The sequence below is a fragment of the Mesoaciditoga sp. genome, assembly GCF_054006115.1.
The window spans coordinates 1-57,376 of the sequence record NZ_JBPNHS010000038.1 but is presented as its reverse complement, the minus strand read 5'-3'; the positions used below and the strand labels follow the sequence as shown (position 1 = coordinate 57,376).

The 57,376-nt window shown below is 39.9% G+C and carries 60 protein-coding genes, 1 tRNA gene and 1 other RNA gene (1 of these 62 cut by a window edge); 42 read left to right on the top strand and 20 right to left on the bottom strand.

The features are described 5' to 3' along the window. Both ACXJIN_RS07565 and ACXJIN_RS07560 read left to right on the top strand, forming a co-directional pair. A protein-coding gene (locus ACXJIN_RS07565; protein ID WP_456400931.1) for a thermonuclease family protein crosses the window boundary here: on the top strand, positions 1 to 749 show its 3' portion. 61 nt of this gene lie to the left of the window's left edge; the window shows 749 of its 810 coding nt (coding positions 62-810); the start codon falls outside the window, past its left edge; it ends in the stop codon at positions 747 to 749. 2 nt (positions 750 to 751) lie between these two features. Beyond that, positions 752 to 1,771, top strand: a complete 1,020-nt coding sequence (locus tag ACXJIN_RS07560; protein WP_456400930.1) for a hypothetical protein — start codon at positions 752 to 754, stop codon at positions 1,769 to 1,771. Between the two features lie 229 nt (positions 1,772 to 2,000). On the opposite strand, the gene ACXJIN_RS07555 is transcribed toward ACXJIN_RS07560, so the two are convergent. Then, positions 2,001 to 2,939, bottom strand: a complete 939-nt coding sequence (locus tag ACXJIN_RS07555; RefSeq protein ID WP_456400929.1) for a calcium/sodium antiporter — start codon at positions 2,937 to 2,939, stop codon at positions 2,001 to 2,003. A gap of 326 nt (positions 2,940 to 3,265) precedes the next feature. On the opposite strand from ACXJIN_RS07555, the gene ACXJIN_RS07550 reads away from it, so the two are divergent. Then, positions 3,266 to 4,705, top strand: a complete 1,440-nt coding sequence (locus ACXJIN_RS07550; protein ID WP_456400928.1) for an HD domain-containing protein — start codon at positions 3,266 to 3,268, stop codon at positions 4,703 to 4,705. Between the two features lie 44 nt (positions 4,706 to 4,749). Here ACXJIN_RS07550 and ACXJIN_RS07545 read toward each other — a convergent pair whose 3' ends face one another. The 7 genes from ACXJIN_RS07545 to ACXJIN_RS07515 form a co-directional block, all read right to left on the bottom strand. Next, complete coding sequence (locus ACXJIN_RS07545) at positions 4,750 to 5,511, bottom strand: hypothetical protein (protein WP_456400927.1); 762 nt, start codon at positions 5,509 to 5,511, stop codon at positions 4,750 to 4,752. A gap of 19 nt (positions 5,512 to 5,530) precedes the next feature. Next, the gene (locus tag ACXJIN_RS07540) at positions 5,531 to 5,947 is read right to left on the bottom strand and encodes an ExbD/TolR family protein (protein WP_456400926.1); all 417 of its coding nucleotides are present in this window, start codon (positions 5,945 to 5,947) and stop codon (positions 5,531 to 5,533) included. Positions 5,948 to 5,949: 2 nt separating this feature from the next. Continuing rightward, a complete protein-coding gene (locus ACXJIN_RS07535; RefSeq protein WP_456400925.1) occupies positions 5,950 to 6,591 on the bottom strand; it encodes a MotA/TolQ/ExbB proton channel family protein in 642 nt (213 codons plus the stop codon). Between the two features lie 103 nt (positions 6,592 to 6,694). Continuing rightward, positions 6,695 to 7,585 (bottom strand): cation diffusion facilitator family transporter, encoded by an 891-nt coding sequence (locus ACXJIN_RS07530; protein WP_456400924.1) that lies wholly within the window; start codon positions 7,583 to 7,585, stop codon positions 6,695 to 6,697. A gap of 30 nt (positions 7,586 to 7,615) precedes the next feature. Then, positions 7,616 to 9,244 (bottom strand): cobalamin B12-binding domain-containing protein, encoded by a 1,629-nt coding sequence (locus tag ACXJIN_RS07525; RefSeq protein ID WP_456400923.1) that lies wholly within the window; start codon positions 9,242 to 9,244, stop codon positions 7,616 to 7,618. After that, complete coding sequence (locus ACXJIN_RS07520) at positions 9,241 to 10,350, bottom strand: NAD/NADP octopine/nopaline dehydrogenase family protein (RefSeq protein WP_456400922.1); 1,110 nt, start codon at positions 10,348 to 10,350, stop codon at positions 9,241 to 9,243. Before ACXJIN_RS07520 ends, ACXJIN_RS07525 begins: the two co-directional genes overlap by 4 nt. Next, a complete protein-coding gene (locus tag ACXJIN_RS07515; protein WP_456400921.1) occupies positions 10,343 to 11,287 on the bottom strand; it encodes a D-alanine--D-alanine ligase family protein in 945 nt (314 codons plus the stop codon). Before ACXJIN_RS07515 ends, ACXJIN_RS07520 begins: the two co-directional genes overlap by 8 nt. A 207-nt stretch (positions 11,288 to 11,494) precedes the next feature. Between ACXJIN_RS07515 and ACXJIN_RS07510 the strand changes: the two genes are divergently transcribed. The 5 genes from ACXJIN_RS07510 (at position 11,495) to ACXJIN_RS07490 (ending at position 16,877) form a co-directional block, all read left to right on the top strand. Beyond that, the gene (locus ACXJIN_RS07510) at positions 11,495 to 13,180 is read left to right on the top strand and encodes an ABC transporter permease (RefSeq protein ID WP_456400920.1); all 1,686 of its coding nucleotides are present in this window, start codon (positions 11,495 to 11,497) and stop codon (positions 13,178 to 13,180) included. 10 nt (positions 13,181 to 13,190) lie between these two features. Continuing rightward, positions 13,191 to 14,468, top strand: a complete 1,278-nt coding sequence (locus tag ACXJIN_RS07505) for an ABC transporter ATP-binding protein (protein ID WP_456400919.1) — start codon at positions 13,191 to 13,193, stop codon at positions 14,466 to 14,468. A 193-nt stretch (positions 14,469 to 14,661) separates the two neighbouring features. Then, positions 14,662 to 15,084 carry a hypothetical protein gene (locus ACXJIN_RS07500; protein WP_456400918.1) on the top strand — a complete coding sequence of 141 codons (423 nt, stop codon included), beginning with the start codon at positions 14,662 to 14,664 and terminating at the stop codon, positions 15,082 to 15,084. A gap of 259 nt (positions 15,085 to 15,343) precedes the next feature. Beyond that, a tRNA-Val gene (locus ACXJIN_RS07495) sits at positions 15,344 to 15,418 on the top strand. A gap of 190 nt (positions 15,419 to 15,608) precedes the next feature. Beyond that, the gene (locus ACXJIN_RS07490) at positions 15,609 to 16,877 is read left to right on the top strand and encodes a TrpB-like pyridoxal phosphate-dependent enzyme (protein WP_456400917.1); all 1,269 of its coding nucleotides are present in this window, start codon (positions 15,609 to 15,611) and stop codon (positions 16,875 to 16,877) included. A gap of 74 nt (positions 16,878 to 16,951) precedes the next feature. Here ACXJIN_RS07490 and ACXJIN_RS07485 read toward each other — a convergent pair whose 3' ends face one another. Continuing rightward, entirely contained in the window at positions 16,952 to 18,313 is a 1,362-nt protein-coding gene (locus ACXJIN_RS07485) for an MFS transporter (protein WP_456400916.1), read from the bottom strand. Between the two features lie 2 nt (positions 18,314 to 18,315). Next, positions 18,316 to 18,471: a hypothetical protein gene (locus tag ACXJIN_RS07480; protein ID WP_456400915.1), complete on the bottom strand. Its 156-nt coding sequence runs from the start codon at positions 18,469 to 18,471 to the stop codon at positions 18,316 to 18,318. A gap of 127 nt (positions 18,472 to 18,598) precedes the next feature. Here ACXJIN_RS07480 and ACXJIN_RS07475 point away from each other — a divergent pair, with 127 nt between their 5' ends. The 4 genes from ACXJIN_RS07475 to ACXJIN_RS07460 are packed head-to-tail and all read left to right on the top strand — an operon-like array spanning position 18,599 to position 21,057. Further along, complete coding sequence (locus tag ACXJIN_RS07475; RefSeq protein WP_456400914.1) at positions 18,599 to 19,573, top strand: tRNA dihydrouridine synthase; 975 nt, start codon at positions 18,599 to 18,601, stop codon at positions 19,571 to 19,573. Then, positions 19,554 to 19,847, top strand: coding sequence for a stage V sporulation protein S (locus ACXJIN_RS07470; RefSeq protein ID WP_456400913.1), 294 nt, complete (start codon positions 19,554 to 19,556; stop codon positions 19,845 to 19,847). Before ACXJIN_RS07475 ends, ACXJIN_RS07470 begins: the two co-directional genes overlap by 20 nt. A gap of 6 nt (positions 19,848 to 19,853) precedes the next feature. Next, complete coding sequence (locus ACXJIN_RS07465; protein WP_456400912.1) at positions 19,854 to 20,114, top strand: hypothetical protein; 261 nt, start codon at positions 19,854 to 19,856, stop codon at positions 20,112 to 20,114. Positions 20,115 to 20,118: 4 nt separating this feature from the next. Then, complete coding sequence (locus ACXJIN_RS07460) at positions 20,119 to 21,057, top strand: DUF1385 domain-containing protein (protein ID WP_456400911.1); 939 nt, start codon at positions 20,119 to 20,121, stop codon at positions 21,055 to 21,057. A gap of 45 nt (positions 21,058 to 21,102) precedes the next feature. On the opposite strand, the gene ACXJIN_RS07455 is transcribed toward ACXJIN_RS07460, so the two are convergent. Next, entirely contained in the window at positions 21,103 to 22,353 is a 1,251-nt protein-coding gene (locus ACXJIN_RS07455; RefSeq protein WP_456400910.1) for a Glu/Leu/Phe/Val family dehydrogenase, read from the bottom strand. A 544-nt stretch (positions 22,354 to 22,897) separates the two neighbouring features. Here ACXJIN_RS07455 and ACXJIN_RS07450 point away from each other — a divergent pair. The 8 genes from ACXJIN_RS07450 (at position 22,898) to ACXJIN_RS07415 (ending at position 31,905) form a co-directional block, all read left to right on the top strand. Then, entirely contained in the window at positions 22,898 to 24,061 is a 1,164-nt protein-coding gene (locus ACXJIN_RS07450) for a type III PLP-dependent enzyme (RefSeq protein WP_456400909.1), read from the top strand. Positions 24,062 to 24,183: 122 nt separating this feature from the next. Continuing rightward, a complete protein-coding gene (locus ACXJIN_RS07445) occupies positions 24,184 to 24,366 on the top strand; it encodes a ferredoxin (RefSeq protein WP_456400908.1) in 183 nt (60 codons plus the stop codon). 106 nt (positions 24,367 to 24,472) lie between these two features. Further along, positions 24,473 to 24,664 carry a 50S ribosomal protein L28 gene (gene rpmB, locus ACXJIN_RS07440; RefSeq protein ID WP_456400907.1) on the top strand — a complete coding sequence of 64 codons (192 nt, stop codon included), beginning with the start codon at positions 24,473 to 24,475 and terminating at the stop codon, positions 24,662 to 24,664. 156 nt (positions 24,665 to 24,820) lie between these two features. Next, a complete protein-coding gene (locus tag ACXJIN_RS07435; RefSeq protein WP_456400906.1) occupies positions 24,821 to 25,858 on the top strand; it encodes a 3'-5' exoribonuclease YhaM family protein in 1,038 nt (345 codons plus the stop codon). A 17-nt stretch (positions 25,859 to 25,875) separates the two neighbouring features. Continuing rightward, positions 25,876 to 28,113: a type I DNA topoisomerase gene (gene topA, locus ACXJIN_RS07430; RefSeq protein WP_456400905.1), complete on the top strand. Its 2,238-nt coding sequence runs from the start codon at positions 25,876 to 25,878 to the stop codon at positions 28,111 to 28,113. After that, complete coding sequence (gene lnt / locus ACXJIN_RS07425; protein WP_456400965.1) at positions 28,071 to 29,576, top strand: apolipoprotein N-acyltransferase; 1,506 nt, start codon at positions 28,071 to 28,073, stop codon at positions 29,574 to 29,576. Before topA ends, lnt begins: the two co-directional genes overlap by 43 nt. Before the next feature lie 5 nt (positions 29,577 to 29,581). After that, on the top strand, positions 29,582 to 31,210 hold the full coding sequence (locus ACXJIN_RS07420) for an alpha-amylase family glycosyl hydrolase (protein ID WP_456400904.1): 1,629 nt from the start codon (positions 29,582 to 29,584) through the stop codon (positions 31,208 to 31,210). 14 nt (positions 31,211 to 31,224) lie between these two features. Then, a complete protein-coding gene (locus ACXJIN_RS07415) occupies positions 31,225 to 31,905 on the top strand; it encodes a DUF554 domain-containing protein (protein WP_456400903.1) in 681 nt (226 codons plus the stop codon). A 17-nt stretch (positions 31,906 to 31,922) separates the two neighbouring features. Here ACXJIN_RS07415 and ACXJIN_RS07410 read toward each other — a convergent pair whose 3' ends face one another. The 4 genes from ACXJIN_RS07410 to ACXJIN_RS07395 form a co-directional block, all read right to left on the bottom strand. After that, on the bottom strand, positions 31,923 to 32,882 hold the full coding sequence (locus ACXJIN_RS07410; protein ID WP_456400963.1) for a SufB/SufD family protein: 960 nt from the start codon (positions 32,880 to 32,882) through the stop codon (positions 31,923 to 31,925). Between the two features lie 5 nt (positions 32,883 to 32,887). Further along, entirely contained in the window at positions 32,888 to 33,619 is a 732-nt protein-coding gene (locus ACXJIN_RS07405; RefSeq protein ID WP_456400902.1) for an ATP-binding cassette domain-containing protein, read from the bottom strand. A gap of 255 nt (positions 33,620 to 33,874) precedes the next feature. Next, a complete protein-coding gene (locus tag ACXJIN_RS07400) occupies positions 33,875 to 35,614 on the bottom strand; it encodes a sensor domain-containing diguanylate cyclase (RefSeq protein WP_456400901.1) in 1,740 nt (579 codons plus the stop codon). A gap of 112 nt (positions 35,615 to 35,726) precedes the next feature. Beyond that, positions 35,727 to 37,922, bottom strand: a complete 2,196-nt coding sequence (locus tag ACXJIN_RS07395) for a metallophosphoesterase (protein WP_456400899.1) — start codon at positions 37,920 to 37,922, stop codon at positions 35,727 to 35,729. A gap of 155 nt (positions 37,923 to 38,077) precedes the next feature. Between ACXJIN_RS07395 and ACXJIN_RS07390 the strand changes: the two genes are divergently transcribed. From ACXJIN_RS07390 to ACXJIN_RS07360, 7 genes are read left to right on the top strand one after another with little or no spacing between them, the layout of a single operon-like run. Continuing rightward, positions 38,078 to 39,151 carry an endonuclease/exonuclease/phosphatase family protein gene (locus ACXJIN_RS07390; protein ID WP_456400898.1) on the top strand — a complete coding sequence of 358 codons (1,074 nt, stop codon included), beginning with the start codon at positions 38,078 to 38,080 and terminating at the stop codon, positions 39,149 to 39,151. A gap of 32 nt (positions 39,152 to 39,183) precedes the next feature. Then, positions 39,184 to 39,414 (top strand): hypothetical protein, encoded by a 231-nt coding sequence (locus tag ACXJIN_RS07385; RefSeq protein WP_456400897.1) that lies wholly within the window; start codon positions 39,184 to 39,186, stop codon positions 39,412 to 39,414. Beyond that, positions 39,415 to 39,717 (top strand): cation:proton antiporter, encoded by a 303-nt coding sequence (locus tag ACXJIN_RS07380; RefSeq protein WP_456400896.1) that lies wholly within the window; start codon positions 39,415 to 39,417, stop codon positions 39,715 to 39,717. Then, complete coding sequence (locus tag ACXJIN_RS07375; protein WP_456400895.1) at positions 39,696 to 40,448, top strand: hydrogenase subunit MbhD domain-containing protein; 753 nt, start codon at positions 39,696 to 39,698, stop codon at positions 40,446 to 40,448. Before ACXJIN_RS07380 ends, ACXJIN_RS07375 begins: the two co-directional genes overlap by 22 nt. Before the next feature lies 1 nt (position 40,449). Further along, a complete protein-coding gene (locus ACXJIN_RS07370; RefSeq protein ID WP_456400894.1) occupies positions 40,450 to 41,133 on the top strand; it encodes an MnhB domain-containing protein in 684 nt (227 codons plus the stop codon). Beyond that, complete coding sequence (locus ACXJIN_RS07365) at positions 41,130 to 41,471, top strand: sodium:proton antiporter (RefSeq protein WP_456400893.1); 342 nt, start codon at positions 41,130 to 41,132, stop codon at positions 41,469 to 41,471. Before ACXJIN_RS07370 ends, ACXJIN_RS07365 begins: the two co-directional genes overlap by 4 nt. Further along, entirely contained in the window at positions 41,461 to 42,813 is a 1,353-nt protein-coding gene (locus ACXJIN_RS07360) for a proton-conducting transporter transmembrane domain-containing protein (protein WP_456400892.1), read from the top strand. The genes ACXJIN_RS07365 and ACXJIN_RS07360 overlap by 11 nt, the downstream gene beginning before the upstream one ends. A gap of 7 nt (positions 42,814 to 42,820) precedes the next feature. Here ACXJIN_RS07360 and ACXJIN_RS07355 read toward each other — a convergent pair whose 3' ends face one another. Together ACXJIN_RS07355 and ACXJIN_RS07350 are read right to left on the bottom strand one after the other, a co-directional pair. Further along, complete coding sequence (locus ACXJIN_RS07355) at positions 42,821 to 43,735, bottom strand: cation diffusion facilitator family transporter (RefSeq protein WP_456400891.1); 915 nt, start codon at positions 43,733 to 43,735, stop codon at positions 42,821 to 42,823. Then, positions 43,736 to 44,026: an ArsR/SmtB family transcription factor gene (locus ACXJIN_RS07350; protein ID WP_456400890.1), complete on the bottom strand. Its 291-nt coding sequence runs from the start codon at positions 44,024 to 44,026 to the stop codon at positions 43,736 to 43,738. A gap of 342 nt (positions 44,027 to 44,368) precedes the next feature. Here ACXJIN_RS07350 and rpsF point away from each other — a divergent pair, with 342 nt between their 5' ends. The 14 genes from rpsF to ACXJIN_RS07280 all read left to right on the top strand — a co-directional run bounded on the left by rpsF (position 44,369) and on the right by ACXJIN_RS07280 (position 51,456). Then, a complete protein-coding gene (gene rpsF, locus ACXJIN_RS07345; RefSeq protein WP_456400889.1) occupies positions 44,369 to 44,845 on the top strand; it encodes a 30S ribosomal protein S6 in 477 nt (158 codons plus the stop codon). Further along, on the top strand, positions 44,842 to 45,291 hold the full coding sequence (locus tag ACXJIN_RS07340; RefSeq protein ID WP_456400888.1) for a single-stranded DNA-binding protein: 450 nt from the start codon (positions 44,842 to 44,844) through the stop codon (positions 45,289 to 45,291). Before rpsF ends, ACXJIN_RS07340 begins: the two co-directional genes overlap by 4 nt. Positions 45,292 to 45,312: 21 nt before the next feature. Then, positions 45,313 to 45,540 carry a 30S ribosomal protein S18 gene (rpsR, locus tag ACXJIN_RS07335; RefSeq protein ID WP_456400887.1) on the top strand — a complete coding sequence of 76 codons (228 nt, stop codon included), beginning with the start codon at positions 45,313 to 45,315 and terminating at the stop codon, positions 45,538 to 45,540. A 63-nt stretch (positions 45,541 to 45,603) separates the two neighbouring features. Next, on the top strand, positions 45,604 to 46,062 hold the full coding sequence (rplI, locus tag ACXJIN_RS07330) for a 50S ribosomal protein L9 (protein WP_456400886.1): 459 nt from the start codon (positions 45,604 to 45,606) through the stop codon (positions 46,060 to 46,062). A gap of 5 nt (positions 46,063 to 46,067) precedes the next feature. Further along, entirely contained in the window at positions 46,068 to 46,907 is an 840-nt protein-coding gene (locus tag ACXJIN_RS07325) for an MBL fold metallo-hydrolase (RefSeq protein WP_456400961.1), read from the top strand. 8 nt (positions 46,908 to 46,915) lie between these two features. Further along, complete coding sequence (locus ACXJIN_RS07320) at positions 46,916 to 47,353, top strand: NfeD family protein (RefSeq protein ID WP_456400885.1); 438 nt, start codon at positions 46,916 to 46,918, stop codon at positions 47,351 to 47,353. Positions 47,354 to 47,369: 16 nt separating this feature from the next. Next, positions 47,370 to 48,299 carry an SPFH domain-containing protein gene (locus ACXJIN_RS07315; protein WP_456400959.1) on the top strand — a complete coding sequence of 310 codons (930 nt, stop codon included), beginning with the start codon at positions 47,370 to 47,372 and terminating at the stop codon, positions 48,297 to 48,299. Beyond that, positions 48,300 to 48,845, top strand: a complete 546-nt coding sequence (locus ACXJIN_RS07310; RefSeq protein ID WP_456400884.1) for a hypothetical protein — start codon at positions 48,300 to 48,302, stop codon at positions 48,843 to 48,845. A gap of 9 nt (positions 48,846 to 48,854) precedes the next feature. Further along, the gene (fliW, locus tag ACXJIN_RS07305) at positions 48,855 to 49,274 is read left to right on the top strand and encodes a flagellar assembly protein FliW (protein WP_456400882.1); all 420 of its coding nucleotides are present in this window, start codon (positions 48,855 to 48,857) and stop codon (positions 49,272 to 49,274) included. Between the two features lie 4 nt (positions 49,275 to 49,278). Beyond that, a complete protein-coding gene (csrA, locus tag ACXJIN_RS07300) occupies positions 49,279 to 49,521 on the top strand; it encodes a carbon storage regulator CsrA (protein WP_456400876.1) in 243 nt (80 codons plus the stop codon). After that, the gene (gatC, locus tag ACXJIN_RS07295; RefSeq protein WP_456400874.1) at positions 49,505 to 49,792 is read left to right on the top strand and encodes an Asp-tRNA(Asn)/Glu-tRNA(Gln) amidotransferase subunit GatC; all 288 of its coding nucleotides are present in this window, start codon (positions 49,505 to 49,507) and stop codon (positions 49,790 to 49,792) included. Before csrA ends, gatC begins: the two co-directional genes overlap by 17 nt. Next, positions 49,782 to 50,132, top strand: coding sequence for a YraN family protein (locus ACXJIN_RS07290; RefSeq protein ID WP_456400872.1), 351 nt, complete (start codon positions 49,782 to 49,784; stop codon positions 50,130 to 50,132). Before gatC ends, ACXJIN_RS07290 begins: the two co-directional genes overlap by 11 nt. Continuing rightward, positions 50,129 to 51,229 carry an alanyl-tRNA editing protein gene (locus ACXJIN_RS07285; protein WP_456400870.1) on the top strand — a complete coding sequence of 367 codons (1,101 nt, stop codon included), beginning with the start codon at positions 50,129 to 50,131 and terminating at the stop codon, positions 51,227 to 51,229. The genes ACXJIN_RS07290 and ACXJIN_RS07285 overlap by 4 nt, the downstream gene beginning before the upstream one ends. Next, a complete protein-coding gene (locus ACXJIN_RS07280) occupies positions 51,226 to 51,456 on the top strand; it encodes a hypothetical protein (protein WP_456400868.1) in 231 nt (76 codons plus the stop codon). Before ACXJIN_RS07285 ends, ACXJIN_RS07280 begins: the two co-directional genes overlap by 4 nt. A gap of 50 nt (positions 51,457 to 51,506) precedes the next feature. On the opposite strand, the gene ACXJIN_RS07275 is transcribed toward ACXJIN_RS07280, so the two are convergent. The 3 genes from ACXJIN_RS07275 to ACXJIN_RS07265 all read right to left on the bottom strand — a co-directional run bounded on the left by ACXJIN_RS07275 (position 51,507) and on the right by ACXJIN_RS07265 (position 56,817). Next, a complete protein-coding gene (locus ACXJIN_RS07275) occupies positions 51,507 to 54,026 on the bottom strand; it encodes an adenosylcobalamin-dependent ribonucleoside-diphosphate reductase (protein ID WP_456400865.1) in 2,520 nt (839 codons plus the stop codon). 96 nt (positions 54,027 to 54,122) lie between these two features. After that, positions 54,123 to 55,775, bottom strand: a complete 1,653-nt coding sequence (locus ACXJIN_RS07270; RefSeq protein WP_456400957.1) for a nucleoside kinase — start codon at positions 55,773 to 55,775, stop codon at positions 54,123 to 54,125. Next, positions 55,762 to 56,817, bottom strand: coding sequence for a glycosyltransferase family 4 protein (locus ACXJIN_RS07265; RefSeq protein ID WP_456400864.1), 1,056 nt, complete (start codon positions 56,815 to 56,817; stop codon positions 55,762 to 55,764). The genes ACXJIN_RS07270 and ACXJIN_RS07265 overlap by 14 nt, the downstream gene beginning before the upstream one ends. 108 nt (positions 56,818 to 56,925) lie before the next feature. Here ACXJIN_RS07265 and ssrA point away from each other — a divergent pair. Further along, positions 56,926 to 57,281: a transfer-messenger RNA gene (gene ssrA, locus ACXJIN_RS07260) on the top strand. Positions 57,282 to 57,376: the final 95 nt, after the last annotated feature.

Here is a 57,376-nt window from a genome sequence, read left to right as displayed (position 1 = left end):
TTTCTTCTTGTTTGAAATTCAACGCTCAAAATGAATACAAAGTACTTAAAGTTGTGGACGGTGATACGATAGATGTACTTTATAACGGTGCTGAAATGAGTGTGAGATACATAGGTATAGATGCGCCAGAAACACACGATTTTAGCGATAAACCCATTGGTGAATATGGTCAAGAGGCTTACGAATTTAACAAAAATTTGATAACAAAAGCGAATAACAGAGTAAGATTGGAATTCGATAAGGACATGTATGATAGATATCATCGTTTGCTTGCCTACGTTTATGTGAATGTGAATTCCACCTCTTTAATGCTGAACGCCGACATAATCAAACATGGTCTTGCATGGCCACTGACTTATTCCGACACTTCAAAGCATACTCAAGAATTTTGGAAAGATTACCGTTACGCGTACGAGCATAGATTAGGTCTTTTTTCAAAGTACGATGATGCCACAACTGTGCAAGCTTGCGTGGTGGATAAAAATCTTTCCAAGTACATTGGCAAACTCACCTGGGTTGAATTTCATCCGTCTACTGAAAATTCTTCTTCGTATTCCGTAACCCTGTCATCTTCGTGTTTTTCGGTAACGGTGAGAAAACCAGAACTTGGAGAGTTTGCCACCCCTTTAAATGTGCTTTACTTGAATAAAGATGTAAAAGTTTACGGTGAAGTGTGGAAAAATGGAAACAAAGGAGAGATGCTTCTTCACGCTCCTTTTGAATTTAAAGTTGTAGGAGGAGGGAATTGATAATGAGAAAAACGGTGCTAATTTTAGGAATTCTTGCGTTGCTGTCTTTGGGAGTTTTTGCCTCTGGAATGAAGGTAAGCGTTTTAACATTCTACACTTCCGATCTGCAAAGTGGAGCTTGTAACGTGTGGCCAATACTTTATTTTAGGGTACCGTTAACGAACAGTATGGGTTTGAATTTGGAAGATTACGTCATGAGTACCCATAAGACGTTTAACGTTGGAAATTTTCAGCTTGTGGAGCCAACTTACTGGTACGCATCTTACAGAAACGGTAACTGGCGCGCTTACATTGGCCGTTTTAAATCAAAGCACACATTAACACGACAAATGTACCTTTTAAGAGTTGGAGGCTTTTACGATACGACAACCGGAGTGGAAGTTGAATTCAAGAACTACACTTACGATGTGGGATTAAGGTACGATTGGAAGTATTCAGAGCCAGCCGCTTACGCAGGATTGGAAGGAAACAATTACAAAGCTTATCTTTACGCTAGCAAACAGGGAAACAACGATCTATCTCTTTCTACAAATATAGCACTTTCCTTGGAAAATCAGAATTTTAGGACGAATTTATGGTTTGCGGCGGCTTATGATATGGATCTTTCAAACATCTCTTTGGGAATTCCAACGGTTTTGTTGGGAGGAAAGACTTACATGGGACCATGGGAATTCTCAGCACAGTACGCCAGAAGACCAAATTCAAAAGCTGCCAAGATCTGGTACGATTTTAACGATCCAAACAGAGCTGGATACCCTTTACAGGATTTCAATTCAATGTTAACTTACAAAATAGATGGAAGGAATTCAATTGGTGTGCTTGCAAATTGGAATTCTAACCTTAAGATGCCAACATTTGGGCTCGAGCTCTCGCACGGTGATCTTTCATTGAGTGTTGGAAATGCCGATTTAAATGGTGGTATAAGTGGTGTACAATACGTTACCTTGAGTTACTCGAACTACTTTTCTATTCCTTTAACAACTCATCCGCTCTTTTCTTCTCAACAGCAAAGACAATGGTGATTTCTGAGTTTTAAAGGCCCTCTTTTGGGCCTTTTTATTCTAATTACAATTACTCTCCAAATTACACAAGTTTGAACATGAATTTTTCAAAGCTGAAATTATTCTTGCCTTCTTTGGCATCTTCGCGGCTGTTTTTCCCGCATGCAGCGGAAGGCTTGGAGGAGTGACGACGTAGTTGATATGAAGAGGGTTCATCTGGTATTCAATACCAATACGTAGGTAATTTTTTTCATTTGAGATATATTCCATAAAATATGTACATCGCGTAAGAAAAGAGAAGAATTATTCCCTTCCACTTTTTTGCGTTTCTTTTTCTATTTAAAAAGATCAATAAAAGAAGTATTCCAATGGTATTCATAAAGAACAAATCGATATTGATGTTTCTATCCGGTTTTATCTTTGAAAATAATGCGGAAACGCCAAGCACTCCTAGAATGTTAAACATATTAGATCCTATTATATTTCCAACCGCTATATCTTTTTTTGATTTCAAAGCCGCTTTTACAGAAGTTGCCAACTCAGGGACACTTGTTCCAAAAGCAACAATAGTTGTGGCTATGAGCGTTTCACTCACTTTAAAGCTCCTTGCTATGTTAACCGCCGAGTAGACACTTAACTCTCCCCCACCGGTTACGCACGCAAGCCCTATCAGAGTTAAAAATGATGAGAAAAGCAAGCTTTTTTTTGAATTTTTCTCTTCGATTCTGATTTCTTCTTTTGAAGTGACCGTTGCGTAAACCAAAAATATGGTCAACAGCGATAGTAGAATTATTCCATCATGGTAATCGAGATAACCACCCTTTAGAAACAACATAGTTGCGGAAAGCTGAGCTATTATTAAAAATGGTATTTCATACATTATGGTTTTCTTCTTCACGCTTATTTTTCCAATCAACAATGTTATGCCAAGTATCAACGCTACGTTGGCTATATTTGAGCCCACCACATTGCCAACGGCTATTCCACCTTTATGTTGAATGGAGCTTACAACGCTAACTGCAAATTCTGGAGCGCTCGTTCCAAACGCAACTATTGTTAACCCTATGAACAAGTCAGAGACGTTAAACCTTTCGGCTATTGAAGAAGCGCCTTCAACCAGCCAATCTGCTCCTTTTTCCAGTAAAAACAATGCGACTACCAGTAAAGCAATCTGTAAAACGATGTACAAGTTTCATTCCTCCATAAAAGATAACCAAAAACTCTTAACGTGCCTGAAGTTTAAGAACTTTTAATCAGATAGCGAACTTTCCAGTTCAACGATCGTTTATTCCTTACCTCGAAGTTTTGCCGTAATCTATGAATTCTTCAATTGATTTCTTAATTCGATCTGAATTGTATAATTTGAGTTTTTTCATATTGATTAAGATCGTCACTTTTAACCAAGTGAGTTTATTCTATTGGATTTTCATAGACGCTTTTAATGTACTATAATAAATGGTATGGCAATTATTCATCAATACTTTTAAAATAAGAAAATGAAGAGAGGCGATTTAATTGTATCATAAAGTTTCCCGTGATCCCCTTTATTCCGAAATATTTTTGTATCCTTTGGAAATTCTTGCCATAGATTCACCGGTTGTTCAAAGACTGAGAATGCTTTCACAACTTGCAGGAGCGCAGATGAGCTATCCTTCAGCCACGCATACAAGATTTTCCCACTCACTTGGCGTGATGCATGTATCAGGATTGTACGCAAGCCATCTGTTTGGTGAAAATACGCCTCAATTTAGATTATGTAGACTTGCAGGTCTTTTACATGATGCCGGTCACGGACCGTTCAGCCACCAATTTGATGACGTTGTCTATTCGAGTCTGGGCTATGAGGAGGGGCATGATCAATTCAGAGAACATTTACTTTTAGAAAAACTTCCAAAGTACATGAAAGAAAAGTACGCTCATTCTCCTAAGATGTTCCAAAAGCATGTCATGGAAGATTTGGAAATGGTACTTGGAAAGATCCCAAAGAAACCTTTTGAAGAGATCGTTAACAGAGTAAATGAAATATTCACAGGCGAAAAATTCGGTGATCCACTTTTCAACATAGTTCAAGGACCTCTTGGAGCGGACAGAATGGATTTCGTCTTGAGAGACGCTTACTTCAGTGGTGTTAAGCATTATGGAACAGTTCCGCTGGATAGAATAATAAGAAATTCTTCTATTTTAAAAATGGCAGATGGTAAAAGTGTGCTTTCTTACGATGTGAAAGTTGTGGACGATATTTACACGGTGTTGTTTGGAAGATTTATGATGTATAAAAACGTGTATTTTCATAAAACTTCAAGAGCAGCGGATATGATGATACAAGAGCTTTTAAGAAAATCTATGAGTTTTCTCGACTTCAAAAAATCGTTGAGCAATTTAGACGAATTTTTACAACTTACGGATAACTACGTGATCGAAAGAACGGAAATGCTTTTTTATCAGAGCGAAAAGCCATCTAAGGAGCTTAAAGAAGCGCACGAAATAATTCAACGCCTTAAGAGTAGGAATTTGTGGAAGTTGGTAGTTGAGATACCTTTTTCCACGACGGGGATAGATCCAAGCACCGTTTCAAAATCTCTTGGTGAAGAAAAGCTAGAGGAGATGAAAAAGAAAATAAAATCTTATCTTGAAACGAATAAAGTGGCAGATGAAGATAAGAAAGAAGTGGAACGTGTGCTCAGAGATTTCGACAAAATATTTGTTGTGGATACTCCGTACAAACTTACGTTGGTTCATCCAGATGAATTTCTCTCAAATAGCGTTTACATAAGCGATAAAGAGGAAAAAGTAATGACTTTTGAAGAGTTCGAAAAGGCTTATCCGACGTACAAGCTCATGTCCGGAAATATGCTTCAATTGGTTAGAATATATGCCAAAGAGGACGTCAGGACGATAATGGTGAAATATGGATTCATTCCTGAAAGTAATACACAACTTACCACTAGATGGTAAGAAAGAAAAATGAAAACTATTTATTCCTATTTATTCCATCAAAATCACTGAATGGCTTTTGATGAGGGGTTAAAATACGCATCTATTTCTATATCCTTGAGGGCAAAACTTCTGGGAAAAGTGATCATCTTTTCGATATTTCTAACATATATGTCAGTAAGGGTAACGCTTGGAGAGCTTATTATTTTTTGAACGCGAACAGTGCCGTCTTTTTGTACTTCTACGATACCTTTGACCATTCCACCCAAGGTGTACGCTTTTTCTGTTGGAAGCTTTGCAAGGGCGAGTTCGTAATCTTTTTTCATACTCCCTTCTATCTCTTCAAAATTCGGGATTCCCAAATTTACAAGCTGCGAAAAATTGTAAATCGAGGTAATGCTGGCGTTAGCCTGAGCTTCTTGTGGATTAAAACTCTTTGACATTATTGGATTCACATCATTTGGAGGAGTAAGTTCAACATTTGACGCATTTAGAGTTGAAGAGGCGGCTTTTTCAAACAGCTGCACGCGAGAATTCCCCTTTGGATTTCCTCTTTTTTTCTTTGGGGTAGTTGGAAGTCTTTCCAAAGCGGAGAGGATTTTCATGTCTTCTTCACTCAAGGGAGCAGAACCCTTTTCTCCTTTTTGCACACTTTTGTGTTGAATGGCAGATTTCACTGTCACCGCAGGAGCGGCGGCAAGGTTTATTGATATAACCTTCGGATATGAAACAACCTTTTTTGGAGACGAATTCACCATCCCTACGACTCCAACGAGCAGTAGAAGTTCTATTACCACTGCCAGAACGCCAGATGTCACGTATCTCAAAGCCGTTTCGCCTCCAGTCTCATTGGAGTTTTTTCACGATCAGATTTATGTTGAGAACTTTTTGCATCCTAAGTACGTCCATAATTTTCACGATCACACCGTATCTTGCATCCTTATCGGCCTTTAAATAAACAGCTTTTGGTTTGCCATGCTGTTGAACGTAAGTTGAGATGGAATTCATCAATCCTTCAATTGTAACTTTTTTGCTTCCAAAGTAAATTTCATCATTTGATGTGACCACAATGGTAAGAATTCCATTTTGTTGTGTTTCAGAGGCGCTTGTAACGGCACTGGGCAATTTTACGTTAAACTTACCCTGACTTACCGTAAAGGTGGTGGTCAAAATTAAAAACAGAATAAGGAGGAACATGATATCCACAAGCGAGGTAAGCTCTATTTTAAAATCTTCTGTGCCGCTAAGCAACCTCCTTCTCAACGTCAGTGCACCTCCTCCACTGGAATAGCCTTCAATTTCTCAACGGAGGTGCGAATTTCTTCGATTGTATTGACTAACAGTCTATCTTCCACTTCCCTTAACACCGTCATAAGGATGGCCATCGTTATGGCCACGGCTAAACCTCCAACTGTGGTGTACAAAGCCACACTTATACCCTGCGCCAACGAGGCCTGACCTTGAAGTCCAGAAATACCACCAACGGCTTGAATTCCACTGAAAACTTGAACCATTCCAACAACCGTACCAAAAAATCCAATAAGAGGCGAAAGGGATATTGACATGCTTATGTATCTAAAATTCTTTTCCAGTTTAAAAGTTTCATCTTCAACGAAGTTTTGTATTGTGCTTTCAAATTCGTGTATTCGTTGTTTTTCGTAGTACTCAAAAGCTTTTAGCATCACGGCGCTAAAAATGCTTGAAGAACTTCGGCAATGCTGTTTTGAGCCTGTGATGTTCTTTTGCGCTATTGAATTTCTCACTTTCACTGAAAGGATCTTAAGCTCTGCTTTTTCCTTCAATATCACAAAAAGCCTTTCAAAGAAAAAAAGCAAGCCAATTACTCCCAATGCCAGTATCACAAATAGAATGGGCCCACCACCATGAATGAAATTGCCAACAGACATCTCTTCATCCTCCTTAAGATTTATACATCAATCAATTTTGTTGTTCTTTCTTAATTAAAAATAACATTCACATTTCTTGTATTTTACCATAAAAATTGCAGAATTACCATTCATCTTTTCCGTTACCAATAGGCTCTTCATGAATTATTATTTCTCTTACGTCTTTGAGTTTTTCTTTTACTTTTTTTTCTATTTGTGTGGTTATTTCATGGGCTTTTTTTAAGCTTATTTGGCCTGGAAGTTCAACATGCATATCGACGAGGTAATAGGGTCCGAGCTTTCTAATCCTTATCTTATGCGGATGAAAAGTGTACGGTGTATCCTTAATTATTCTGTATATTTCTTCTATCATCTTCGAATTTTCATTTTTCTCCATTATTTCCGGAATACCGGATTTAACTATTTCGAAACCCATGTATCCTATTATTCCAGATACAACAATTGAAGCCAGAGGATCAAAGTATGAAATATGAGTAAAAGCTACCAGCAAACCACCCACCAACACAGCACCAGATGCAAATACATCGCTTAGATAGTCTTTTGCGTTGGCAAGCAAAGCCTGATTGTTAAATTTTTTTGCGATTTTGAACATGTAGGCAGATAAGGCTATTTTACCTAAAATACTGATAACAGCTCCCACAATCATAAGCATACCGATCGCTTGGCTTTTATGAAAATCGCCCACTGATTCGATAAAAATAAGAATGCCTGCGAATATAACGGACATTCCGACTATGTTGGTTATAACCGTTTCCGCTCTTCCATAACCGTACGGATATTCACGTGATGGTGGACGAGATGATATTTCAACTGCCCTGTAAACGAATATAGACTTTACCACATCCGATATTGTGTCTACGCCATCTGCTATTAGCGAAATAGAAAGCCCAAATATTCCCAACGTTATTTTCAAAAGTGCCAACACGATATTTCCATATATTCCTATTTTTATCGCTTTAAGGCTTTGTAAGGTTCTTACTTCATCTCTTTCCAATATATTCCTCCTGATGAAATCGCTTTAGTTTTAGAAATGAGAGCTTTTTAGCTTTTCAATCCTCTCTTTTTCTTTCAAGATGTGCCCTGTTTTAGGATCAATGGCTTCACACTTGCCGTCTATTATGGCAGTAACAATTTCTCCACGTCCAACTTTTGAGCCCACGAAATTTGGCGTGTCCAAATATCCTATTTTCAAAGCTTTGTCGTACGTTTGTGGATCCAACAACGGTTCTTCGGATGAAGAAAGTTTTTTGATCTCATCTATCAGGTATGTGGCCTCGGAAATGAGTTCATCTACTCTTTGATTGGTGCTTTTGATTTCGTAAACGTCGGGAAGGCCTTCAATACTTTCTTCTACAATCCTTCTTGCTATTTTCAACGACTGAACGATCTCATCCGCTTTGGCAGCATGATCCGCTTCTGTGAAGGCGACGACATGAACTATCTGAGGTTTTAAGAACATGCCTTCAGTTATCGAAAGGCCAAGCTGTCCTTTCGCTTCGTCCATATCTGGCGGGAAGATCATCAATCCCGGTCTTACTTCCGTGATAACTTTGAAGTTCTCATCTTCTAACGTGCTTATCATTTTTTTGGCTGCCAACATCTTTGCAAGATCCATTTCAAAGCTAACGCCCGGAGGAGTGTTCAACATATACTGTGAAACGTAATTTTTTACCCCTAATTTTTTGGCAACGTAAGCCGCTATGTATGACATCGTGACGAATATGGTATCATGGGCGCTTCTAAGTGTCCATTGATGGGGTTCATTTATCTCAACTGGCAATCCATGAGAGGCGTTCCATTTTATGCCTTCCATATTTTCCTTAACAGCGTCCACAAACTTTCTTTCGCTTCTTCCATCTAGTTCGTTGTACCACGAAAGTGGTATTGCAGCCCACGCATTGTTTATGGTTTCATGAAGCGTCTTCGCCATCTCAACTATGTGCGTGGTTCCCGCATAACAACGCATTAAAGGATAATTTCCTCTCCTTGAAGCTTCGTAAAGCTTCATGAAGTCTTCCTTTTTTCTTATTGGAACGCCACCTGCCCCCGAAAGTTCTGCCTTCATCTTTTCAGGCTCAAAAAAGTACTGTTGGGCGTTTTGATCTGGAGCTAACGAAATAACATCTATAAGGCCAGATTCCGCTAATTTTTCAATGCCTTTTATCGTTTCTTCAAGCGTTGGCTGACCGAAATGATGTCTGATAAGCGGATAAGGAGCATTTTCATCTATTCTTTTCATAAGCGTTTGAGCAGGCATGAAATTTTCTTTTTTCTCTTTTGTTTGTCCTTTTAAATACATGACAAGTTCTCTGCGGCTTTCTTTTGAAAACACCTTAGAAAAGAAAGAGAACTCTTTTGCCACTTCTGCAACTTTTGACGTTCCACCAAACACGAATGTTTTGTTTTCCAAACCGTATTTCGGTATCTTTTCTTCAAATTCTTTGAAAAGCTCTTTTGCCACTTGTGGAGTTAACCTGTAACTTATCGCTACCATATCGGCATCTTCTTCGCGTGCCTTTTCCAGCAATTCATCCACAGGAACGGCCGGCCCAAGAAAGATCACTTCATACCCAACAGATCTTGCCAAACCCAAGAAGGACAGAATGCCAGCCACATGAACACAATTCCCAATAGATGCACCAACGATTTTCATTCTTTCACTCCACTTTCAGCGTACTTTATGATCTCCTCTACTTTCATCTTTCTCAATCCCATGTCTTCAAGGTTTCTTCCAAAGGCCATCACATCGATATCAACAAGATAGTTGATCATGTTTACAAGGGTTTCTATGGCAGGCAGACGAATTTCACATTTTCTTGCAAGATGAAGCATGGGTACCAACCCGGTGAGGGTATCCTCTATGAGATATCTATGCTGAATGGTATCCGGCCCAAGAATGGAATGATAAGCTTTCGTATTTTGCAAGAGGTCAAAAAGGTTGTTCCCCTTAGAACCGTAAACATCGCTCAACCAAACGGTCAAAGGCCTAAGACGTATGTTGAAACACTTTCCGAGTTTTATTCTTTCAGAATCCAGTTTTTCTATGAATCTTGCTATGGAAGGCGTTATGCCTTCTATGTAATGGCTGTACCTGAATCCATTCTCTATTCTTCCAACGTTGAATATCACGGGAGCTGGATGTAGCATGGCCCCATAATTGCTAAGAGAAGTGTAAAGTACATTTGGAGCCATTTCAATTTGAGGAAAAATGTTCTTTATGAGAGGCCATACTTTAATTGCATCATCCGGCGGCATCATCGCCAAATGGACGTTCTTTTTGACGCCGTAATAACGAATTTTAGCTCCTTCTTGGGTTATTCTTGTTGCGAACAACGATGTTTCGAACTCACCAACGACAAGTTGAAGATCTTTTTTGGTTTCTTCAACTACCCTTTTGAAAATGAAAGCCCCACCTGTTCTTCCCGGATGAAGTAAGACTATCTGACCGTTTTTTAGAAATTGGGAAAGTTTTTGGGCTATTTCAGGATGTGCTGTGGCGACCGTTGAAACTATTATTACATTTGCGTCTTCAACGGCCTTTTTCAGATTTGTGGTGATAACATCGATGTGTTGGGAACTGGAAAATGCATCTCCCAAATTCATATTATGATGTTTTAGATATTTAAAACGCCACGCTGAACGGTCGTAAAGCCTTACTTTGTAACCATGATAGGTTAAGTATCCCGCCAAGGCTTGTCCGGTGTTTCCAGCTCCTATTATAGCGAAGGTTAGATCGTCTTTTAATTCTTTTTTATCCATTTCGCACCTCCATTGATGCCGCAGCCCTTCTTGTTATCGTCTTGATCAACCACTTGTAGTCCTTGGAAATGGCCTTAACCATTTTAGGAATATCGCTCATTACAGGATGCAATCCCGGACGTGAATTCACCTCTATTACATAAGGGACCCCATTTGAAATTCTCATATCCATTCTTATGAAATCACGAGCTCTTACCACTTTGAAGACTTCGATCGCGGTTTTCTTAACGAATTTTAAAGTTTCTTCGTCTAGTTCGGCTGGACATCGATAGGTAGTTTGTTGTGCATATTCTTCTTTTACACGTTTGCTATAGTATCTTTCAACTCCTTGAGGCAAGCTGGAAAAATCAATTTCTAAGGGAGGCAACACTTCTATTTTACCACCAAATCCCAATACTCCCACGGTTATTTCCTTACCTTCGATGTACTTTTCAACGAGAATAGACTCTCTGAATTCTTGGTACCTTTCTTTCGCCACTTTTTTAGCGCTTTTCGAATCAGCACATAAGCTTTTTTCATCTATTCCTATGCCAGAACCTTCCGAAGATGGCTTAACGATTAAAGGGGGTTCTGGAATCTTCCCACGCCATTCTTTTCCATCGTAGATAGCTCCAGTGGGTGTGGAAATTCCGTAAGCACTTAACAAAGATTTCGTCGTGAATTTGTCCAAACAAACGTAATGTGTGTACGCTGGAGAGCCAACAAATTCAACACCGTAACTTTCTAACGCGGCGGCTATGAATCCTTGAGCGAAATCATGTCTTTTACCCACCGCCAGGTTGAAAACAATATCGCCTTTGTTGATTTCGTTTAAAAATAAAGGGGTGAAATTCAAAATACGTGTCTCATCGGCAATTTCCAAAGAGTTTTTTAGAGCTTTTATGGTTTCTTTTTCAAAATCATCTGGCTCTGCGTCTGCTAAAATCACGAAACTCATGTCTCCACCTCCCTTTTGGCGTTCTTAGGACTAACTTCTCATTACTTAACTACTACGCATTACTCACTATTAAAATACTCCAAAAGCGTTGACTTATGCAAGTTTAAAATGTTATCATGAAAAGCGCTTGAATGGAAGAAAATTCAAAAGATCAATCTTTGACATGACTTGTGGAGGTGAGAAAAGTGACAAGGGAGGGTTTTGCAGATGAACCGCACAGTAGAAGCGGAGAGAAAAGGCGTAAGATTTTCGATTTACGATATTGTAGTCCTCTCTTTTATGGTCTTTCTCGCCTACGGTATAGGTTTGTTGGCAAAGAATTGGACGGCTCCATTGGTTTACAAAGCCAATATCTCTTTGTCACCGATAGCCTTAATAGGTTATACATTCCTTTCAATGGCACGGGGCTTCGCCGCGTATGGCCTGTCTCTCGTCTTCACCTTCGCTTACGGTTACGCCGCAGCGCGTAACAAATACGCCGAACGTGTTCTCATTCCTCTTTTAGACGTTTTTCAATCGGTTCCTGTTTTAGGCTTCTTGCCAGGCCTTGTTCTGGGAATGATGGCACTTTTTCCACATAGTGTTATGGGACTCGAACTCGCTTCGATATTCATGATATTCACCGGTCAGGTTTGGAATATGACTTTTAGCTTTTACCAATCTTTAAAATCAGTGCCACAGGAGTTGATAGAGGCCTCGAAGATATACGGTTTTTCTGGATGGAGGATATTCTGGGATGTGGAAGTGCCATTTGCCATGCCCGGCCTCGTATGGAATAGTATGATGTCCATGGCGGGGGGATGGTTTTTCTTGTCTGTTTGTGAAGCTTTTACTCTTGGAGGAAAGAGCTACAGAATTGCCGGTATAGGTTCATACATGGCAACAGCTGTTGAGAATGGGTACGTTCCAGGAGAACTGTATGCCATACTTGCTATGGTACTCATGATTTTGGCAATAGACATTTTCTTTTGGAGACCAATAGTAGCGTGGTCGGACAAATTCAAATTTGAAGACAATTCCTCGTCCGAGGAGCCAACATCTTTCATTTTGGATGTTTTAAGAAATTCACACGTTTTAAGGTTTTTCCGAAACGTTTTTGAGAACGTTAGAACGCCTAAAAGGTACGTAAAGAGAGTTAGAATTAGTGATAGACAAGAATCAAGTAAGGTTTCAGGAATTTTATTTTACGCAATTTTGGGTGTGATAACCGGATGGATATTGTGGAAGTTTTTCTCTTACATTGATCAAATTAACATTTCAAGCTTGAGCACAATCCTGTATGGGGATGGCCTTACGGCCTTAAGAGTGTATGCTGCGGTAGCCATTTCCGTGGCCTGGACGTTACCTGTGGGAATACTGATAGGAAAGAACGTGTCCGTTTCAAAAAAGATCCAACCGGTGGTACAGATATTGGCTTCATTTCCAGCGCCAATGATATATCCATGGTTCGTTATGCTCTTTCCAAATCTGAATTACAGCTCAATTTTGTTGATGCTCCTTGGTACGCAATGGTACATACTTTTTAACGTTATAGCGGGTGCTTCTTCCATACCAAACCAACTTAAAGAAGCGGCGGAAATTTTGAAATTGAGTAGATTCAAAGTTTGGACGACGCTTTACATTCCCACTGTTCTGCCATTCCTCATAACAGGGATGATAACCGCGGCCGGTGGTGCATGGAACGCGAGTATAGTCACGGAATACATGACATTTAATCACAAAACCCTGCAGGCTACAGGTATAGGAGCATTCATAAACGAAGTTACCATTTCTGGGAACATGCGGCTTCTCGTGTTGAGTATAGTTGTCATGTCTTTAAGCGTTGTCGTGATAAACAGATTGTTATGGCGCCCGATGCAAAGGTGGGCGATGGAAAAATTCAGTTTGAATTGAGGGGATTCAAATGAGTGCGCCGATAATAACTTTGAAAAACGTGAGTATGAGATATAAAATGCCAGAGGGAAATTACTTCACCGCTCTGGAAAACATAAATTTTTCTTTGGAAAGTGGAAAGATAGCGGCTATTCTTGGACCGTCTGGCTGTGGAAAGTCCACGTTGTTGAGAATAATAACCGGTCTTTTGAAGCCATCTGAGGGAGAAGTATATTACAAAGGAGAACTTCAAAAAGGCGTTAACGATAAAATGTCAATGGTCTTTCAGAACTTCGCGCTTTTCCCATGGAAAACCGTAAAGGAAAATATAGAATTGGGTCTTAAAGGCGATGAGGAACCTGAAAAACAAGAAAAAATTGTGGAACACATAATAGACGTTGTTGGGTTAGAAGGTTTTGAAGACGTTTATCCAAAAGAGCTTTCTGGAGGAATGAAACAAAGAGTTGGAATAGCTCGCGCACTAGTTTCAAATCCTGAAGTGCTTTGCATGGACGAACCTTTTAGCGCTTTGGACGCATTGACATCTGAAAACCTCCGTGAAGAAGTGCTGGATTTTTGGTCTGAAGGGGCTGCTGGACTTTCAAATATATTGATCGTAACTCACAACATCCAGGAAGCCGTTTACATGGCAGATGAGATATTCATACTTGCTTCTAATCCTGGAAGCATAAAAGCTATATATCATAACACCCTTCCTTTTCCAAGAGATCAAAAGTCCGCTGAGTTCTTCAAGACTGTAGATATCATATACAACATATTAACTCAAAATATAATGCCTGAAGTTCCGAAGTCTTCAATGTACGATAGAATAGCTCCGATACCAATGGTCAGTGTGAGTGAGATAATAGGTTTGCTTGAAGTGCTTGATGATAATAAAGGTCGATTGGAAATATTTGAACTTTCCGAACACATAAAACGAGATTTTGGTAAAACGATTTCTATAGCATTGGCAGCAGAGATGTTGGGATTTGTAGAGACTCCCCATCACGACGTGATTTTTACAACTCTGGGCAAGAAATTTCTTGAATCTGATGTAAATGAAAGAAAAATAATATTCAAAGAGCAAATATTGAAAATTCCTTTGATAAAAGCTGTCATAGATCTTGTTAAAAATAGTGAAGATAACGTTATAACTCGCGAAGAATGCGAGGATTTTTTGGTGGAAAAATTGCCGAATGAACGTTCAGATGAATTGTTCGAAACCATAGTTAACTTTGCGCTTTACGCTGAAGTTCTAGATTACGACTCAAGAGACGAAGAGCTCTCACTGATAACAGAAAATGTGTGAATGAGAGTTGCGATTTTTAACATGCAAAAAATGTTTATCGAAACACCTGCCATCACGGATTCACTCTTTTACCCATCTTACGACTCAAAAAACGAGGCACGCTCAGACACTCGTCCATGAGTGCTTCGTTTTCTCAACACGTCCGTGTGTTTCCCAACCTCGTTTTATGAGTCTTCAGATGGAGAGTTCATAAGTGCCGGCAAGTGTTTCGATAAAGGAGAAGAGGAAGAAGAAAAAAGAAGAAACTCTGTTATTTCGCATCTTGTATGGCGTCTTCATATGTTTTGACAGAAACTTCAAAAAAGGGGAGAGAAAGAAGGAACAAAGCGTACTCAATATTCTCAACACGTCCATGTGTTTCTCAACCTCGTTTTATGAGTCTCCAGATGGAGAGTTCATAAGTGCTGGCAAGTGTTTCGAAGTAGGGAAAAGAAGAAAAAACTCTGTCAGATTCGCTTTCTTGGCACATTGTGTGTCTCTAATCCTGTTCCTAAAAAGTGAAGCAGCGATGAAGTTTCGCATAAGTCTGCTCATGCTTGTGTGGGATGTGTCAGCAAAGCCATTTTTATACAGTCTGCCCCCGTTTACGGGGGAAGTGGCGGCGAAGCCGACGTAGGGGGCCTTCTCCATCTTAATGTACGATATTTATCCACTGTTTACCACTTTTCACTATTTATGTTCACTCTTTACCCATAAGTGATGGAAAGTATTTCAGGAAGACGTGCAAAAAACGTGTGTGGAGCGCAATGAATATAAATGAAGAGCTGATCGTTCTTTCAAATTCTATCCAGATGAGAAGCAACATCACTTAAAATTCTTAAGTACTTCTTGACTTTTATTCCATTGTTATGATATCATTTCATCGTTGAGGTGATGAGTGCGTAGCTCAGTGGGAGAGCGCTTCCTTGACGCGGAAGAGGTCGCAGGTTCAATCCCTGCCGCACTCACCAGAAAGAAGGTAGAGTAATGGAAGAACGTATTGTAATGAAAAAATCTTTTTTGAACAACGCATGGTGGTGGTGCGACCGGTATTCTGGCCGTACCTGATTTGTGTGGCGTAAAAGGTATATCGAAAGTCAGAATGCCGGGAACTTTTTTAAAAGTTCCCGGCTTTTTTATATTGAAAAGGAGGGGATGAACATGAGAAGAAGAGTGTATTTGAGCGAAAGGGATATCCCGAAATACTGGTACAACGTTAAAGCCGATCTTCCATTTGAATTAGACCCACCTCTGGATCCTCAGACAAAGAAACCAATGGATGCGGAAAAATTGGGAGCTATTTTCCCAAAAGAACTGATAAAGCAAGAAATGACAAGGGAAAGAGAAATTCTGATCCCCCAACAAGTGCGCGAAGCTTACGCCATTTACAGACCTACTCCATTGATACGCGCTGTGGGACTTGAAAAAGCCTTGAACACCCCGGCTCACATTTATTACAAGAATGAATCTGTTAGTCCGACAGGCAGTCATAAACTGAACACCGCAATCGCTCAGGCATATTTCAACAAGGTTGAAGGAGTAACAAAACTTTCCACAGAAACCGGAGCCGGTCAGTGGGGAAGTGCCCTTTCATACGCCACAAAGCTCTTAGATATGGAAGTTGAAGTGTTCATGGTGAAGGTAAGTATGGAGCAAAAACCGGCTCGAAAACATATGGTCAATCTTTTCGATGGAAAAATCCATCCAAGTCCCAGTACTTTGACCGACAAAGGGAAAGAATTCTTAAAAAAAGATCCGAATACAACGGGAAGCCTTGGAATGGCGATAAGTGAAGCGGTTGAGATCGCTTTCAAATCTAAGAATGTCAATTACTCGTTGGGAAGCGTTCTCGATCACGTTTTACTTCACCAAACGGTTATAGGGCAAGAAACTAAAAAGCAAATGGAAATAATGAACGAAAAACCTGATGTGCTCTTGGGATGTTTTGGAGGTGGCTCCAACTTTGGAGGATTCATATTGCCATTTATACCAGATAAATTTAAAGATGAAAAGATGGAAATAGTTGCCTGTGAACCAGTCGCGTGTCCATCTTTGACAAAGGGCGAATACCGCTACGATTATGGTGATTCGGCAGGATTAACGCCGTTGTTGAAAATGTACACGCTTGGAAAGGATTTTGTTCCACCCGCTATTCACGCCGGAGGGTTGAGATACCACGGCGCTTCCCCAATAATAAGTAGGTTGGTATATGAAAAATTCGTAAAAGCCATTGCCATAGATCAAAAAGAAGCTTTTGATGCCGCGAAGCTTTTCAGCGTCGTGGAGGGAATTATTCCCGCACCAGAATCAAGTCATGCCATCGCGGGAGCGATTCGATACGCGAAAGAAGCCATAAAGACTGGAGAAAAGAAGGTTATAGTTTTTAATTTGAGCGGTCATGGTTTGTTAGATCTAAACGCGTATGCGTAAATTGACGTTAGATATTAAACCGTTCCGAAATTCGGAACGGTTTAATTTCAAAGACGCTTGATTTAGCGGGAGCACTAATCGGTTATCTTTACCCTTTTTAAGAAGATGGCCACGACAACGGCTGAGCTCATAACGAGAAAAGCTATGAAAAAAGCGTTGTCTATCGATTGAGAAAACCAATTCGTCATCTTTGTTAACAAACTTTCTAACGTTGGACGTGCAAAGGGAGGCGCTGATGAAATAACCCTATCTTTCGCCATCAAAAGCTGTGGACTTTTCATCCAATGTAAAAATTGTTGTGGCATCACGTAATTGAGAATTTTTGGAAGAGTGTTAATCTTGGTTATGTAATAGGTATCAACAAAAGTTCCAATAACCGCAGCTCCAACCGTTCCGCCTACATTTTCAAAAAATCTTAGAGAGGATAGAGATAGTCCCAAGTATTTTTTGGAAATGACTCCTTGAACGACACTGTAAGGTATGCTAAGTCCCAATCCCATTCCAAGTCCAATTATTATCATGTCTGTTGCAAGAACAGAATAGGAGGATGTTGGCGTTAAATAAGACATTCTGTAAAGTCCGTAAGCCATTAAAGCTATACCCAATATGGTAACGGCTTTGTATTTTCCGGTTTTTGAAAAATACAATCCGCTGATGATACTTGTCAAAATTGCTGATAACATCATCGGAGCAAGTATCACACCCGTGTTTAAGGCCGTTTTTCCTTGAACGGCTTGAACGAAAAGTGGTATGTAAATGAAGGAGCCGTACATCGCGAATTCCATAAGAAAACTCAAAATGTTGAAAACGGAAAAAATTTCATTTTTGAACAGGTTGAAGTCTATAATAGGATACTTTTGACGCCGTTCAATATGATAAAAAACGATGAAAAATATTGATGAAATTAGGAAAAGGGTCAAAGTCTTGCGATCGAACCAGGTATTTTCTATTGAAACGTACGTAAATCCTAACAACATTGTAAATAGCATGATTCCAAGTGTTGAAATTCCTTTATAATCGATTTTGGCATTTTTATCGATATTCGGTGAATATTTTGAAAGAAATAAGATGTTTACGAATATTGCAAGAAGGCCCAGAGGTATGTTCATGAAAAATACCCATCGCCATCCAACGGTATCGGTTAAATAACCACTCATCAGCGGTCCTATGACGCTAGAAGCGGCAAGCACGCTACCAATAAGTCCTTGATATTTTGCGCGCTCCTTTGGTGGAAAGTAATCTCCGATAATTGCCGGTCCTATCGCTATGATAATACCGGCTCCAACGCCTTGAGCCGCGCTCGCACCTATAAGCCAGTATATCGTTTGGGCCATACCGCCAAACCAGGATGCAACGACGAAAACGGATAAACCAGTTATGTACAGGTATTTTCTTCCCAATATGTCAGAGAGCTTTCCAAAAATCGGAATAACCAACCCTACGGAGAGTATAAAAGCATCGAAAACCCACCAATATCGTTCAATATTTGTGGCATAGCGGTTCCAACGCTTGCTCGAGTCATGGAAGGCAAAAAATAAGAAAGCATCACGCAAACCACAGCGCTGTAAGCCTTTTTCTTTGTAGTAGTCTCCATAAAAATCACTTCTTTTGTGATTTTTTAAGTCGAACTGCAAATTCTATTATAACTCCAAAGTTTTGTTTTGTGTTCAAATTGGTTTCTTGATAATATATGTGCAGAATATCTTCAAAGAGAGAGATGAATGAATTTGAAAATAGTATTATCGCCAATGGCTGGTGTAAATGATAAAATTTTCCGTGAACTTTGTATCTCCATGGGTGCTGATATGGCTTTTACTGAAATGATAAGTGTAAACGGATTGACAAGTAATAATTTCAAAAGCTTTGAAATGATTCCCGAAAATGGAGAAAAACATGTTGTTCAACTTTTTGGAAGAGACCCGGAACTTTTTTTAAAAAGTGCTGAAATTGTAAGGAACAAAAACGGTTCAAACTGGATTGACATAAATGCCGGCTGTCCTGTGAAAAAAGTCACCAAACGTGGTTATGGCTCCGCTCTCATGGAAGAGCCAAAGAGAATAAGAAGCATAGTTGAACTCTTGTCAAAGAACGGATTCAAAGTTTCCATAAAGATCCGTCTTGGAAGAGAAAAGAACAAAAATTACCTTGAAGTAGCCAAAGCGGCTTCTGATGGAGGTGCCTTCCTTGTATCTATACATGGAAGAACCGTTGAACAAGGCTATAATGGAAAAGCGAATTGGGAAAGTGCAAAAGTGTTAAAAGAAGCTCTTCAAGGTGTTAAAGTTGGAATTTCTGGTGATATATTCACTTACCTTGACGCCTATCGTGCGATCAATCAAACGAAAGCCGATTTTTTGCTCATCGCGAGAGGCGCTATAGGTAATCCGTGGATATTCAAAAGTGTTCGCGAATATTTTAGATCTCAAAAAGTAATTCACGTTGATCTGAGTGAGAAAAAACGTGTGTTCAACCTTCATTTGGATAAAACAATTAAGGAATACGGAATTCATGGTATAATATTTTTTAGGAAATTTGTTGTTGCTTATCTTAAGGGCCTTCCCAATTCACACGAAACAAAGTTAGAAGCGCTAAAAGAGAGCAGCGTTGAAGGACTTAAAAGAGTTGTTAATGGTTTCTTTGATAAACTCATCTCATGCGAACAAGGAGGCGTTGAACGTGGAAACATTAAAAGTTAGTTCAAAGTCAAATCCAAATTCTGTGGCGGGCGCGATCGCCGGTGCACTTGGAAAAGAGCCAATGGTTGAGTTGCAAGCCATCGGCGCCGGTGCGGTGAACCAAGCGGTGAAAGCGGTAGCAGTTGCGAGACGTTTTTTGAATGAAAGTGGTAAAGACATAGGAATGATTCCAGGTTTTGTCGATATCGAAATAGGTGGGGACAAGAGAACCGGAATATCGATAAAAGTCTTTGTAGTTGGAGAAGAAAAGGAATCATCCGAAGAAGAAAAGTAATAGAGCATGAAGGTTCTTCAAAAAGAAATAAATGAAATTGTAAGATCCTGCGCCGAGGATGAAAACCTTCGGCGCGTTGTTTTAGAAATTCATTCTATGACCAAAGAGGAGAGAAATGAATTCTTTAAGAAAATGGAAGCTTATTTTTCACAACTCTCTTCTTCAGTTGACAGGCAAGCGTACAAATTTTTCAGCATTGTTTTTAAAGATGATTTGAGAAACATCATCGTGGAGAGAATAAATGTAAGGTTAACGAAAGGAAGTTAAAAATATGCCGGATTATCCAAAAGGATTAAGCGTTGGAGGGCAAGCGGTAATAGAAGGCGTTATGATGAAAGGCTTAAAAACAGTTGTTGCTGTGAGAAGGCCAAATGGAGAAATCGTTGTTTCTGACTATGGTGGTATGGAAAGACCAAAAGGATGGAAGGGCTGGCCTTTAATAAGAGGAAATTTTGTGCTTTACGATGCTCTGGTCACAGGCATAAGAGCGTTGAACTTCTCTGCCAATATGTCCGGAAATGAGACAGAACAGTTGACAACGAAAGATATAATTTTCTCACTACTCATAGCCTTGGTTTTTGCCGTTGGATTGTTTTCGGTCTTACCAGTGTTGGTAACATCTATTTTTAAACCTTTAAGGGAAAACGGAATGTTGTTTGCGTTAGTTGAAGGTACCATTAGAACGGTTATTTTATTGGTGTACATATGGATAATTGCGTTTATTCCAGATATTAAAAGGGTTTTTCAATATCACGGGGCTGAACATAAATCCGTTTACACTTACGAAGCGAACGAAGAATTAACCGTTGAAAATGCCAGAAAGTATTCAACTTTACATCCAAGGTGCGGAACGAGTTTTTTGATGATAACCATGGTCGCCGCAATAATCGTTTTCAGCATTGTCGCCGCATTTGGCCCTATGAACATTTGGTGGAAAATGTTCTGGAGAGTTGTACTTATTCCAGTGGTGGCAGGATTAGCCTATGAATTCCAACGTTTTACAGCGAAATACCTGAATAACCCGGTGGTAAAAATTCTGGCCCTGCCTGGATTGTGGCTTCAAAAATTAACAACTAAAGAACCAGACGATAGACAATTGGAAGTTGGTTTGGTTTCGCTTAAGGCCGCTTTGAATCTTGAATGGCGGAATAAGCAAAAGGAAAATGGAGAAGAGGATAAAAAAGAAGATTTAACCGAAGTAAAAGAATAAAGAGAACGCGTGAGCGTTCTCTTTATTCTTTATAAATCTTTTCAATCAAGGATAAATTCCACGAAGTTTTGTGGCAGTGGCAACCTTATCAATAGCCACAATATAAGACGCCGTCCTCATATCCGTGTTGTACTCTTCGCGAGCTTTCGCGCTGTCTTTAAACGCATTCTTCATGGCTTTGTCAAGTGCTTTTCTAACGTCTTCCAGATCCCAGAAGTAAGAGTAAAGGCCTTGTACCCATTCAAAGTAAGAAACGGTAACACCACCCGAGTTTGCAAGAAAATCGGGAACGAGATGAATGCCTTTACCTCTCAATATCGCATCGGCTTCTGGTGTCGTCGGACCATTTGCAGCTTCAACGATGAGTTTGGCTTTCACTTTATCGGCGTTATCTTCTCTAATGGTTCTCTCCAGAGCCGCTGGAATGAGCACGTCAACGTCCAATTCAAGTAACTCTTCATTTGTTATCTTTTGTGCGTTAAAGCCTTCCAGAGTTTTGTGGGCTGTGACGTAATCGAAAGCTTCTTTAACGTTTATTCCATCTGGGTTGTAATATCCACCGGTTATATCGCTTATTGCGACCACCTTCGCACCGTATTCTTCACCAAGAATTAAGGCTGTGTAAGAGCCGACGTTGCCGAATCCTTGCACGGCGACCGTCTTTCCTTTTATTTCATCACCAAGGAAGTACTTGCTCGCTTCGTTTGTTATTATGCTAACTCCTCTTCCCGTCGCTTCCGGTCTTCCAAGAGAGCCTCCTAATTCCAAGGGCTTTCCGGTAACTATTCCCAACGTTGAGCGTCCTTCACCCATGGAATAAGTGTCAAGGAACCATGCCATAATCTGGGCGTTGGTGTTGACATCTGGAGCAGGAATATCAGTTTCTGGGCCGATAAATGGAGCTATTTCGGAGAAATACCTTCTTGAAAGTCTTTCCAATTCTCCAGATGACAATTCATTCGGATCAACTTTTACTCCACCTTTCGCTCCGCCGTAGGGAATTCCAGCAACCGCACATTTCCAGGTCATAAGGAAGGAAAGAGTTTTTATCTCGTCTTCATTTACATTGGGATGATATCTAATTCCTCCCTTTGCTGGTCCCCTTGCAACATTGTGTTGATAACGGTATCCGGTGAAAACTTTGATGGAACCGTCATCCATTTTAACTGGGAATTGAACCCTTATTCCTCTTTTGTGAGATGATAACACCTGTCGCATTCCTTCGTCCAACTTCATCAAATCTGCCGCCCTGTTAAACTGGGTTAAGGCATCCTCGAACAAACCTGTGTTTGCCATTGCGCAACCTCCTCGCTTTCATTTGATGCAGACTTTACTGCATTTCACACTTCAAATCGATTTTAACGCTTTTTGAATAAAAAATCTCTAACTTGACAATGACTTTTAAGTAAGAAGGCTTTGCGCTTTTAGCAAAGTTTAACTTTGTCATATTCTGATCGTAAAATATCTCTTTTCTTTCATGTGCTTTATGCAGTTAGAGTAAATGAAGGTGCGAATATCAAAAAAGATTGAAAATATGAACCTCTTTTGTCGACTTGCGTTGTCGCTCTTCCTAATTTTGAGAGGAGAATTGAAAGAGCTGTTTTTCGGATAAGAAAATCTGATCTTTTGTGACGCCAAATGTTGTCAATATTTTTGTGCTTTTTAATCTTCACACCTTTACTCAATTTGAGTTTTTTTGAGTAAAAAATTTCAACAGCACGTTTCAAGAAAGAGAAATAGATTTTTCTTTTAAAATTAACCTTAGTGCGTTTAAAAGTGTAACGTATCTAATACTATGATTTGTCGAATTCTCTATCATTGACAGGTGAGGTGGGGCAAGATGGAAATCACAAAAAAGGTTCGTTTCATAGCAAAGAAAGTAAAAACACCTTTTGTTCTTATGGATCTTGATATTGTGGAAAGTAATTACCGCAGATTGAAAGATGCCATACCAGGTGTGAAAATTTTTTACGCTGTGAAGTCTAATTCCCATGAACGCGTAGTGAATAAGCTGCGTGATTTAGGTTCATCTTTTGACGTTGCTTCAAAAGGAGAAATAAAAAAACTGATTGGTTTGGGTATAGATCCATCTATGATGAGTTTTGGTAACACGATAAAGAAAGAAGAAGACATAAAATTCGCATATGAAAACGGTATTGACCTTTTTGCAGTTGACGCTGAGATGGAAATCGAAAAAATAGCGCGGAATGCCCCACATTCTAAAGTTTATTTCAGATTGGCTATGGGAGAAACGGACAGCGATTGGCCCTTATCGAAGAAGTTTGGCACGAACATAGAACACGTTAAAGACTTGATAATTTACGCTTTTAAACTTGGATTGCAACCAATTGGCGTTTCCTTTCACGTTGGTTCACAATGCTACGATAAATACAGTTGGCAGATTGCTCTTATGAAAGTTGCCGATATCTTTTGGTTTGCCCGCCTGCAGGGCATAAAAATGAACGTTATAAACCTGGGAGGCGGGATGCCAATAAAGTACGTTAGAGACATACCCACCGTTGAGGAAATAGGAGAGGTCATCAACGAAAGTATAGAAGAGTACTTCAATTTCATGGACAGGCCAACACTTTACGTAGAGCCGGGAAGATCTATGGTTGGAGATGCCGGGATTCTGGTTTCTAAAGTGATCTTAAGATCAAAGAAAGATATGACGAACTGGGTTTATCTGGATGCGGGAGTTTTTCATGGACTTATGGAAACGATAGAAGATTTGAGATACAAAGTCGTCGTTGACGGAAAAGAGGGACATCAAAAGAAGATCTTTACCCTTGCTGGGCCAACCTGCGACAGTGTAGACGTCATATACGATGAAGTGGAACTTCCAGAAGATATCTCTTTAAACGATACGGTTTATTTTTTAAATGCCGGTGCTTACACCGTGGATTACGGAACGAATTTTAACGGTATTGAAAAGCCAAAAGAGATCTTCATGGAAGATTTTTCGTTGGAAGAGCAAGAAGAAGAGTTGTTCGCAGCGGAATGATGGGAAAAAAGATTTTCTAAATTAAACATTTTTTAATAAGCGCACGAATTATGATATGATATAATTAAGATTGGTGCAAGTTGAGAGATATTAAATCTTTATAATGCGGAGGTGCTGTAACTATGAAAGCAGTTGTAAATGAAGATTTGTGCATTGGCTGTGGCGTGTGCGAAAGCCTGTGTCCACAGGTTTTTAAACTCGGTGATGATGGAAAGGCTCACGTTATCGCTGACGATTGCAGCGCAGGATGCTGCGAAGACGCAAAGGATTCGTGCCCAGTAGGCGCCATCTCGCTTGAAGAGTGAAATGTGATTCCTAAGGGCGGGATGAATTCCCGCCCTTGAATTAGAAAATCAAAATAAAAATCAAGTAATGATAATTTAAAAGCTTATGTTAGAAAGGAGAGCAACAATGTCCAGAAAATGCGATATATGCGGTAGAAGCGTTTCAACCGGAAACAACGTAAGCCATTCTCACAAGAAAACTAAAAGAACTTTCAAGCCAAATCTTCAACCCGTAAAAGTTGTTGGAGAAGATGGCAAAATCAAACGTTTGATGGTTTGCACAAGATGCCTTAAATCTGGTAAAGTCCAAAGAGCATGAATTGAAAAGCGTGTTTGATTAAAACTAAAAGTGATGAGTATGCGGAGGTAAGAGTTACGGATCCTCCGCAATGTTTTTAAATGTGCTTAACCTTCAAGATATATGGTAATATTTGGAATGTATAAAAACATACACAAAAGAAAGCGGTGTTTCGTTGTGAAATTTGGAGAGCTTTTCAGCGAAGAGTACCTTGAAAAGTTAGGCTTTTCGAAAAAAGAAATGTACGCTCAGAAAATGGTAAGTGATGTTGACGAAAATGACGTTGTCGATATGAAGCTTAAAGTTTTGAGTAAAAGGTTGCAAGAGTCAAAAGATGGGAAAAAATTTTTACTTCTAACTTTAGCGGATAAAAGCGGTGAAATAAGGGCTATAGACTGGTTTAACGCTGCTGAGAATGATTCTAAGGTAAAGGTGAATTCAATAGTAAAAATTCATGGTCACGTCTCTTCTTATATGGATAGGTTACAGATAAATTTGGACAAATCAAGGGATTCCCTACTTGTTTTAAAGGAAGGAGAATACGATCCGGACTTATTCATCATTACCACGAAAAAAGATGTAAATGAGATGTACTCTGATTTCATGGCTTTTGTGGATAGCATAAAGGACGAAACGTTGAGAGAACTTATCAACGTTCCATTCAGTGATGACAAATTCGTTGAAGAATTCATCACCTCTCCAGCTGCCATAGTTGTACATCACGCCTATCGCGGTGGTCTTTTGGAACATACTCTTGGAGTTATGAAACTTTGCGATGCCATTTCTCAACTTTATGAAAATGTGGACAGAGATTTGTTGCTGGTAGGCGCCGCTTTACATGACGTTGGAAAAATAAAAGAATACAAGATGCAGCCTTATGGAATAGAAAGAAGTGACGAAGGAGAGCTTATAGGACATATCGTACTTGGCGTTGAAATGCTAGACGAATGGGCAAAAAAAGTACCCGCCCTTTCAAAGAAGGCGCTTACGCATCTCAATCACATGATACTTTCTCATCACGGTGAACTCGAATGGGGCTCTCCTACCCTTCCAAAAACTCTTGAAGCGATGATACTTCACGAGGCAGATGATTTGGATTCGAAAATAGGACAAATAAATTCTTTAAAGGAAAAAAATTCTAATTCCACTTGGAGCGATTACGATAGATATCTCGGAAGAAAGATAATGCTTAACTGGAATAAATTTGAAGTGTGAACGAAAGGAAGAAAAAAATGGTTGAAAAGCTTGTTATAGTTGAATCTCCATCAAAAGCGAAAACGATTCAGAAGTATCTTGGAAAAGGATTTAAAGTTACTTCTTCACAGGGACACATAAGAGATCTGCCAAAATCAAAATTTGGAATAAAGATAAATGGAAAATTCGTTCCAGAATTTGAAATAATGAGCGGTAAAGAAAAGATCGTAAAAGAGTTAAAAGAAAAAGCAAAAGGTAGAGAAGTGCTTCTTGCGAGCGATAATGATCGCGAAGGCGAAGCGATTGCCTGGCATCTTTCATACATATTGAATCTGGATCCAAAAAAGAAAAATAGAATAGTCTTTAACGAGATAACAGAGCATGTTATAAAAGAAGCGGTAAAAAGTCCGAGAAGTATCGATATGAACATGGTGAATTCTCAACTTACGAGACGGATGTTAGATAGAATAGTGGGCTACAAAGTGAGTCCCGTGTTATGGAAAGTTTTTAAGTACGGTCTTAGCGCTGGAAGAGTGCAGTCTGCGGCTTTGAGGATATTGTGTGAACAGGAAAAGAAGATCCTTAAATTCAATCCTCAAAAGTATTACGAAATACAGGTCGAGATTCTGAAAGAAAAAACAAAGTTGAAATTCTTTGACGGTGAGGATCTATCAAAAAAACCATTTTTAAATCACCAAAATGCTCAAGAAGCGCTCGAGTATATCTCTTCTTCCAGGTTTGAAATTCTAGAGGTTAAGAGTTCAGAAAGCGTGACAAAAGCGCCTCTACCATTCAAAACAAGTACCCTTCAACAGGCGGCTTCTTCTTTGCTTGGTTTTTCAGTTGCAAGAACGATGAAAATAGCTCAAAAATTGTATGAAGGTGTCAATGTGAACGGTGAAAATATGGCACTTATTACCTATATGAGAACGGATTCTTACAGAGTATCAGATGTAGCGCGCGAAAAGGCGGTTGAATTCATAGAAAAAAATTTCGGTAAGGAGTACGTGGCGAAGAAAAAAGTCGTGAAGAAAAGTTCTTTAACTCAAGACGCTCACGAAGCGATTCGGCCAACCTATCCCAACGTGACACCTGAGTCTTTGCATGGAAAGATTTCGCAAGAGGAGTATGCACTCTACTCTTTAATATGGAAAAGGTTTATGGCTTCTCAAATGAAAGATTCCATTTACACAAAAGAAGTGGTTAAGATTGGTGATTCCAAAAAAAGGGCCATCTTCGAGTTGACGTTTAAAAAGAGGATATTTGACGGCTTTGAAAAGGTCATGCCGACAAAAAATGAAAGTACTTCTTTTCCTGATGTTAAAGAAAAACAAGAAGTGGTAGTCGATAAATTGGAGTTGCAAGAATTGGAAACCAAACCACCATCAAGGTACACTGAAGCCTCTCTTGTGAAAAAGATGGAAGCGGTTGGCATTGGTCGCCCAAGCACTTACGCTACTATTATTCAAACTTTGATAACGAGGAAGTACGTTAGCAAGGAAAAAAAGAGTTTAGTGCCCACATTTCTTGGCATGATCGTGAACGATTTTTTGACGAAAGAGTTTCCAAAAATAGTCAATTTGAAGTTCACCGCCTCCATGGAAAAAGCGCTCGATGGAGTGGAAGAAGGAAAGAGTGATTGGCAAGAGATCTTAAAAGAATTCAACGACGATTTTACGAAAAATCTCGAAAGGGTTTTGCAAGAGGTAAAAAATGGCAAGCATAAGCTTTTAATACCGACGGACGTTAAATGTCCGAAATGCGGAGCGAATATGAACTTGAGATATGGTAGATACGGAGCTTATTTGGAGTGTCCAGAGTGTGGTGAAAGGAAAAAGATTCCTTCCTCTTCAGAGATCAAGTTTGATGGAAAAATGGCACACGTTGAAATAAAAGAAGCCGAAGTGTTGAATGAGAAGTGTCCAAAATGTGGTGCGCCTTTGGTTTTGAGGCACGGAAGATATGGGGATTTCATCTCTTGCAGTAGATATCCAGAGTGTGATTACGTGAGATCTGTTAACACTTACGCCAGAGGAAAATGTCCAAAATGTGGTGGTAAGGTTGTAGTGCGTAAGAGCAAAAAAGGAAGAACCTTTTACATTTGCGAAAACAATCCAAAGAGTTGTGATTTTATTAGTTGGTATGAGCCTTCCAATTTTAAATGTCCGGAAGATGGAGAAATTCTTTATTACAAGAAAAAAAGAGACGGGACTGAGGTGCTCTTTTGCCAAAAATGCAAAAAAGAATACGACATTTCGGAATTTTCAAAAGAATAGCACTGGTTGAACTTTCCGCATTCTTGCTGGCAATTTCAATGCCCGGCATGATCTCAAATGTATTCGTGTGGATGGGACTCATTCCCTTTTTCTTCTCAGTAAGAGAAATGAAATGGTGGTCTTCCATACTTTACGGTTGGATGCTTGGTATCACGTTCGTTGGAATATCGCTTTATTGGCTGCTTCCAACCTTAATGATCAATATCTCCGTTTTTAACGGATTTCCATCATACCTCGGGGCGCTAGCTTTCTTCGTTTCGTTGCCAATTGAGGGCTTTTTCTGGGCAATTTTTGGTCTTGCCGCTTTTCTCGTGTCTAAGAGTAAAGCGCCGTGGATTATTAAGGCACTGTCAGTTTCAAGCGCGTACACACTTGTGGAATACATTAGAGGCATCGGAGACATAGGCTTTACCGGTGCCCGTCTTTCTAACGCCTTGTACTCTCAAATTGGAATAATTCAACTCACAAGCTTTTTCGGCACACTTGGCCTGGTTTTTATGGTGGTATTCGCGAACTATTCTTTTTACCATTCTTTGAATAAAAAAAGAGGATGGCTTTTCGTGGTTTTGTCATTCACAACTTTTTTTCTCTACACAACCTTTTTACTTGTTCCACAATCCAGCCATGGAAAGGTTGTTAATGTTGCCGTCGTTCAACCAAATGTTTCAGTTGCACAAAGGTATGAAATGAGTGAAAATGAAATATTAAACGATGTGCTTAATTCCATAAAAAAAGCGCATGGATACGCCGATTTAGTTGTCTTTCCTGAAGGGACATTTGAGTACAATTTAAGTAAAGGAACCCTTTTTTCCTTGGCAAATCTCTTAAAAAAATACAATATGGCGGCGGTGATAGGGTTTCCATTCTTTTCAAACGGAAAGGTGTACAATGCAGTTGCTCTCTTTAATTCCGATGGAATGAAGGACGTGTATTTTAAACATATCTTGGTTCCTTTTACCGAAAAACTTCCTTATCCCAGAATATTTGGTCTCTTCAAATTTTTAAAGCTTTCCAAATTCTTCACTCCCGGAGAGAAATACACGCTCTTTAAGTGGGATGACTTAACCTTTTCAACGCAGATATGTTTTGAAAGTTATTTTGGGAGGCTTTCAAGAAAATTCACAAATGAGGGTGCCAATTTCCTGGTAACCGTTACAAATGATAGTTGGTTTGGTCAAAAGACGGCTTTGGAACAGCATTTCGCACAAAGCGTTTTCAGGGCGGTGGAGAATAGAAAGTGGACCATTCAAGTGGCCGATACAGGTATAACCGGATTTGTAGATGAGTATGGCCGTGTACAGAAAGAACTTCCCATACACAAAAAAGTTGAAAGTGTCTTTTCAATTAAAGCAAATCGTGTTAAAACATTTTACGATAGATTCGGCAATTGGATAAACTGGGTTTCAATTTTGTTTTTACTTTTGAATGTGGTGTATGATATCGAAAAGAAACGTGAGGAGTGATTCAAATGGAATGGTGGAAAGAAGCTGTTTTTTATCAGATATATCCAAGAAGCTTTAAAGATACGAACAACGATGGTATCGGAGATTTAAAAGGGATAACAGAAAAACTCGATTATCTTTCATGGCTCGGCGTGGACGCGATATGGATATCCCCTTTTTTCAAATCCCCTATGGCAGACTTTGGATACGATATAAGTGATTATACGGATGTTGACCCCATATTTGGGAGTATATCTGATTTCGACGAATTGATAGATCAAGCGCACAAAAGAAAATTAAAAGTTATCATAGATCAGGTTTACAATCACACGTCAGTTCAACACCCATGGTTCGTGGAATCGAGAAGTTCAAGGGACAATCCAAAGGCGGATTGGTACATATGGAAAGACGCAAAAGAAAATGGTGAGCCTCCAAACAATTGGGTTTCTCTCTTTTCTGGAACAAAACCTGAAAGCGCATGGGAATGGGATGAAAACAGGAAACAATACTACCTTCATCTTTTTGCAAAAGAGCAGCCCGATTTGAATTGGAGAAATCCAGAGGTTAAGAAAGAAATATTCAAATCCATGAAATTTTGGCTTGATCACGGTGTGGATGGTTTCAGATTTGATGCCGCGGCTCACTATTACAAAGATCCAAAATTTAGAGATGCTTTAACTGGAATTCAAATAAAAGAGAGTCTTTTTAAAAGTGTGAGAGACGTGTATTACTGGGATAGGTTTACGGCGCGCCCGGAGACTTTACTTGCAGTTGAAGAAATAAGGGAATTTTTAGACAGTTACGGCAAAAACAAAAAAGTGAGCGTCGGTGAGATATCCGCCGATATGGGTTTGTGCCTTTACCTTATTTTCACGCTCCCTGATAGGTTTAACATGGCCTTTAACATTGACTTTATGGAAAAGCTTTCAATGGACGCTGAAAGTATAAGAGAACTCGCGGAAAATGTCGATAAGACCTTTGGTGAAAGGGCGTGGCCGAGCTACGTTTTGGGTAATCATGACAATTCGCGAATATTAACGCGCATGACGGAAAATATGGAACTCGGTGAAAGTGAAAAGAAAAAAATTGCGAAGATCTTTGCCACTTTGCTTTTAACTCTGAGGGGCACGCCTTTTATTTACTACGGTGAAGAACTCGGTATGGAAGACACGAGTATTCCTTACGATAAAATAAAAGATCCATGGGGAAAGGCGTTATGGCCAAGAAAGGGAAGAGATGTGTGCAGAACACCAATGCAGTGGGATTCAAGTGAATACGCTGGCTTTTCCGCCGTTGAACCGTGGCTGCCAATTAATGATAACAAATCTCTGGTTAACGTTGAAGACGAAATGAAAGAGGAAAATTCCATTTTGAATTTCTACAGAAGATTGCTAAAGTTCAGAAAGAAAAGCATTGCGCTGAAAAGGGGAAAACTTGATTTTTGGCACGAAAGCCCTGAAGGTGTTTTGTTTTACAGTCGCACTTTCTTCTCTCAAAGAGCTTCTGTGATTTTAAACATGACGAATTCTGAAAAAGATGTTAAAATCAACGAAGAAGGGGTAATTAGCGTGGCGAGTGATAGAGAAGCTGGAAAAAGGATAAAGGGCGAGGTGAAGCTTCAACCGTTTGAATCTTTGGTAATGGAAGTTATGTGATGTGAGGGAGAAAAATGCTGAACTTTGGAGTGCTTGTGAACACTCTAACTGTTATTTTGGGGAGTGTGCTTGGTATTTTCATAGGTTCCAAACTACCGCAAAAATACAAAAACACGCTCTTTTTGTCGATAGGGGCTATAACCGTTTTTCTTGGACTGAAAATGGGGCTTGGTGCTTCCAATTTTTTGATCGTTTTGATAAGTCTGGCAATAGGTGGGCTTCTCGGCGAATGGTGGCAAATAGAGGAACACATCACTTCACTTGCGGATCGATTTTCAAAAAAGAACGAGAGTACCTTCGCCAGTGGTTTCGTTTTTGCGACAGTGCTTTTCACAATAGGACCTATGACCATCCTTGGATGCGTCAACAGCGGTTTAACTGGAAACAACCAGTTGCTTTACGTTAAGTCCACTATGGATGGCATAAGTTCCATAATCCTCGCTTCTGCTTACGGAAAAGGCGTTTTGGCATCAGCTCTGGGAGTTTACCTAATTGAAGGAAGCATTGTTTCCCTCTCGAGTTACCTTCATTTTTTAACCTTGCCGAGCTACATAAACGATTTCACCTCGGTTGGCGGCGCGATTTTGTTGATGATCGCCATAAAGCTTTTCAATTTAAAAGATACAAAAGCCGGAAATTTCCTTCCGGCTCTTGTGGTTGTACCAATTTTAGATTTCGTTAAAACGCTCTTTTAGTTACCGGTGAACGTTTTTTACCTCAGAATTCCCCTGATTATGAATTCTGTGGCTTCGTCTTCAGACATTCCCTTTGCCATGAGGGTATCGAGCTGTTCTGAATTAACACGCCCAATGGAAGCTTCGTGGGTGAGTTCTGAAAGATCATTTGTAACTTTTAAAACTGGAAGCGTTGAAACGTCCACCTTGTCTCCTTTCGTTATTTCGTTACATTCTATGTGTCCCTTTGAATAGGGAGCGTTTCCGAATGCCTCGTTTATTATCCTGGCCCTTGTTCTATCCGTGGCGACAACGGTGGATTTCGCTATTCCATGGGCTCCTTCGCCGTTTAAACCTAAACTTTCCACTATTGAGATCTCATCATCTTCTTTTCCGCGAATTTTGCTGTCAAACTTTGCAACGGCGTTTTTCTTTAAATCCACGTCCATTCTCACTTTTAGGGTCCCAACTCTCGTTTTGGTTAACTCAAAATTATTCTCGTATTTTCCTCCATCTTCCACCACGGCGTGGGTATCGGAAATAAGCGTGATGCCACCAGCTTCAGAGTGAAAATGCTCATCATTATAAGTCATAACGGCGTTCTTTCCTATGTGAACATTTGCGACCATTTTATGGGTCAACTTCGTTGACCACGGAAACGAACAATGCGAAATAAAACTCACTTCCGCGTCATCCTCAATGAAGAAGTCAAAATTAACCCGTTGCTCTCCTTCTTTTCCCAAAAATCCAGTACAAAGGTGAATTGGCTTTTCTATTTTGTTGCCCTTTAAAATTCTTATCTTGGCCCAAACACCCTTTTCTTGTGTTCCAGATTCTATTTCGACACCTTTGACGGTGTTGAGTCCTATTATCTTATCTCCACTTATTATTATGGAAGAGATGCTCTTATCCAAGAGATTAGACGCATCTCCACCGCTTTTTTCATAGGCTTCGGCTATCTTTTCAAATTCCTTTGCGTAATTGGCAGATATTTGCATACTTCTCACCTACTTTCCGCTATTTTAAGAAGATCGTTTGGATGATCGCAACGATCGCACAGTTCCTTGTAATAATTTGCCATTTTTTCCGGAGCTCCCTCGTTAAACACCCTTCCAGCGCATATCAGGTAAGCGTAATCACTGTTTTGGGCTATCTCTTCTCTGTGAGTTATGGTTATGGTTGTCGTTCCACGCTTGTTCAGAATATTTATTATGTTGGAAATGGTCTCAAGAGACATCATATCAATTCCGGAATCTGGTTCGTCCAAAATGACGTACTTCATTTCCAGCATTAGAATGGACGCCAGCTCTATTCTCTTTCTTTCTCCTCCACTTAAAGAACTATCAACACGCCTTTTCAAGTAATCTGAGTTTAATCCTGCAAGTTCCAACGCCTTTTTCGCATCTTCAAGTGACGCTTTTACCTTGCCGCCAAGCGTTAAGTAATCAAAGGTTGTTATTCCTTCAAATCGAACGCTGTTTTGAAAGGCAATGGTTATTCCAAGTTTGGCCCTTTCGTAAACTCCAAGATCGGTTATGTCTTTTCCATCCAGTAGTATCTTTCCCTCTTGAGGATGATATTTCTTCACACCCATCATGAGATTGGCAATGGTTGATTTACCAGTTCCGTTGTTTCCAAGAATGACGTATCTTTTTCCTTCATCAAAGCGCATATTCAAATTATTCAAGATCTTGTTTTCATCTATCGTTAAGGATATATTCTTCAATTCAAGCATGCTTATTACTTCCTTTCTTTGAATTCTCTGATTTTAACAAATCAATACCCAGCTTTTGTGTTCTAAAAAAGTCTTCCTTTTTAGTCCACAAATAGTATATAGTTACTTCTTGTAGAATTTATTTCTTTTGCTTTAATTGTTTGTACACACGCCATGAAGGACATATTCATAAAAATGCCTTCGAATGAAAAGATTAACTTATGTTGCGCTTGAATATCACGAAAAATAATTTTTTTGAAGCTCAACTCAGATGGATTAGTAGTTTTTCTTCTTATTGTTGGCGTTGGCAAGCACAACGGTATTTTTACCGCTTAATTTTGCCATGTACAGAGCTTTATCCGCCTCCGCAACTATACCCGCGGAAGTACTCGCATTGCCGGGATAACATGCCACACCAACGCTGATGGTAACTTTAACTGGGGAATTACCGCTTCCAACGGATATTCTTAGCCTTTCAGCTATAGATTTTACGGTTCTTTTATTCATGCCCCTGAATATTATCACAAATTCTTCTCCGCCATATCTCGCTGCTACATCACCGTGCCTTATCGAACGTTTTATAGTTTCGGAAATGTACTCTATAACTTTATCTCCCATTTGGTGACCGTAAGTATCATTTACCAATTTGAAATCGTCTATGTCTATCATCACAAGGCAGAATTTTTCATCATTTTGAATAATGCCTTCGAGCTTGTTGTAAAATTCCGTATGATTGTAAAGACCGGTTTGACCATCCCTTATCGCTTTTTCTTGCAATTTTTCGAATTCACTTGAATTTTCCAGCGCTATAAAAACCTGGTTTGCAAAGATCTCAAGAATTGTCACGTCTTCTAAAGTTGGGCGCTTTCCGCTTATAGGTTTATCAGGTGAGATAAAAGCCACCATCTTTCCCATTCTATCCGTTATCGGAATCCATAATAAATCCATCTCTTTCCACGCGTTTTCATCTTTCCTTTCTTCGTATTTGCCAACGAAGGATGATTCTGGAGGCAAAATTTCTTTAGCTTCTTGGGGGATAAAGTAGGAATTCGATATTTTGTATTTTTCCTTCATCAAAGATTTTATGAACTGTAAAGATGGCGTGTTCTTCTTGAGACGTTTGAATTCTTCTTCGCTTATACCAGCGTAAGCTATCCTTTCAATCCTTCCATCTGGAGTTACCATGCTTACCAAAACGTACTCCCAGCCCAGATCGTCATGAATTATGGCCGCCACTCTCATCATCAACTCTTTCAAAGGCATGTTTACTTTCAACATCTGGGAAACTTCAAGTATCCTTTTCAATCTCTGAACACTCTTTGACAGTTGCTCTTTTTCGCTTTTCAGTTCCCTATTTGAAATGCTTTGAACTGCGAGAAATTTGACAAAAACCGGTGGAAAAATGAGAGAATATATGACTAAAAATTCCAGCGTAACGTTATTTTTGACCAAAGGAAAAGCCACAACCATTGGAATGGTCATTGAAAAAAATCCGAGTTCCATAAAAAAGCCTTTTATCAAAATTTTTATTTTTCTCATCCTTGATCTCAAAAAATCGTACCAAAGGTCTACCAAGACGGCGTTTATAATTTTGAAAACGAGAAGTGCCAAAATGATGCCAACCAAGTTGCAACCAAATTTTTGAATTGTAAGACCTGCGAAATAATACGCCAGAGCGTATTGTACGCTTCCAAAAAGACGCGCGCGCGCGTCATGTTTTCGATAGGCAAAAAGCACGGTGAGGTAAGCGATAAGCGAAGTTGAAACCGGATCGAAAAGTATTAACATTGGAAATATTGCAAAAAAGTGCGGGACAACCGTAAAATCATTTGAAAATGTGGCTATGGCAAAAGAACCCATCAGATAGGCAGCGAGTGATAAAATAAAGAATAACGTGTAGTTGTTGATGGCGGGAAAGTGTTCGTTGAGGATCAAAAACACGTAAAGAGCGTCAAGTCCTATTATAGAAAGCCATAGAATTTTATCACGTATCGAATTTTTTACGTCTTCTCGCATTTTTAACCTCGATTCATGAATTTTTTACACCTAGGTATTTTACAATTTTTAATGTTAAAAAGCAAAACAAAAGGGCCAATTGGCCCTTTTGTTTTTACACTTAATGGTTTAATCAATGCGAAGAAGATTCTATAGTGAATTGATCGAGTATGCCAGAATAAGGCTTGAAGGCGCTTTCCTGCTTGTCATTTATCTGTTTTAAGACGCCTTTGACAGTTACGACCATCTTGTTTCCTTCGACTTGAACTAACGTGTAATGATGAATATCGGCAATCGATTTAACGGTAAATGGCCACCATTTGTCTTTTGGTTTCAACTGGTACATTGGCGCTCCGCCACCGGCTGTTGTCACGTATGTAACGCCGTTAACCACGAATCTTTCGTAAGCGTGATAATGACCGTTGAAGACTATGTTAACTCCATATTTCTCAAAAACATTTTTCCAGTACTTCACCAATTCTGGATTTCCAGTTTCACCTGTTGTATTTGTCCAGAATGGCTGATGGAATATCACGACTTTGAATTCGGCGTTTTTATTCGCTTTCAGATCGTTTATGAGCCAATCCGTTTGCTTCTGCATCTTTGCAGGATCTTTTTCCATCAATATAACGTCAGCGTCCAAAACGATGAAATGTACTGGTCCGTAGTTGAAACTGTACCATTCTTCTTCGTCCGTTCCTCCACCTTTTGGAAGCGGGAACGCATCATAGAAGTAAGAAGAGTTGTATTCGTGGTTTCCAAGTATTGGGTAATACGGCACGTTGGCTGCCAAATCGTGAATTGCCCAGAAGAATCTGTTCCAATTTGCCAATACCCTACCGTCCATTGTCAAGTCACCGATGTTGAAGACGATTCTCGGGTGGGCTGGATCTTTTGCGATGGCATCGCAAACGAGCTTGTTTCTCAATTGGAAAGTCCTTGTGTCGCCATAAACGACGAATGAGAAGTTTTTCAAAGAGTCGTCCTGTGGCGTTGTAACGAAGGAAAACACTTTTGATTTCATTATGCCAGTAACTGGATCTTTAGAGACGACCATGTAAGAATATTCCGTATTCGCCTTCAAATTTGTGAGCTTCAAGTGATGGTAGATTTTTGGAGCGCTTTCAGAAAGCTCTTCGTTAAATGTGCCATGAGCTTTGTAGTAAGAGCTTTCGGCGTACTTAACAGTTACCTGTGAAGGAAGCAAGGTTTTGAGGTTGACAAAGACGGAATCCGTTGAAACGTTTGTCAAGTACACAGGCCACACGAAGGAATTCTTTTTAACGTAATTAACAACGAAAGTTGGGAGATTTCCGTTTGAAGAAACTTCAAACGACTTCGTGGGCATTACGTATCCCGCTTGATCGATTCCAAGCGTGTAATTTCCATTCTGCAGATAAAGCGTGTACTCTCCAGCGGCGTTGGTTTCCGTTTCGCTTATCGTTAAACCGTTGGACGCTTTAACGACAACTTTTACAAAAGGAACGGTATTTCCGAAAATATCCACTAATTTACCCTTTAAAGTGAAATATGGCATCTTTCTCAAATTGAAAACTGTCTTTTCAACATCCGCAAGAGTGGGAGCCACTATGAATTCTCTTTCATAAGTGATCGATTGTCCAGCTTTCAAAACGGTTTTTGGAAGTATTTCGGGATCGCTGTATATGTAGGCTATGTGAACTGGTCTCATTTTTCCCGTTGCCGGGTTAACTTCTGTTGTCGTGAAACCGTAAGAAACTCCGTTTCCGACGCCCGCCACCAATGGAGAATTGAAGTTTTTAAATGAGAAACCATTTCCGTAAAGGAACGGTCTTGCGTAACCGAAAAAGGCGGCATCTCCAAAGACAAAAGGTCCCACATCTTTTTTTGAGGTGTTGGTGAGGGTAGTTCTTATGACAACGTAATTTGAATTTCCCGCAAGCGTGTATGTCGTATCGATTTTGACAAAAGGCATGTCATTCTTGTATCCAACCGCCTCTATGATGGCGTTTCCACTCCTACTTCCATCGTCTTTTATGAATATTTTGGTGTAAATTGCCTGTTTTGGCCAACCGTAGTACGTGTGAACTTCATCAAAGAGATCGTTGTTAACCCCCGCGAGTGAAGCGTCAAGTATGTTTCCGCCGCTTTTCATGTAGCCATGGAAATTGTCTTTGGCTCCTATCAAAACTTTTATTGATGAATTTTGGAGAATGTAATCTCCCACACGTCCGGACGCTGCTGGTCCACCTATCAACTGAGACGGCGATGTAACTTGGAAGGCTGTTGCCGCGAACAGCGTGATTGCCATCGCAAGGATAGCGATCAAAATGATGCTTTTTCTTAGCATATTACTACCTCCTTTTTTTTTATTGAAGATGTGTTGAAAGTTTAAAATACGTAGCATATAATTGTATCACATTTTTATAATTTTGACAATGCGTGTATTAATGAGGTATTATATTGGCACCTTGCAAATAGTGAATAAAAGAGGGGGAGAGAAAAGTGGAATATGTCCTTAACGTATTGATTTGGACGCTGGTTGCTGCTCTTGGAGTATTAGGCGCTTTTTTGCTTTTTTCCACCGTAACGATCTATTCGCCACCCAAAGTTATGGAACTTGGCGCCATAAGCAGCCCCAGAATTTTTGAATCGGCGGTGCCAAAGAGTTTTTCAGTGTTAACATGGAATATAGGGTACGCTGGATTGGACGCTTCTGAAGATTTTTTCATGGATGGCGGTACAATGTCCATGCCTAAAAACAAAGAAGTAGTTCAAAAAAACGTGGCTGGCATAGAAAACTTCATAAGAACGCACGAAAGAGATTTCATTTCTTTACAAGAAGTTGATGAGAATTCAGCGAGAAGTTATGGAATAAATGAAATATCCGAAATCTCCAAGATGTTAAAGGATTACTTTGGTTATTACGCTTTGAATTACAAAGTCAACTTTGTTCCCGTGCCGGTTTCCCATCCCATGGGGAAAGTTGAATCTGGCATAGCCCTTTTCACGAAGTACAAACCCTTTAAAGTGGAAAGATGGTCTTTTCCTGGAGATTACAAATGGCCCGTTAACCTTTTTCAGCTAAAAAGGTGTTTCATAGCGAGCTGGTACAACGTGAAAGATTCGTCCAAAAAGTTGGTGTACGTGAATTTGCATCTTTCCGCTTTTGATAAAGGTGGGACTTTAAGAAAGAAACAGCTTGATTATTTGAAAAAATTCATACTTTCAGAGTACGAAAAGGGAAATTACGTTATCGTCACGGGGGATTGGAACAACATGATGCCAGGCATAACGTTACACCATTTCAAATTCACAACGCCGTTGAAATACCTTGAAATATACATAAACTTTCCAAAAAACTGGACGCCCAAAGGATGGAAATGGGCGTATGATCCTTCCACACCGAGCCTGCGCTCCGATGAAAAGCCATACGTTAAGGGTGAAAATTTCACCACGATCATAGACGGTTTTTTGGTTTCGCCAAATGTGAAAATCTTATCCGTTAAGACGTTCGATTTGAACTTTAAATACAGCGATCATAATCCAGTGGAAATGGAAGTTGAGCTCGAAAGGTGATCGAAAGTTATCAAATTTTAACGAGGTAGAGCATGGGAATAATCCTTTTTACGGTGGCAATTTTGCCTGTGTACAGACTGATTAAAGGGCCGACGATTTGGGATAGAATCGCCGGTTTTGTCTCTTTAACGACGAAATTCGCCATTTTTCTTTCATTTTTATCTCTGGAAGAAAATATGAGCTACATTGCGTACGTGGCGTTAATTTTGCTGCTGCTTTCACTTGGAAGCATGGCGGTTTTGTCGCATTTCTTGGAGGAATGAATGGAAATAATCAAAGGAATACTTATCTGGTTTTCTCTATTTTTGATAATCGTGGGAACGTTGGCTGGAACGTTTATGAAGAATTATTACGTTCGCCTTCATTTTTTAAGCGTTGCCGATGTCATCGGGGCGGGCACGCTGTTGATCGCGTTTGGGATATTTTCTTCACATCATTTCATCTATTTTGTTCTTGCAGTTGTGATCGTGCTTCAAGGTCCAGCCATAACTCATCTTTTGGCGAGAGGAGCCATTCACGATAAGATAAAGGTGGAAGAGGAAAAATGGCGCTCACAGAAACGTTGATATTCATAATGATAGGTCTTTCCGCTTCTATCTTGTTTTTGAAAGACAGAACTTCAGCGGTTTTGACCTACGGTGCCGTTTCAATCACGGCGGTTGTTCTTTTTTCCATGTACGCCGCTCCAGATGTGGCTCTTGCAGAAGCGTCAATTGGATTGGTCTTTACATTGTTTTTGTACATGGTAACTCTTCAGCATCGTGGAAAATTATGGCTAGGTTTGGCTGAAATTGATAGAGATCTTGACGAGCTTGAAATTGAGATAATACGGCGTTATTGTGAAAGCCACGAACTCAAGCTGGAAATAGTAAAATCCGATGAAGGCGAGATTTTAAAGATGCTTGAAAGTGGAAAAATAGAGGTAGCTGCTGCTGCCCTTTTGAGTACCATGAAAAACGAAAATATACGAATGACGGAAGGCTTTTTAGAAACGAAAGTATTCAATTTTGGAAATGAAACGCAAAGCGGCTTCAAAACAACACGAGAACTTGAAAGAGCGATCAAAGAATTTCATGAAAATGAAGGTAAAGGGCTCAGTATCGATTTGGTAAGGTACATGTCCTTGCCATTTTCAAACGAAGAAATGCCACCTTTACATTCAGAGGTGAAAGGGGTTTTTTACTCTTTTGGAGTTGTCGCCGATGAGAAAGAACTTTTTGATTCTCTCAACGAATACCTAAAAGAGTTAAAAGAAAGTGGAGAACTGAATACCATGATAGAAAGGCATGTAAGGTAACATGAGGAAATTTTTCATCTTTACCATAATCTTTTCGTTGATTTTTTTGCTTTCATTCGCATATTTTGTAAAAATACCATCTCACAACGCCAACCATTACCCTTTGGTCACACAGATGTACGATGGGAGCGCTAACATAGTCAGCGCCATTTACCTTAATTTCAGACTTTACGACACGCTCTTTGAATTGCTGATCTTTTCCGTAGCCGTGAGTGGTGTGGTGTTTTATTCTAAAAGGATAAGAGAAAGTGGGGAAATTGTGCCAGACAAGTCATCACTGGTGCGTCTTGAACTTTTCGCCTTTGGAATTGCTGGGATCGTCTGGGGAAGCTACACGGCCTTAACGGGTCATCTTCAAGCCGGAGGCGCTTTTAGTGGCGGAGCAATAGGTGCAAGTGGCGTTGTTGTTTTAACTTTGGCATTAGGATCAGCGAAAGTACACGCTTTATCGGAAAAGATGAAACTCGAGTTTCTGGAAAATCTTGTCATTTTTGTGATGCTGATCTACGTGATATTCGGAAATATCCATGGAGGCTTTTTCTCCCCGGGATTTTGTGTTGGAAAAGTGGGGGATTTTTTCAGCGGAAGGGGAGCGCTTTTGTTGAACTCTTCGATAGGCTTTAAGGTTTTTGTGGGAGCTTGGATCATCTTTTACGAATTCTCAAAAAGAAAGGAAAGTATATGAACGCAGAAGTCTTCTTTTCAATTGTGATAATGGCAATAGGCATAACGATTGTTGCGATAAAGAGGGATTTGATGGTAAAACTCATAGGGATAGGTATAATGGAAACGGGAGTGACACTATCATTTGTTGTGCTTGGATACAATGGAAAATTGCCCCCTTTGCTTACTTTACCAGTAGAAAGGGTAGATCCCTTGCCGCAGGCTTTGATAATAACTTCTATAGTGGTGGGATTCGTCGTTTCTGCTCTTTCATTGGTTTTTGTGCTTTACCTTTCGAGTGTTTATCACACCACTGACGCCGTGAAGCTTAAAAAGAGGATAGAAAAAGATGAGCACTGATATTTTACTTTCTCCGGTACTTTTGGCGGCTTTCTTTGGCACGATCAGAGTTTTTACCAGTAAAAGATGGTTGATGTGGTTTGAAATAGTACTTATTTCAACTTGCGTGTCCTACATTTTGTTTTTTCAATCACCTGCAACTTTTGTTGTGGGAGAATGGAGTTCGGCTGTAGGTGTTGAGGTAAGGTACGATTCGACTTCTTTTTGGTTTATACTGTCTCTTCTCACAGTTTGGGTTAGTGTTAAAGCGCGCTTTGAAAGATGGGACAGCTTTATGGACTCTTTAATGGATTATCTCTTCGCTTCTCTTTACGCGTTGTTCATTTCCAACGATCTGTTCAACATGTACGTGACTGTAGAGCTTACTTCTTTGATATCTTTTCTTATGGTTGGCTATGGCGAAAAACCAGCGAGAATTTGGGCAGCGCTGAAATACATGTTTTTGAGTTCGATAGCTTTGGCTTTTTATCTTTTCGGTATGATACTTTTGTATTCCGAAACGGGAGTGCTCTCCATTGGTGCTTTGCAAAATGAAAAGCTTTCCGCTTTCGCGTTGATGTTTGTGGTGATGGCGCTGTTGGTGAAAAGCGGAGTTTTGGGATTAAGCGCCTGGCTCATAGACGTACATTCCATGTCAGAAACGCCGGTTTCAATGTTGCTTTCGGGAGCGGCTGTGAATGCCGGCCTTTTTGGGATAGTTAGGATCTATCCACTTCTTCCCCAAAGGTTAAAAGAGTTCGTCGTGATCGTTGGACTTTTTTCCGCGTTTGGCGGAGGAATTTACGCATTTTTTGAAAAAAAGCCCAAAAGGGTATTAGCCTTTTCCACAACTTCCCAGATGGGTATAGCTGTGGCCATGTTAAGCCTTTCACCATTGGCGTCTGCGCTGTACGCTTTTGCCCATTCAAATGCAAAGGCATTGCTTTTTTCCAGGAACGGAAAATTTTCAACTACTTTAGGCGCATTTTCTTTAATTGGCATTCCACCGTTGGCTGGATATTTTGCGAAGATGGACTTTGAGGAAGCTTTTCCAACTTTATCCCTTTTAGCCGTTTTCTTAACTTCAATGTACCTTGTTAAATTGTTCAAAGGATTGAAATGGAAGTTTTCTCCTTTTGAGTTTTTGCTTGAAGGAGCGCTTCTGTCGTTATGTTTTTTCATGCCATTTGGTGGTGTTTCGATATTCAAAATATTGATAGCGGCAGGTGTCGGGGCAACTGCAGGATTTTTAATTGAAAAAAAGGCAGCTTTGCCGCCTTTGAAAGATGTATTCGGTTTGGAAGAAGGAATCGCTTATCAGTTATGGGCCCTCGTTATAATGGCATTTGTGATTATTATTTAGAACAGCTTCAACTTTTTACTATAAGAGATTCGTTAGCACACGATTTTTCTTCCATTTGAACTGTTAGATGTGTTATACCGTATTTTTCAGAGAGCAAGTGTGTAACTTCGTTTCGCACTCTATCTGCTTCACTTGTACTCATTGGACAAACTCTCACGTGGCATTCCATAAGTTTATCTTCGCCGTCCAAACTCCATACATGAACGTGATGCAGAGAGGAAACTCCTTTTATCTTTTCCACTTCATCCTTCATTTTTTTGATATCCAGATCATCTGGAGTTCCTTCCATAAGGATGTTTATGGAGCTTTTGATTATTTCAAAAGATTCGTATGTGATGTACGCTATTATGGCAAAAGTCATTAAGGGATCCAGAAAATACCAATGGTACAGGCTTATCAAAATTCCAACCACTATTACTCCAGCGGAGTTTAGAGAGTCTGAAAGCATGTGAATGAAAGAGGCTTTTATGTTTAGATCTCCTTTAGAATGTGCAAACAAAAGAAGAGTTCCTATGAAATTGGCAACAAGCGCCACAGAAGCAACCCATATTATCATCTCACTGTTGACCGCCTCTGGATGAATGAGCCTTACAGCGGCTTTGTATCCTATGAATGCGAAACTCATGAGTAGTATTAGCGAATTTATAAGGGCCGCTATTATCCTCGCACGCTTGTATCCATATGTTTTCTTTTCATTCTTTTCTTTTTTTGAAGCTTTGTGAGCGAAAAGACTTAAAGCCATTCCTCCTGCATCCTCTAGATTATGCAGCGAATCGGTCAAAAGCGCGTAACTCGATGCGAGAATTCCAAAAGACAGCTCAAAAGCCACTATTAAGAAATTCAAAATGATGTTTATCCATAAAGCTTTGGAAGCATCGTCCTCAACGCCATGTATGTGTTCATGATGGTGATGATGTCCCATTTACTCGTCCTCCTTTACGTGATCCCTAAGGGTTTTCAGGATGACCGAAATATGCAAATCGGCCAGAGAATAGAAAATCTTTTTTCCCTCCTTTCGCATTTTTATGATCTTTCCCATCTTAAGAATTTTCAATTGATTGGAAACAGTTGACTGTTTGAGATTCAATCCTTGTACTATTTCGTTAACACACGCTTCTTTTTTTTCTAAGAGAAACATTAGGATCTTTATTCTCAACTCGTTTCCAAAAAGCCTTGCCAGGTTTGCCATAGAATTTATAGTCTTTATATCCATATATCATGATTATATGATATATTTTTTAAAAAGTCAAGGAGTAATTTTTTCGTTCATTTTTTCCTTTTGACTTTTAATATCGAAGGCTCTAACAGCTCCGTTGTCACTTTCAAAATTGGAAAGTAGCTTTCCTGATTCTTCTCACAAAACCGGGAAGAGTGGTAACGTGGTTGACGAGGAGGGTTCATCACCTTTTAAAAGACCTTGTAATTTTACCAAAGAGCCTCGCTTAAAGACGTGTAAAGAAAATATAAAGAATTCTTTTGAAAAAGATGCTATAATCTTTTCGCCCGCTCTGCTGAAAGTTGAGCAGGGCCAAATAAGTCCATGGGAGGTAAAAAAATGAGGATTTACGAAACGATGTTCATCATCGATCCTAATGTCGAAGACGATGCAAGAAACGATCTTGCGAATAGAGTCAAGACATGGATCGAAGAAAAGGTCAAAGGAAAGGTGCGAAACTTTGACCGCTGGGGAATTCGCCAGCTCGCTTTTAGGGTTGATAAATTCCTACAGGGAGACTACACGGTTGTAATTTTTGAGGCGGAACCTCAACACGTAAAAGAATTAGAAGACATGTACAGGATCACGCCACAAATCTTCAGATGGATGATCTTCAGAAGAGAAGATTTAGAAAAGAAGGAAAAAAAGGCGGAAGAAGCGAAGAAAAGTGAAAGTCAAGATGTAACAGAAACGGGAGAAATGGGACAAAACACCGCACAGGTAGAATCTGAAAATGTTGAACCTGTTGAATCTTCTGAAGGAAAGAAGGATGAGGAAGAAACTCAAGAAACGAAAGATGAAGGTGAAAACTCTTGAATTACAACAAGGTAATTCTTGTTGGAAGGATAACTCACGAACCAGAGATGAGAATTTCCCAAAATGGAACGGAAGTTGTTAATTTTCAGCTTGCCGTTAACAGATATGGGAAAGATAAACAAGCGGATTTCTTCAGAATAGTTTGTTTTGGAAAAAGTGCGGAATTCGTCAGCACTTACGTAAAAAAGGGAACACTCTTGCTGGTTGATGGAAGCTTAAGAAATAACGTGTGGGAGGATAGCACGGGTCAAAAGCGAAGCAATACCGAGATCGTAGCCAGCAGAGTTGAGATAATGGAAAAAAGAGGAAGCACCTTTAACGTTGATGATGTTGATGTTTCAAATGAAGAAAGCTTCAGCGATGATAATTTAGAAGACAACAATGCAGAGGACATAAACGAAGGCGAAGGCTTTGAAGGTGACGACAGCGACGAAATACCTTTTTGATAATTTATGGAGGTGTAAAATATGGCAAAAAAGCCAAGAATAAGAAAGAAAAGAAAATGCACGTTTTGTTCAAATAAAGTTACATACATTGATTATAAAGATGTGAAACTCTTAAAGAAGTACATGAGTGATAAGGGAAAGATATTACCAAAGAGAGTAACAGGAACGTGCGCCAAACACCAACGAATGCTCTCTATGGCTATAAAAAGGGCAAGGCAGATGGCTTTGTTACCTTACACGAAGAACTGAAAAGAGGCCGTATATCGGCCTCTTAAAGTATTTTGGAGTTTAGAATCACTGGGGGCGATTAAGATGAAGGTTTTGTTGTTGCAGGATGTTAAGGGACTCGGAAAGAGTGGCGAAATTGTCAAAGCTTCTGACGGTTACGCAAGGAATTACCTTATACCTAAAAAAATGGCGGTTGTTGCCACTCCTGATGTTGTAAAAAAGGTTGAAATGGAAAATAAGATAAAAGAAAAAAAGCGTCAGGAAGAGATAAAAAAAGCCAACGAAAAGCTCAATGAGCTTATGAAAAATATATTGGTAATTCATGCCAAAGCGGGAAAAGGTGAAAAACTTTATGGCGCCGTTACGTCTTCAGACGTCGCAAAGAAGATTTCCGAATATTTAGGGGAAACTTTCGATAAAAGAGATGTGGAAATGGAACCCATAAAGAGCTTGGGAGTTCACGATATCAAGATCAAGCTTGGCAATGGTGTAACCGGTAAGATAAAAGTCAGGGTGGAACGTGAGGAGACAGAAGAAAATTGAAGCTAATGATATCGTCAAAAGCCCTTTATTCGACGTGGATGTATTATTCGCCGGACAGAATGCTTATAGATTGTGGCGAAGGCGCGAGCACTTTTTTGGGAAACAAAGCGTTTGCTGTTAAGCGTGTTTTCATAACACATGGGCACGCGGATCACATTGCCGGACTGTGGGGACTGGTTAACACCAGGAACAACGCGATGGGGGACAAAGAAAAAGCGTTGGAGATTTACTATCCAAAGGGTGGAAAATCGGTAGAAGAGTTTTTGGATTTCATTTTGAAAGTGAACAGTGATTTGAAGTACAACTTGACGATAAGAGCCTTAGAAGAAGGAGAGGAAGTTGTCCTTCACAGAACCGGTTCAGCTCAAAGAGTTATAAGGCCATTCAGAACACACCATACTCTAAGTGAAGTGAGTTTTGGATACAACATTTACGAAAAAAGGAAAAAGCTCAAGGATGAGTACAAGGGGCTTTCTCAAAGAGATATAATGGAGTTGGTTAGAAAGGTTGGAAGGGAGACTATAACGAGGGAATACGAGCAAAAAATTTTGACCGTTAGCGGAGATGCCATTCCAATAAATGTGGAAAATGCCTTTGAAAGCGATCTTTTGGTGCACGAATCGACTTTTTTAGATGAAAGGGACAGAAAGGGAAACAATCATTCTTCCGTCAAAGAAGTGCTTGATCTGGCAAAAAAAGCCAACGTTAAGTCGTTAATTCTTTACCACATTTCGACGCGTTATGAGAGAAAAGTTAAGCGATTGGTAAACAAATCGATAGAGGAAGTGGGAATAGATATTCCGGTGATGTACGTTCATCCGTCAAGGATTTTTACCTTGAATTGAGGTGGAAAATGCCTTTTTTGGTAATGTGGCTGATTTTGGGAATAGTGTTTTGTACGGCGGAGATATTCATCCCTTCATTCTTCATCTTTTGGTTTGGTATAGGCGCATTTGCCGCTAGCCTTTCCGCAGTGTGGTTTGGTTTTACAGTTCAAATTGTGATTTTTATAACAGTTTCTGCTGTTCTTCTCATTTTCACCAGGCCGATTGTTCTAAAATTGTTCATGCATCATGATTCTCCAAAAAAGATAAACATCGACGATATAATTGGAAAGCGTGCTATTGTTGTGGAGCGTATAGACGAATTGGAAAACACCGGAAAAGTGAAAGTGAATGGCGAAGTATGGCGTGCAATGACTTCGGATGGTTCTACCGTTGAAATTGGCAATTACGTGAAAATTCTTAAAGTTGAGGGAACTTTGCTTAAAGTGGAAAGGGAGGAGAAATGAAATGAGTATTATGGGAATAAGCGTTATCGCTGTCGTCATCTTCATTTTCTTGCTCATATTGGCCATTACGGGAATAAAAGTCGTGCGTCCATACGAAAAAGGATTGATAGAAAGGTTGGGAAAGTTTAAAAAAGAGGTTGATTCCGGACTTCATCTCATCGTTCCATTCTTTGATAGAATGATAAAAGTGGATATGAGAGAGCACGTTATAGACGTGCCGCCACAAGAAGTTATAACCAAAGACAACGTTGTCGTAGCTGTTGATGCGATAATTTATTACGAAGTTTCTGACGCTTTTAAAGTGGTTTATAACGTCAAAAATTTTGAGTCAGCAGCCGTTAAACTTGCCCAAACGAATTTGAGAAATGTCATAGGCGAGCTCGAATTAGACCAGACTTTAACTTCCAGAGAAAAAGTTAACGCGAAGTTGAGAGAAGTGCTTGATGAAGCGACAGATAAGTGGGGAGTTAGGATAACAAGAGTTGAATTGAAAAAAATAGATCCGCCAAAGGATATCACCGACGCGATGAGCCAGCAGATGAAAGCCGAACGCACCAAAAGGGCCGCTATATTGGAAGCTGAAGGAATAAAGCAATCTAAGATCCTGGAAGCGGAGGGACAAAAAAAGTCTGCCATTTTAAAAGCCGAGGGAGAGGCCGCTGCCATAGAAAAGATGGCGGACGCCCAAAAGTACAAACTGCAAATAGAAGCAGAAGGTCAGGCTTTAGCCATAATGAAAGTATTTGATGCCATTCATTCAGGGAACCCAACGCCAGATCTTTTAACGGTAAAATATCTTGAGGCTCTTGGAACCATCGCAAATGGAAAAGCAACGAAGATATTCTTGCCCTTTGAAACATCTGGAATACTTTCAAGCCTTGGTGCCGTTGGAGAAATGTTCAAAAAGGTTAATAGCGAAAAGAACGAGGGGGAGGAAAAATCTTAGTTGAACATTTTAATGTTTTTGAGGAATGATTCAATAGAATCAATTTTAGTGACGATAGCTGGCTTTATAGTGGCCGTATGGTACGTGCGCGGGAAAGTTGTTGATAAAAAAAGCGTTAGCAAAGGACTCTTAAAGTATCTTCACGATCTTTTTCCAATCGGGATGATGCTCTTTGGGATATATCTCTCTTACGCTGTGGAAAAAGTTGCCGGAGGGGCCATTATGGTACTTGCCGCTTTCGTGTACATTTCAAATTACGTTGCGCCCAGTATAGACAAGTACGATAGCGTTCACCGCACTACCATACTTTCTTTGGGATACACAAGGGAAGAGTATGCCATAAGGTATTTGTTTCCAAAAACTAGGAGAGTATGGTTAAGTGGGGCGATTAATTTCTTCGTTTTTCAGTGGATCGCGTTGATATGGTATGACATATTGAAATACGAGAAAGTAAAGACGTTGAGCAACATGTTTTTGATATCTTCAATTGTTTTTGTAATCGTGGGATTGGTGATTTCCATACTTAAAAATCACAAGGAAGAGTAAGGTGATAACGTGGAATACAAAACCAAATTGGGAGTTTTGGATATTGATAGGGAAGAGATAATCCTTTTTAAAAATGGAATGCCAGGTTTTGAACATTTGAGAAGGTTCTGTCTGGTTTCACGTGCGGATACAGAACCAATAAAGTGGCTTGTTTCTCTGGAGGACGAGAGAATAGCTTTACCTGTTGTCGATCCATGGATTGTGATAAGTGACTACTCTTTCGAGCTAAACGAAGAAATTTTGAGAGAACTCGAAAATCCTAAGAAGGATCGCGTTTTGGTGCTCGTTGTTATGGACCTCCATTCAAAAGATGTAACCGTTAACACACTTGCCCCAATAGTCATAAATCTGGATAAGGGAGTAGGAGAGCAAGTTATACTGGAGGATGAAAGATATCAAGTTAGGCATCCCCTGAAGTCTGGGAAGTGATATCATGCTCGTGCTTAGAAGGAAGATTTCAGAAGGAATAATAATAGGAGACAACGTGAAAATACGCATACTTGATATTGAGCATGGAGATGTTAAAATCGGAATAGAAGCCCCCAAGGAAGTTAGAATATTGAGAGAAGAACTTTACAAAGAGATAGCGAGCGCGAATGTGGAAGCAAAAGACTTCAACATTTCACGCGCAAGAGAGCTTTTTGGAAAGGGTGAAGAAAATGAAGATAACGAATGAACTGATAGAGCATCTGGAAAATCTTGCGAAGATAAAGCTAGAAGCCAATGAAGTTGAAAGGATAAAAAAAGATATGGAAGATATTCTTAACTACATGAAGCTTTTAGACGAAGTAAACGTGGATGGTTACGATGCCATGAGGAGCCCTGTTGAAATGAATATGGAACCACGTGAAGATCGCCCGATTCCATTTGATTCTTCAAAGATACTGAAAGAGGCACCAAAGCTTGAGAACAATTTGATACCCGTTTCTTCCATTCATGCCAAGTAGCTCCTCACTGGGAAAATTCGGTGAAGATCTGGCATGTGATTACCTAAAAAGGGCGAAGTACAAGATAATTTGCAGGAATTTTAGAACAAGATATGGAGAAATAGACATTATCGCAAAGAAAGGAAAAGTTCTGGTATTCGTGGAGGTTAAGTACGGTTCGAAAGATGCCTACCTGCGTGTTAACAGAGAGAAATTTAAAAGAATTTTGATCACTTCGCAGATTTTTTTGAGAAGGAATGAGAATTTGGAAGCTAAGAGTTACAGAATAGACGTTATATCGATATCAAAAGAAAGAAAAGTAGTTCACTTTAAAGATGTTGCCAAAGATTTTTGGAGGTGAAAAAGACGCATTTCACGGGCCCTGATGAATTTGAAGTAGAAGTTTTGAATTTTTGGAGTGAAGATGAGAAAAAGTACGTCGAAATTTCCCCCAATTTGTTTTATCCGGACGGAAAAGGGGGGCAACTTGGTGATAGAGGATTTATAGGAAATGCAAAAGTTCTTTACGTGTGGAATGAAAGAATTGAAGTTGATAAAGAAATCTCCCAAGGAACTTTTATGGCAAAGGTAGATGTGGAAAGAAGAAAGGAAGTGGCGCGCCAACACACGGCGCAACACATCCTTTCCGCCGCGGCCGAAAAACTTTTTGACGTTGAAACGGTTGGCTTTCACATGGGAGAAGATTACACCACCGTTGATTTCGATTCAGACGTGAATTTGGAGAAGATCGTTGAACTTTCAAACGATGTCATATTGGGCGATCTGCCAGTAGAAGAGATAATTGTTTCACCATCTGAAGTTGAAAAGTACAAGTTGAGAAAGGTTTCATCAAAGGCCCTTGAAGCTGGAAATATCAGAATCATAAAAATAGGAGAATTCGACTTAAACGCGTGTGGGGGCTTTCACGTTTCGAAGACCGGCGAAATAGGGAGTGTTCGAATCGTCCATTCGGAGCGTGTAAAGGGAGGCTTCACAAGAATATGGTTTGTCGCTGGAAAGAGGGCACTTGTCGATTGTGAACACAGGGATGCGATTCTCAAAAGAAGTTCAAAGTTATTTGACGCTTCGTGGAAAGATTTGGAAGAAAGGATTAAGAAATCCCTTTCCGAGATGAAAGAAAAAAATGTTAAGTTGAAAAAGCTCTCTCAAGAACTTGCAAAATTCATAGCCGACGGGATAAAAGAAAACGATGTTTTGGAAATTGACGAGATGGTCGCGTCATTTGTTACCCGTTTAAGGCAAGACGTTGCCTATGTTTTGAAAATTTCATCGAGCAGTGCAAGCGTTTGTTTACCAAATGAAGCGAAAGAAAACGTGATTTCTTGGGCAAAAGGCCATGGATTTAAAGGTGGTGGAAAAGGACCGATTTACCGTTTTAACTTCAGCGACTTTTCCAAATTTAAGGAAGCTTTTTTAGACTTTTCTCAGAGAAAATGATAAAGGTCTTGCGTATTTTAACGTATATAGCGAAGATATACACGTCATCAGTGGTGTTAAGCGTGCTTTTTTTCATAAGGAAATACTCCGTAGAGATAAATCACGTTGAATCAAAACACACGGGACTTGACACCTGGCTTACGACTTTAACACCGGATACCATAGTTTTTGAAAGTGAAAAATCGTTCATTCACGTTCACAAAATAAGGTTTTATCGTAAGAAATGAAAGCAAAAAGCCCCGCGATTAAGCGAGGCTTTCTTTATCCTTATTATTTCTCATCCCACAGTACATTTCGACCAGTTGCAGTTCATGCAGGTTACGCATCCTTCTTGACTCACAAGAGAATTCTTTGAAAGGCAGACCGGGCAGTACGTGTTTCCCTCGTCGTCTATGTAGTAATCGTTGTACCATTTCAAGCCGTTGGCAACAACGAATTTTTCAACTTCTTCTGGAGTTTTTCGAGAGCCATCGATGTGAATTATCTCTTCTTCATCTTCTTCATAACTTTCTCCCCAGAGCTTGGAAAAATCATCTATCGCTTTTTTGATCTCTTGGGCCACTCCTTTAGAATAATCTCCCTTTACCTTTTGAAGCTGCTCGAGTATTTCTTCTATCGATACTCCCGAACGCAAAGCGACAGATGTCAAACGCCCAATTATTTCAGCCGTTTCCCCCCCATTGGATACGAAAACTTCTATGGCTTCGCCGGAAGAATCAAAGCTCACCGTTATGTATGTAGTTCCACTTTCTCGTTTGTACTTTCGTGTTACGGACCTTAGAGTTTCCTTTCTTGGGCGAGCCCTCAATTTGTGATTTTCGTCCAGAATGAAGAATTTCACTTTGGGCGCGTCTTTCGTTTTCACTTTTTTGTTTGAATTTAAAACCTGAGTTTGCAAAGAGCCATCCCTGTAAATCGTTACACCTCTCACGTTTGAGCGAAGGGCTTTTATGTAGATATCTAAAACGTCTTCGACAGTGGCCGAATTTGGAAGGTTTATGGTTTTAGAAATGTTGTTGTCCACGTAATTTTGAAAAGCCTCTTGCATCTTCAAATGATCGTCAGGAGATATGTCATGGCTCACAACAAAAACGCGTTTTACGTCCTGTGAAATACCTTCTAAGTTTTTAAGAGTTCCTTCCTTTATTATCTTTTCTTTTAACTCTTGCGTTAGAGAATTTCCGAGTCTTTCAACGAGCACATCATTTACGTAGAGCAACGCCTCTTTGCTTCCGTCTGACTTCGTCATGTACCTTGTGTACGCCAACAAAAAGTTTGGTTCCAAACCAGATGAAGTATCGGCGATATTCGAAATGGAACCTGTTGGGGCGACCGTGAGAACCGCCACGTTTCTGTGAGCTTTGGAAATAGTTTTGAAAGTTTCTCTTATTTCTTTATCCATATCCGAGCTTCCCATTGCGAAAGGTACAAATCCATTCTCATTCGCGTAGCGGCTTTTATCGTAAAGTGGGAAATTCCCCTTTTCAAGCGCTAACTCGTAAGAAGTTTTGTGCGCTTGAAGTGCCAACTCAGCGGTAAGATTAGATGCGAATTTCCTGCCTTCTTCAGAATCGTAGGCGATATTTAACTTGTACAGAAGATTTGCAAAGCCCATGATACCAAGTCCTAGCCTTCTTGAATTTCTCACCGCCTCATCTATTTCTTTTAAAGGAAAGACGTTAACATCTATAACATCGTCAAGAAATCTTACCGCTATCGAAGACACTTCTTTGAAGGCTTCGTGATCGAAAGCGCCGTTGCGGTAAAATTTCGCCACGTCGATGGAGCCTAAGTTGCACGCTTCAAACGGTGGTAAGCCTATTTCTCCGCAAGGATTGGTGGATTCTATTTTCCTAAAAGGATAGAGAGCGTTGTATTTGTTCATTTCGTCAAGTATGGCAAGCCCTGGATCGCCAGTTTTCCACGCGTTTTCGGCAATTTCGGACAATATTTGCCTGACTTTCAATTTCTCGTGTTTGTTAGATTTCTCGTGATGAAGCTCTATTTCTTCGTCATTTTCGTAAGCTTTTAATATTTTCTCTTTGTCTGGTATTCCAACCGAAATGTTGAAGAATTTCAGCACGGAATCACCGGTGTTGTTTTTCTTCGCTTCTATGAATTCCTTTATATCCGGATGATCCACGTTCAATATTCCCATAAGTGCCCCACGTCTTTTGTATCCCTGTTCGACTACTCCTATGGCTGAATTGAATACGTGCATGAAGCTGACAGGTCCAGATGATCTTCCGGAAGTTCCGGCGACAAATGAGCCTTTTGGTCTTAATCTTGAAAAATTAGAACCAACGCCACCTCCAGCCTTTGTTATCAAAGCGTAATTCTTAACGGCGTCGAATATTCCATCGATGCTGTCTTCGACCGGCACCACAAAACACGCACTTAACATATGCAGATGATTCCTTGAAGAGTAGATCTTTTCGTAATCTTCGAGCGCCATTTCATCCATTTTCTTTTGCAACAAATGAATGTCCACACCACTGCCAGCGTTAAAGAGAGTTGGGCTGTTGGGAATGAAAATCCTCGCTTTCAAGATTTTGAAAAAAATCTCTTCCCATTTTTTCACCTCGTTGAGCTTTTCGTTTTTCTTCTTTGGCTCAAGCCTTGGGCTTTTTAATTCAGCGGTTGCAATAACCCTCGCGACACGCCTTGCCACGTCCGACCAGCTTTTTTCCAAGAATTCCCCCGATTGATCCTTCCAAAAGTACCTTTCTTTTAATATGCGCTGCGCGTTTTCACTTGGCTCAACTTTTGAAAAATTTTCTATTATTTCGTTTAACATTCAAAACAACCTCCCTAAAATAAGCGCTACATGTAGTATACCATTTTGAATGTACACTACATGTAGCGCTATAGTTTCGGTTTCTATAAGAAAGGATCAATAGTGGAAGTAGCTTCCCCCTATGAACTCTCTAATTAAAGATGTTGATGGAATAACATCGAGATCCATAATCGGAAGGAAGTAATCCAAAAACCTTATGAGTCTTCTTGCCTGACTGTAATACGGCGTGGAATTATCCACCTGCAAAAGCAAGCGGGTCACGAAATTCTTCAAAACGGCCAGTTCATAAGGAAGCGATGAGTTGAACATGATGTCCGCCTCTTCTTGAAAAGGAAAGATATTCTTTTCTTCTCCCATTCTAACGGCGGGCCACATTTCGAGTGTTTTCAAAGCATCATGACCTCTAAAATTGTAATCTCTTACCATTCTTCTTATTATTCTCACATCCGTGGTGGGTATTCTGTTATCTCCATCCAAATTCATCTGGGTTAAAGCACTCACGTATATCTTGTACTTCAAAGCGTCATCTACTTTTGAGGTTAGAGTTGGATTCAATCCGTGTATACCCTCCACTATCAAAATGGTTCTATTTGAAGGTTTTAAAACTTTGCCGGTGTACTCACGCTTACCCTTTTTGAAGTTGAACTTTGGAAGTTCAACCGCTTTCCCTTCGAATATCGCGTTTAAATCGTGATTGAATAATTCCAGATCCAAAGCCTTTATGGATTCGAAATCCGGTTTGCCATCTGGTCCGATTGGAGTTTTATCCCTCTCAACGAAGTAATCGTCTAAAGATATCGGAATTGGTTCCCAACCATTTACCCTTAACTGAAGTGCGAGCCTCTTGGAAAAAGTTGTTTTCCCAGAAGAAGATGGACCGGATATCAAAACGAGTTTTACATTTCCCCTTTGCGTTATGGCATCGGCTATCTTAGATATCTCCTTTTCATGTAGCAATTCGCACATCATTATGAGCTCTCTTGATCGGTTATCCGCTATTATTTTGTTGAGATCTCCCACTGTTTCCATGTCCACGATCTGAGCCCATCTTTCTCTATCATCGTAAGCCTTTGCCATTTTGGGTTGTGGAACGTACTTTGGAAGTCCATTGGGGGTGGTGATATCCGGATGAACGAGCACAAAACCCTTGTCCACCTTGACGAGATCGAAAAGATCCACGTATGAAGTGGATGGAACCATATGACCGTAGTAATAGTTGAAATACTTTCCACACCAATAAATGTTTATCGTCGATTTGGTCCTGTACTTCAAAAGTTCTATTTTGTCGTTTAAGCCATTTTTCTTGAACAACTCCAAAGCGTCAAATTTGTAAAGTTCTTCTTTTACAAAAGGAATGTCTTTTTCAACAAGTTCCTTCATCTTGCTTTTTAACTTCTTTAAATCTTTTTCGGTTGGAATCCATCCTTTAAACTCGCAATAAAGTCCCTTTCCCAAAGAATGTTTCACTTTCAACGTTTTGGATGGAAAGATTTCACGTGCCGCGATGTACGTTATAAACATTAGACCACGTTGGTATATCCTTACTCCATCTTCATCTGTGAGATCTATAAAATCGATCTGCGCGTCACGTTCCAGCGTTTTAAAGAGCTCTCTTATATCGTTGTTAACCTTTGCAGCCACGATCTTCGATGTGTACAAATTTTCGTATTCTTTAGCTATGCTTTCCAATGTTATCCCCTGAGGATATTCAACCGTTTCACCAGTTTTTAAAATTTTAACCTTTAGCATCTTTTCCATTTTCTCGACCTCCATTTCTCTTATAGCTTCTCACTCTCATAACCTTAAGAAATGCCAAAAGTGCGATGGCAATTACCGAATAAGAAGCCAGCAAAGTCAGTTCGTGCTTTCCCCTGTAAACAATGGCTATTGTTGCCAAAGCGCCGCTCACCGCGTACATGAACAAGACAGCTCCAACATGTGAAAAGCCTATGCTTAAAAGCTGATGATGAATGTGCATCTTGTCTGGAAGAAAAGGGTTTCCTTTTCTCACCATTCTTCTTATGAAAGCGTACGTCGTATCCAAAATTGGAATTCCTATTGCCAACAATGGTATGGCGAGCGATAGTGTCGATGCCGAAAGGGAGGAACCCTTTATCGCCAAAATCGCCAACATGAATCCCAATAACTGGCTTCCAGTATCTCCCATAAAAGTTTTGGCCGGATGAAAATTATACCTCAAAAAACCGATGGCAGATGAAAAAACGGCTAACGCTACCAAAGCCACTGCCATCTCAGTTTTTGAAGATGTGGCTGCCAACGTAAGGGCGGATATGGCGCTCAAACCGGCGGCCAAACCATCCAAACCGTCTGAAAGATTTATCGCATTCGTTATACCAACAATCCATATGACAGATATAAGTGGTCCAAAAATTCCAAAGCTTATCTTGGCGTGGGTAAATGGATTTGTGATGAAAGGAATATTTACTCCCACCGACCAAATTGCCAACACGGCTCCAATTATTTGGACAAGAAATTTTACCTTAAAAGACAATCCCTTTACATCGTCGATAAAGCCCATCAAGGATATGAGTGTAGATATTGCCGCCATCCATAGAATCCAATTCAAGCGGTGATAGTAGTACGTCACGAGTAACCCGGCGATTATACCCAAGAATATACCAACGCCTCCGATTCTTGGCATGGGAACGGTATGGATTTTTCTTTCATTTGGAAGATCTACCCAATCGTGGGCTTTTGCAAGCTTTATGGCTAATGGAGTAAGGAGCAAAGTGATCAAGAAAGACACGATAGCTACGACGAATTTATCCAACTTCTATCTCCTTTCAACGATGATGGATTGGCAAAAACAACTATAAATTATATCACCAATCTTTTCTAAAAAATACAGTCTTTGTTGTATGTGTGGTAGAATACAAGTGGGGGCGAAATGGTTTCGACGGGGTGCGCAAAACATGAAAAGCGAGCCGAGGTTTTCTGTCTCCTCGTAAATAAAGGCAGAAGCAAAAATAAGCGTCAATAATGATTACGCACTTGCTGCTTAATAGAAGATAGCAGCCGCTTTCCGCTTTTTGATTGGAGAAGCGGGTAAAGCGTCAAAGATCCAATCTTACCCTTGCAGAGTTGTTTCCGGCTGCGAGGGGAAAGTGGAGGAAACTTGGCATTTTCAACCGCGTCCACGCGGGTGAAAATGCGACATTAAAACGTGGACTGCGCTCGGAGACGTTCATGGCGTGCGCACTTCGGACACGGGTTCGATTCCCGTCGCCTCCACCAGAATAGCTCAATCATGCGATTTTGAACTTGAAATCTTCAAAGATGAAATTATTCATTTCCACCTTTGTCGCTTCCACCGATACTTTCCCCATAAA

Bases quoted from the DNA above. Each gene is read 5' to 3' on its own strand.
- ACXJIN_RS07415 (WP_456400903.1), top strand. From the start codon at position 31,225: ATGCTGAACTTTGGAGTGCTTGTGAACACTCTAACTGTTATTTTGGGG.
- ACXJIN_RS07395 (WP_456400899.1), bottom strand. From the start codon at position 37,922: ATGCTAAGAAAAAGCATCATTTTGATCGCTATCCTTGCGATGGCAATC.
- ACXJIN_RS07525 (WP_456400923.1), bottom strand. From the start codon at position 9,244: ATGAAAATCGTTGGTGCATCTATTGGGAATTGTGTTCATGTGGCTGGC.
- ACXJIN_RS07280 (WP_456400868.1), top strand. From the start codon at position 51,226: ATGATAAAGGTCTTGCGTATTTTAACGTATATAGCGAAGATATACACG.
- ACXJIN_RS07455 (WP_456400910.1), bottom strand. From the start codon at position 22,353: ATGGCAAACACAGGTTTGTTCGAGGATGCCTTAACCCAGTTTAACAGG.
- ACXJIN_RS07465 (WP_456400912.1), top strand. From the start codon at position 19,854: ATGAAGGTTCTTCAAAAAGAAATAAATGAAATTGTAAGATCCTGCGCC.
- ACXJIN_RS07510 (WP_456400920.1), top strand. From the start codon at position 11,495: ATGAACCGCACAGTAGAAGCGGAGAGAAAAGGCGTAAGATTTTCGATT.
- ACXJIN_RS07355 (WP_456400891.1), bottom strand. From the start codon at position 43,735: ATGGGACATCATCACCATCATGAACACATACATGGCGTTGAGGACGAT.
- ACXJIN_RS07410 (WP_456400963.1), bottom strand. From the start codon at position 32,882: ATGCAAATATCTGCCAATTACGCAAAGGAATTTGAAAAGATAGCCGAA.
- ACXJIN_RS07275 (WP_456400865.1), bottom strand. From the start codon at position 54,026: ATGTTAAACGAAATAATAGAAAATTTTTCAAAAGTTGAGCCAAGTGAA.
- ACXJIN_RS07445 (WP_456400908.1), top strand. From the start codon at position 24,184: ATGAAAGCAGTTGTAAATGAAGATTTGTGCATTGGCTGTGGCGTGTGC.
- ACXJIN_RS07290 (WP_456400872.1), top strand. From the start codon at position 49,782: ATGCCAAGTAGCTCCTCACTGGGAAAATTCGGTGAAGATCTGGCATGT.
- csrA (WP_456400876.1), top strand. From the start codon at position 49,279: ATGCTCGTGCTTAGAAGGAAGATTTCAGAAGGAATAATAATAGGAGAC.
- ACXJIN_RS07535 (WP_456400925.1), bottom strand. From the start codon at position 6,591: ATGTCTGTTGGCAATTTCATTCATGGTGGTGGGCCCATTCTATTTGTG.
- ACXJIN_RS07270 (WP_456400957.1), bottom strand. From the start codon at position 55,775: ATGCTAAAGGTTAAAATTTTAAAAACTGGTGAAACGGTTGAATATCCT.
- ACXJIN_RS07365 (WP_456400893.1), top strand. From the start codon at position 41,130: ATGAACGCAGAAGTCTTCTTTTCAATTGTGATAATGGCAATAGGCATA.
- gatC (WP_456400874.1), top strand. From the start codon at position 49,505: ATGAAGATAACGAATGAACTGATAGAGCATCTGGAAAATCTTGCGAAG.
- ACXJIN_RS07460 (WP_456400911.1), top strand. From the start codon at position 20,119: ATGCCGGATTATCCAAAAGGATTAAGCGTTGGAGGGCAAGCGGTAATA.
- ACXJIN_RS07490 (WP_456400917.1), top strand. From the start codon at position 15,609: ATGAGAAGAAGAGTGTATTTGAGCGAAAGGGATATCCCGAAATACTGG.
- ACXJIN_RS07450 (WP_456400909.1), top strand. From the start codon at position 22,898: ATGGAAATCACAAAAAAGGTTCGTTTCATAGCAAAGAAAGTAAAAACA.
- rplI (WP_456400886.1), top strand. From the start codon at position 45,604: ATGAAGGTTTTGTTGTTGCAGGATGTTAAGGGACTCGGAAAGAGTGGC.
- ACXJIN_RS07520 (WP_456400922.1), bottom strand. From the start codon at position 10,350: ATGGATAAAAAAGAATTAAAAGACGATCTAACCTTCGCTATAATAGGA.
- ACXJIN_RS07560 (WP_456400930.1), top strand. From the start codon at position 752: ATGAGAAAAACGGTGCTAATTTTAGGAATTCTTGCGTTGCTGTCTTTG.
- ACXJIN_RS07385 (WP_456400897.1), top strand. From the start codon at position 39,184: ATGGGAATAATCCTTTTTACGGTGGCAATTTTGCCTGTGTACAGACTG.
- ACXJIN_RS07350 (WP_456400890.1), bottom strand. From the start codon at position 44,026: ATGGATATAAAGACTATAAATTCTATGGCAAACCTGGCAAGGCTTTTT.
- rpsR (WP_456400887.1), top strand. From the start codon at position 45,313: ATGGCAAAAAAGCCAAGAATAAGAAAGAAAAGAAAATGCACGTTTTGT.
- ACXJIN_RS07375 (WP_456400895.1), top strand. From the start codon at position 39,696: ATGGCGCTCACAGAAACGTTGATATTCATAATGATAGGTCTTTCCGCT.
- ACXJIN_RS07515 (WP_456400921.1), bottom strand. From the start codon at position 11,287: ATGAGTTTCGTGATTTTAGCAGACGCAGAGCCAGATGATTTTGAAAAA.
- ACXJIN_RS07400 (WP_456400901.1), bottom strand. From the start codon at position 35,614: ATGCGAGAAGACGTAAAAAATTCGATACGTGATAAAATTCTATGGCTT.
- ACXJIN_RS07320 (WP_456400885.1), top strand. From the start codon at position 46,916: ATGCCTTTTTTGGTAATGTGGCTGATTTTGGGAATAGTGTTTTGTACG.
- ACXJIN_RS07505 (WP_456400919.1), top strand. From the start codon at position 13,191: ATGAGTGCGCCGATAATAACTTTGAAAAACGTGAGTATGAGATATAAA.
- lnt (WP_456400965.1), top strand. From the start codon at position 28,071: ATGCAAAAAAGAATACGACATTTCGGAATTTTCAAAAGAATAGCACTG.
- ACXJIN_RS07370 (WP_456400894.1), top strand. From the start codon at position 40,450: ATGAGGAAATTTTTCATCTTTACCATAATCTTTTCGTTGATTTTTTTG.
- topA (WP_456400905.1), top strand. From the start codon at position 25,876: ATGGTTGAAAAGCTTGTTATAGTTGAATCTCCATCAAAAGCGAAAACG.
- rpmB (WP_456400907.1), top strand. From the start codon at position 24,473: ATGTCCAGAAAATGCGATATATGCGGTAGAAGCGTTTCAACCGGAAAC.
- ACXJIN_RS07475 (WP_456400914.1), top strand. From the start codon at position 18,599: ATGAATTTGAAAATAGTATTATCGCCAATGGCTGGTGTAAATGATAAA.
- ACXJIN_RS07360 (WP_456400892.1), top strand. From the start codon at position 41,461: ATGAGCACTGATATTTTACTTTCTCCGGTACTTTTGGCGGCTTTCTTT.
- ACXJIN_RS07480 (WP_456400915.1), bottom strand. From the start codon at position 18,471: ATGGAGACTACTACAAAGAAAAAGGCTTACAGCGCTGTGGTTTGCGTG.
- rpsF (WP_456400889.1), top strand. From the start codon at position 44,369: ATGAGGATTTACGAAACGATGTTCATCATCGATCCTAATGTCGAAGAC.
- ACXJIN_RS07380 (WP_456400896.1), top strand. From the start codon at position 39,415: ATGGAAATAATCAAAGGAATACTTATCTGGTTTTCTCTATTTTTGATA.
- ACXJIN_RS07420 (WP_456400904.1), top strand. From the start codon at position 29,582: ATGGAATGGTGGAAAGAAGCTGTTTTTTATCAGATATATCCAAGAAGC.
- ACXJIN_RS07325 (WP_456400961.1), top strand. From the start codon at position 46,068: ATGATATCGTCAAAAGCCCTTTATTCGACGTGGATGTATTATTCGCCG.
- ACXJIN_RS07405 (WP_456400902.1), bottom strand. From the start codon at position 33,619: ATGCTTGAATTGAAGAATATATCCTTAACGATAGATGAAAACAAGATC.